The sequence below is a fragment of the Paenarthrobacter sp. CCNWLY172 genome, assembly GCF_037402035.1.
Classification (GTDB): domain Bacteria; phylum Actinomycetota; class Actinomycetes; order Actinomycetales; family Micrococcaceae; genus Arthrobacter.
In genome coordinates this window covers 282,640-338,216 of record NZ_JBBEGB010000004.1, presented here as the reverse complement: position 1 = coordinate 338,216, position 55,577 = coordinate 282,640, and the positions used below count along the sequence as shown (strand labels likewise).

The 55,577-nt window shown below is 63.6% G+C and carries 54 protein-coding genes and 2 riboswitches (2 of these 56 only partly in view); of the genes, 24 read left to right on the top strand and 30 right to left on the bottom strand.

Going from position 1 to position 55,577, the window contains the following annotated elements:
* Nucleotides 1-334, top strand: the 3' portion of a protein-coding gene (locus WBN73_RS08305; RefSeq protein WP_089596431.1) for a hypothetical protein. 110 nt of this gene lie to the left of the window's left edge; 334 of the gene's 444 nt are visible here — the last part of the coding sequence; its start codon lies off the left edge, out of view; it ends in the stop codon at nt 332-334.
* A gap of 35 nt (nt 335-369) precedes the next feature.
* Here the strand turns inward: WBN73_RS08305 and WBN73_RS08300 are convergent, their stop codons facing one another.
* Nucleotides 370-2,400, bottom strand: coding sequence for a CAP domain-containing protein (locus tag WBN73_RS08300; protein WP_337339837.1), 2,031 nt, complete (start codon nt 2,398-2,400; stop codon nt 370-372).
* A 140-nt stretch (nt 2,401-2,540) separates the two neighbouring features.
* Here WBN73_RS08300 and dcd point away from each other — a divergent pair, with 140 nt between their 5' ends.
* Both dcd and WBN73_RS08290 read left to right on the top strand, forming a co-directional pair.
* A complete protein-coding gene (gene dcd / locus WBN73_RS08295) occupies nt 2,541-3,116 on the top strand; it encodes a dCTP deaminase (protein WP_011776299.1) in 576 nt (191 codons plus the stop codon).
* A gap of 530 nt (nt 3,117-3,646) precedes the next feature.
* Nucleotides 3,647-4,252 carry an endonuclease domain-containing protein gene (locus tag WBN73_RS08290; RefSeq protein ID WP_337339838.1) on the top strand — a complete coding sequence of 202 codons (606 nt, stop codon included), beginning with the start codon at nt 3,647-3,649 and terminating at the stop codon, nt 4,250-4,252.
* 73 nt (nt 4,253-4,325) lie between these two features.
* Here the strand turns inward: WBN73_RS08290 and WBN73_RS08285 are convergent, their stop codons facing one another.
* The 3 genes from WBN73_RS08285 to WBN73_RS08275 form a co-directional block, all read right to left on the bottom strand.
* A complete protein-coding gene (locus tag WBN73_RS08285; RefSeq protein ID WP_207595182.1) occupies nt 4,326-5,525 on the bottom strand; it encodes a cation:proton antiporter in 1,200 nt (399 codons plus the stop codon).
* A gap of 5 nt (nt 5,526-5,530) precedes the next feature.
* Nucleotides 5,531-6,013 carry a cation:proton antiporter regulatory subunit gene (locus tag WBN73_RS08280; protein WP_207595181.1) on the bottom strand — a complete coding sequence of 161 codons (483 nt, stop codon included), beginning with the start codon at nt 6,011-6,013 and terminating at the stop codon, nt 5,531-5,533.
* A 66-nt stretch (nt 6,014-6,079) separates the two neighbouring features.
* On the bottom strand, nt 6,080-7,483 hold the full coding sequence (locus WBN73_RS08275) for an MFS transporter (RefSeq protein WP_337339839.1): 1,404 nt from the start codon (nt 7,481-7,483) through the stop codon (nt 6,080-6,082).
* A 200-nt stretch (nt 7,484-7,683) separates the two neighbouring features.
* Here WBN73_RS08275 and WBN73_RS08270 point away from each other — a divergent pair, with 200 nt between their 5' ends.
* From WBN73_RS08270 to mnhG, 6 genes are read left to right on the top strand one after another with little or no spacing between them, the layout of a single operon-like run.
* A complete protein-coding gene (locus tag WBN73_RS08270) occupies nt 7,684-10,692 on the top strand; it encodes a Na+/H+ antiporter subunit A (RefSeq protein ID WP_337339840.1) in 3,009 nt (1,002 codons plus the stop codon).
* Nucleotides 10,689-11,189: a Na(+)/H(+) antiporter subunit C gene (locus WBN73_RS08265; RefSeq protein WP_207595178.1), complete on the top strand. Its 501-nt coding sequence runs from the start codon at nt 10,689-10,691 to the stop codon at nt 11,187-11,189. The genes WBN73_RS08270 and WBN73_RS08265 overlap by 4 nt, the downstream gene beginning before the upstream one ends.
* On the top strand, nt 11,186-12,769 hold the full coding sequence (locus tag WBN73_RS08260; protein WP_207595177.1) for a Na+/H+ antiporter subunit D: 1,584 nt from the start codon (nt 11,186-11,188) through the stop codon (nt 12,767-12,769). Before WBN73_RS08265 ends, WBN73_RS08260 begins: the two co-directional genes overlap by 4 nt.
* Complete coding sequence (locus tag WBN73_RS08255; RefSeq protein WP_089596424.1) at nt 12,766-13,332, top strand: Na+/H+ antiporter subunit E; 567 nt, start codon at nt 12,766-12,768, stop codon at nt 13,330-13,332. Before WBN73_RS08260 ends, WBN73_RS08255 begins: the two co-directional genes overlap by 4 nt.
* Nucleotides 13,329-13,607, top strand: a complete 279-nt coding sequence (locus tag WBN73_RS08250; protein ID WP_089596423.1) for a monovalent cation/H+ antiporter complex subunit F — start codon at nt 13,329-13,331, stop codon at nt 13,605-13,607. The genes WBN73_RS08255 and WBN73_RS08250 overlap by 4 nt, the downstream gene beginning before the upstream one ends.
* The gene (gene mnhG, locus WBN73_RS08245) at nt 13,597-13,989 is read left to right on the top strand and encodes a monovalent cation/H(+) antiporter subunit G (protein WP_089596422.1); all 393 of its coding nucleotides are present in this window, start codon (nt 13,597-13,599) and stop codon (nt 13,987-13,989) included. The genes WBN73_RS08250 and mnhG overlap by 11 nt, the downstream gene beginning before the upstream one ends.
* Before the next feature lie 99 nt (nt 13,990-14,088).
* Here the strand turns inward: mnhG and WBN73_RS08240 are convergent, their stop codons facing one another.
* Together WBN73_RS08240 and WBN73_RS08235 are read right to left on the bottom strand one after the other, a co-directional pair.
* Complete coding sequence (locus WBN73_RS08240; RefSeq protein ID WP_089596421.1) at nt 14,089-14,349, bottom strand: DUF4235 domain-containing protein; 261 nt, start codon at nt 14,347-14,349, stop codon at nt 14,089-14,091.
* A gap of 36 nt (nt 14,350-14,385) precedes the next feature.
* A complete protein-coding gene (locus tag WBN73_RS08235) occupies nt 14,386-15,084 on the bottom strand; it encodes an NUDIX hydrolase (RefSeq protein ID WP_207595176.1) in 699 nt (232 codons plus the stop codon).
* Between the two features lie 229 nt (nt 15,085-15,313).
* Nucleotides 15,314-15,450: riboswitch (TPP riboswitch) on the top strand.
* Nucleotides 15,451-15,526: 76 nt separating this feature from the next.
* Here WBN73_RS08235 and WBN73_RS08230 point away from each other — a divergent pair.
* From WBN73_RS08230 to WBN73_RS08220, 3 genes are read left to right on the top strand one after another with little or no spacing between them, the layout of a single operon-like run.
* Entirely contained in the window at nt 15,527-16,147 is a 621-nt protein-coding gene (locus tag WBN73_RS08230) for an ECF transporter S component (RefSeq protein WP_337339841.1), read from the top strand.
* A complete protein-coding gene (locus WBN73_RS08225; RefSeq protein ID WP_337339842.1) occupies nt 16,147-17,742 on the top strand; it encodes an ABC transporter ATP-binding protein in 1,596 nt (531 codons plus the stop codon). Before WBN73_RS08230 ends, WBN73_RS08225 begins: the two co-directional genes overlap by 1 nt.
* Nucleotides 17,739-18,533, top strand: a complete 795-nt coding sequence (locus WBN73_RS08220; protein WP_207595173.1) for an energy-coupling factor transporter transmembrane component T family protein — start codon at nt 17,739-17,741, stop codon at nt 18,531-18,533. Before WBN73_RS08225 ends, WBN73_RS08220 begins: the two co-directional genes overlap by 4 nt.
* Here the strand turns inward: WBN73_RS08220 and WBN73_RS08215 are convergent.
* Complete coding sequence (locus tag WBN73_RS08215) at nt 18,530-19,129, bottom strand: GNAT family N-acetyltransferase (RefSeq protein ID WP_337339843.1); 600 nt, start codon at nt 19,127-19,129, stop codon at nt 18,530-18,532. The genes WBN73_RS08220 and WBN73_RS08215 overlap by 4 nt on opposite strands.
* 51 nt (nt 19,130-19,180) lie before the next feature.
* On the bottom strand, nt 19,181-21,295 hold the full coding sequence (locus WBN73_RS08210) for a penicillin acylase family protein (RefSeq protein ID WP_337339844.1): 2,115 nt from the start codon (nt 21,293-21,295) through the stop codon (nt 19,181-19,183).
* Nucleotides 21,296-21,396: 101 nt separating this feature from the next.
* Here WBN73_RS08210 and WBN73_RS08205 point away from each other — a divergent pair, with 101 nt between their 5' ends.
* On the top strand, nt 21,397-22,131 hold the full coding sequence (locus WBN73_RS08205; protein ID WP_337339845.1) for a siderophore-interacting protein: 735 nt from the start codon (nt 21,397-21,399) through the stop codon (nt 22,129-22,131).
* 33 nt (nt 22,132-22,164) lie between these two features.
* Here WBN73_RS08205 and WBN73_RS08200 read toward each other — a convergent pair whose 3' ends face one another.
* Together WBN73_RS08200 and WBN73_RS08195 are read right to left on the bottom strand one after the other, a co-directional pair.
* Nucleotides 22,165-22,515 carry a hypothetical protein gene (locus WBN73_RS08200; RefSeq protein WP_157731925.1) on the bottom strand — a complete coding sequence of 117 codons (351 nt, stop codon included), beginning with the start codon at nt 22,513-22,515 and terminating at the stop codon, nt 22,165-22,167.
* Between the two features lie 161 nt (nt 22,516-22,676).
* Complete coding sequence (locus WBN73_RS08195) at nt 22,677-23,687, bottom strand: DUF6973 domain-containing protein (protein ID WP_337339846.1); 1,011 nt, start codon at nt 23,685-23,687, stop codon at nt 22,677-22,679.
* 210 nt (nt 23,688-23,897) lie between these two features.
* Between WBN73_RS08195 and WBN73_RS08190 the strand changes: the two genes are divergently transcribed.
* Both WBN73_RS08190 and WBN73_RS08185 read left to right on the top strand, forming a co-directional pair.
* Nucleotides 23,898-25,421: a UDP-N-acetylglucosamine 1-carboxyvinyltransferase gene (locus WBN73_RS08190; protein WP_337339847.1), complete on the top strand. Its 1,524-nt coding sequence runs from the start codon at nt 23,898-23,900 to the stop codon at nt 25,419-25,421.
* Between the two features lie 132 nt (nt 25,422-25,553).
* Nucleotides 25,554-26,750, top strand: a complete 1,197-nt coding sequence (locus WBN73_RS08185; protein ID WP_337339848.1) for a glutamate--cysteine ligase 2 — start codon at nt 25,554-25,556, stop codon at nt 26,748-26,750.
* Here the strand turns inward: WBN73_RS08185 and WBN73_RS08180 are convergent.
* From WBN73_RS08180 to WBN73_RS08160, 5 genes are all read right to left on the bottom strand, one after another.
* On the bottom strand, nt 26,747-27,391 hold the full coding sequence (locus WBN73_RS08180; protein ID WP_337339850.1) for a hypothetical protein: 645 nt from the start codon (nt 27,389-27,391) through the stop codon (nt 26,747-26,749). The genes WBN73_RS08185 and WBN73_RS08180 overlap by 4 nt on opposite strands.
* A 10-nt stretch (nt 27,392-27,401) precedes the next feature.
* A complete protein-coding gene (locus WBN73_RS08175; protein ID WP_207595165.1) occupies nt 27,402-28,610 on the bottom strand; it encodes an O-succinylhomoserine sulfhydrylase in 1,209 nt (402 codons plus the stop codon).
* A complete protein-coding gene (locus WBN73_RS08170; RefSeq protein WP_159708158.1) occupies nt 28,611-29,021 on the bottom strand; it encodes a rhodanese-like domain-containing protein in 411 nt (136 codons plus the stop codon). It abuts the gene before it with no gap.
* Nucleotides 29,018-29,284 carry a DUF1737 domain-containing protein gene (locus WBN73_RS08165; protein WP_144649207.1) on the bottom strand — a complete coding sequence of 89 codons (267 nt, stop codon included), beginning with the start codon at nt 29,282-29,284 and terminating at the stop codon, nt 29,018-29,020. The genes WBN73_RS08170 and WBN73_RS08165 overlap by 4 nt, the downstream gene beginning before the upstream one ends.
* A 13-nt stretch (nt 29,285-29,297) precedes the next feature.
* Nucleotides 29,298-29,409: riboswitch (SAM riboswitch) on the bottom strand.
* Between the two features lie 86 nt (nt 29,410-29,495).
* Entirely contained in the window at nt 29,496-31,199 is a 1,704-nt protein-coding gene (locus tag WBN73_RS08160; RefSeq protein ID WP_337339852.1) for a SulP family inorganic anion transporter, read from the bottom strand.
* Nucleotides 31,200-31,353: 154 nt separating this feature from the next.
* Between WBN73_RS08160 and WBN73_RS08155 the strand changes: the two genes are divergently transcribed.
* From WBN73_RS08155 to WBN73_RS08140, 4 genes are all read left to right on the top strand, one after another.
* The gene (locus tag WBN73_RS08155) at nt 31,354-32,682 is read left to right on the top strand and encodes an NtaA/DmoA family FMN-dependent monooxygenase (protein WP_337339853.1); all 1,329 of its coding nucleotides are present in this window, start codon (nt 31,354-31,356) and stop codon (nt 32,680-32,682) included.
* Entirely contained in the window at nt 32,682-34,298 is a 1,617-nt protein-coding gene (locus WBN73_RS08150) for an aromatic amino acid ammonia-lyase (RefSeq protein WP_337339854.1), read from the top strand. Before WBN73_RS08155 ends, WBN73_RS08150 begins: the two co-directional genes overlap by 1 nt.
* Complete coding sequence (locus WBN73_RS08145) at nt 34,292-35,356, top strand: PLP-dependent cysteine synthase family protein (protein WP_207595160.1); 1,065 nt, start codon at nt 34,292-34,294, stop codon at nt 35,354-35,356. Before WBN73_RS08150 ends, WBN73_RS08145 begins: the two co-directional genes overlap by 7 nt.
* Nucleotides 35,357-35,471: 115 nt before the next feature.
* Complete coding sequence (locus WBN73_RS08140; RefSeq protein ID WP_207595159.1) at nt 35,472-35,954, top strand: carboxymuconolactone decarboxylase family protein; 483 nt, start codon at nt 35,472-35,474, stop codon at nt 35,952-35,954.
* A 249-nt stretch (nt 35,955-36,203) separates the two neighbouring features.
* On the opposite strand, the gene WBN73_RS08135 is transcribed toward WBN73_RS08140, so the two are convergent.
* The gene (locus tag WBN73_RS08135) at nt 36,204-37,658 is read right to left on the bottom strand and encodes an amino acid permease (RefSeq protein ID WP_207595158.1); all 1,455 of its coding nucleotides are present in this window, start codon (nt 37,656-37,658) and stop codon (nt 36,204-36,206) included.
* Between the two features lie 251 nt (nt 37,659-37,909).
* Nucleotides 37,910-38,851 carry an aminodeoxychorismate lyase gene (locus WBN73_RS08130; protein ID WP_337339855.1) on the bottom strand — a complete coding sequence of 314 codons (942 nt, stop codon included), beginning with the start codon at nt 38,849-38,851 and terminating at the stop codon, nt 37,910-37,912.
* Nucleotides 38,852-38,938: 87 nt separating this feature from the next.
* Between WBN73_RS08130 and cls the strand changes: the two genes are divergently transcribed.
* Nucleotides 38,939-40,411: a cardiolipin synthase gene (gene cls / locus WBN73_RS08125; RefSeq protein ID WP_337339856.1), complete on the top strand. Its 1,473-nt coding sequence runs from the start codon at nt 38,939-38,941 to the stop codon at nt 40,409-40,411.
* 57 nt (nt 40,412-40,468) lie between these two features.
* Here the strand turns inward: cls and pabB are convergent, their stop codons facing one another.
* Genes pabB through WBN73_RS08110 form a run of 3 tightly spaced genes read right to left on the bottom strand, consistent with a single transcriptional unit; the run spans nt 40,469 to nt 43,785 of the window.
* Nucleotides 40,469-42,514 carry an aminodeoxychorismate synthase component I gene (gene pabB / locus WBN73_RS08120; RefSeq protein WP_337339857.1) on the bottom strand — a complete coding sequence of 682 codons (2,046 nt, stop codon included), beginning with the start codon at nt 42,512-42,514 and terminating at the stop codon, nt 40,469-40,471.
* Complete coding sequence (locus tag WBN73_RS08115) at nt 42,511-43,071, bottom strand: low molecular weight protein-tyrosine-phosphatase (RefSeq protein WP_207595154.1); 561 nt, start codon at nt 43,069-43,071, stop codon at nt 42,511-42,513. Before WBN73_RS08115 ends, pabB begins: the two co-directional genes overlap by 4 nt.
* Nucleotides 43,072-43,122: 51 nt before the next feature.
* Nucleotides 43,123-43,785, bottom strand: coding sequence for a TetR/AcrR family transcriptional regulator (locus WBN73_RS08110; protein WP_337339858.1), 663 nt, complete (start codon nt 43,783-43,785; stop codon nt 43,123-43,125).
* Nucleotides 43,786-43,884: 99 nt separating this feature from the next.
* On the opposite strand from WBN73_RS08110, the gene WBN73_RS08105 reads away from it, so the two are divergent.
* On the top strand, nt 43,885-44,196 hold the full coding sequence (locus tag WBN73_RS08105; protein ID WP_280623971.1) for a hypothetical protein: 312 nt from the start codon (nt 43,885-43,887) through the stop codon (nt 44,194-44,196).
* Between the two features lie 79 nt (nt 44,197-44,275).
* Here the strand turns inward: WBN73_RS08105 and WBN73_RS08100 are convergent, their stop codons facing one another.
* From WBN73_RS08100 to uriH, 3 genes are read right to left on the bottom strand one after another with little or no spacing between them, the layout of a single operon-like run.
* A complete protein-coding gene (locus WBN73_RS08100) occupies nt 44,276-45,232 on the bottom strand; it encodes a ribokinase (protein ID WP_337339859.1) in 957 nt (318 codons plus the stop codon).
* On the bottom strand, nt 45,229-46,674 hold the full coding sequence (gene uriT / locus WBN73_RS08095; protein WP_207595150.1) for a uridine transporter UriT: 1,446 nt from the start codon (nt 46,672-46,674) through the stop codon (nt 45,229-45,231). Before uriT ends, WBN73_RS08100 begins: the two co-directional genes overlap by 4 nt.
* On the bottom strand, nt 46,674-47,699 hold the full coding sequence (uriH, locus tag WBN73_RS08090) for a uridine-preferring nucleoside hydrolase UriH (protein WP_337340033.1): 1,026 nt from the start codon (nt 47,697-47,699) through the stop codon (nt 46,674-46,676). Before uriH ends, uriT begins: the two co-directional genes overlap by 1 nt.
* Before the next feature lie 212 nt (nt 47,700-47,911).
* On the opposite strand from uriH, the gene WBN73_RS08085 reads away from it, so the two are divergent.
* Nucleotides 47,912-48,949: a LacI family DNA-binding transcriptional regulator gene (locus WBN73_RS08085; protein ID WP_207595148.1), complete on the top strand. Its 1,038-nt coding sequence runs from the start codon at nt 47,912-47,914 to the stop codon at nt 48,947-48,949.
* Here WBN73_RS08085 and WBN73_RS08080 read toward each other — a convergent pair.
* Both WBN73_RS08080 and WBN73_RS08075 read right to left on the bottom strand, forming a co-directional pair.
* Entirely contained in the window at nt 48,946-49,302 is a 357-nt protein-coding gene (locus WBN73_RS08080; RefSeq protein WP_280623968.1) for a hypothetical protein, read from the bottom strand. The genes WBN73_RS08085 and WBN73_RS08080 overlap by 4 nt on opposite strands.
* A 35-nt stretch (nt 49,303-49,337) precedes the next feature.
* Nucleotides 49,338-49,961 carry a LysE family transporter gene (locus tag WBN73_RS08075; protein ID WP_207595145.1) on the bottom strand — a complete coding sequence of 208 codons (624 nt, stop codon included), beginning with the start codon at nt 49,959-49,961 and terminating at the stop codon, nt 49,338-49,340.
* A gap of 157 nt (nt 49,962-50,118) precedes the next feature.
* Between WBN73_RS08075 and WBN73_RS08070 the strand changes: the two genes are divergently transcribed.
* Nucleotides 50,119-51,192 (top strand): DNA polymerase IV, encoded by a 1,074-nt coding sequence (locus WBN73_RS08070; protein ID WP_443193252.1) that lies wholly within the window; start codon nt 50,119-50,121, stop codon nt 51,190-51,192.
* Nucleotides 51,193-51,220: 28 nt separating this feature from the next.
* Here the strand turns inward: WBN73_RS08070 and WBN73_RS08065 are convergent, their stop codons facing one another.
* From WBN73_RS08065 to WBN73_RS08045, 5 genes are all read right to left on the bottom strand, one after another.
* Nucleotides 51,221-52,204 carry an aldo/keto reductase gene (locus WBN73_RS08065; RefSeq protein ID WP_337339860.1) on the bottom strand — a complete coding sequence of 328 codons (984 nt, stop codon included), beginning with the start codon at nt 52,202-52,204 and terminating at the stop codon, nt 51,221-51,223.
* An 18-nt stretch (nt 52,205-52,222) separates the two neighbouring features.
* Nucleotides 52,223-53,443, bottom strand: coding sequence for an RNA polymerase sigma factor (locus tag WBN73_RS08060; RefSeq protein WP_337339861.1), 1,221 nt, complete (start codon nt 53,441-53,443; stop codon nt 52,223-52,225).
* Between the two features lie 3 nt (nt 53,444-53,446).
* Nucleotides 53,447-53,806: a YciI family protein gene (locus WBN73_RS08055; RefSeq protein ID WP_207595142.1), complete on the bottom strand. Its 360-nt coding sequence runs from the start codon at nt 53,804-53,806 to the stop codon at nt 53,447-53,449.
* Between the two features lie 101 nt (nt 53,807-53,907).
* Nucleotides 53,908-54,723, bottom strand: coding sequence for a methyltransferase domain-containing protein (locus WBN73_RS08050; protein WP_207595141.1), 816 nt, complete (start codon nt 54,721-54,723; stop codon nt 53,908-53,910).
* Between the two features lie 29 nt (nt 54,724-54,752).
* Nucleotides 54,753-55,259, bottom strand: coding sequence for a MarR family winged helix-turn-helix transcriptional regulator (locus WBN73_RS08045; protein ID WP_207595140.1), 507 nt, complete (start codon nt 55,257-55,259; stop codon nt 54,753-54,755).
* 166 nt (nt 55,260-55,425) lie between these two features.
* On the opposite strand from WBN73_RS08045, the gene WBN73_RS08040 reads away from it, so the two are divergent.
* On the top strand, nt 55,426-55,577 hold the 5' end (the start) of the coding sequence (locus WBN73_RS08040) for an MMPL family transporter (protein WP_337339863.1). Its footprint extends 2,020 nt past the window's final position; only the first 152 of its 2,172 coding nucleotides appear in the window; the start codon lies at nt 55,426-55,428; the stop codon falls past the right edge of the window.

Below are 55,577 nucleotides of genomic sequence, written 5' to 3'. Positions count from 1 at the left end.
CTCACTGCGATCAGGTCTCCGCGGCCACAAAGGCGCGCTCTACCAGCAGACCATCAATGGTCCGGGCGGCCGCCCCATCGCTGCCGATTTCCAGATCACCGAAGCCCGGCCAGGAGCGGAAGTGCGCTTCGCCGTCGTTGCGGGACCCGCACGTCCTACCGGCGGCTACTACCTCAGCACCGAAGGCCAAACCACCCGGCTCAGGTTCGCCCTTGAATACCACCCCAAGGGACTGCAGAAACTGATGAACGGCATGATCCAGAAAACAATGGAAAGCGAAGTTGCCCAGTTGGAGCAGCTGAAGACCGTGATGGAGTCACGCTCGGTGGTGTGAGCGCGACTGATTTTTCTGCTCTTTTGTCTGGCCGGCTATTGGGCGAGCTTGTAGCCGGTCCAGCCGCCACCCACCGCTATGGGCGTCGTCAGCCTTCCTGAGGTGAGGTCCCAGTACTCCAGGACTCCGTTGGTGCCCAGGCCCGCAACGCCGGTGGTGTTGGCTCCCGTGACGCCCCGCAAGGAACGCAGTCCGGAGTAATCCGTCCATGCTGCGCCCACAATGGGCCGGGCTTCCTGCTTGGGCGTAGCCAGACCGCTGCCCCGGTACAGGCGCAAGGAACCATTGGGCTCAACGGTGAGCAGATCCTGGAAACCATCCGCGTTGTAATCCACCATGCTGAGCCGGACGGCCTTGTTTCCCGTGCCGATCGCGGCCTGCGACCGGATGTACGTCATCCCTGCGTTTTTGTAGAGCCACAGCCCGCCGGATGCGTCCATCGCGACAATCTGGGGCAGCCGGTTGTTGGCGCACCAGTTTCCCACAGCAATGTTCAAGGACTGCCAGCCGTGGCCGAGCACTCCCGGCGAACCGAAGCCGCCCGACGGCCTCCCCGGATACACCAGGAGTGCCCCGTCGGTGCGCTGTGAAATGAGGTCGAAGACCCCGTCGCGGTCCCAATCGCTGACGAACAGTTCCTTGAGCCCCGTGAAACCGATGCCAATCTTGCGGGCTGCGCCGTACTTCGCGTTCCCCAAGGAAGCGTATGAATACACCGTTCCGTCCGCTGCAATGGAGACGAGATCTGCGGCACTCCTGATGGAGGCGGAGCTGAGATTGACCGTGGGCGGCTGGTATTTGTCGCCCGGCTGGCATGCTCCGATGGGATCCGTGGGAGGGGTGACGGTTCCGCCGGGTGCATTTGTGGTTCCGGCCGGCAGCGAGGTGTAACCAAAGAAATTCACCACACCCCACAGCGTGTAGCGGTTGGGCGTGGTCTGCCAGTTGCCGTCCGTGTAGGTGATACCGATGCCCATGACGTTGAACCGGGGATCACGCAGCAGCGCATCATGCCCTGGGGACCCCTTCCACCACTCCACCAACTGCGCGGCGTCACGGTCCCAGCGGACAGCAATGACCTCACCTGCGCCGTTGTTCGGATTCAGCGCACGCGGATCGGTCCAGAAATTGGCGCGGTGTTGGATCACTTCCCGGGTCGCGATGTTGTTCGACCAATCCTGGGCAAGGCTCGCTACTGTCGCGTGGTACTTCACAGGGGCCAGGCCCAGGGATGCGCGGTAGCTGTTGATCGCGTTGAACACCGTCAGGATTGCGGCGGTGTTGCTGTCCGGGAGGAGGGCAAGGGCGCCGTTGTCCGGATCTGTCTCACCGCTGGGGGCTTTGCCTGGGAAGGGGGTTGTTGGTGTGGGGGACGGGGTTGGCGCCGTGGGTGCGGCGGGGGCCGTCTGGAGTGGTACTGGTGTCGGCGTGACCGTGGGTGATGCGGACGCTGTCGGGGCCGCGGTGGCCGATGGGGACGGCGACGCCGTGGGGACGGCCGTCTGGGTTGGGGTCACCGAAGGCGTCGGGGTGGCTATAGGCGATGCCGACGGCGTCGGGCTGGCTGGCTGCGAGGGCGTACCTGAGGGGAGCGGGCCCATGGCAGGTGCTGATGGGGACGGAGCCGCCGACGATGAGGACTGCGGGGGCGCCAGCTCCACGGGATCGGGGACGGTGGGTTCCGTGGCGCCCGGGTTTTCCGGGTTTTCCGGGGTCGTGCCTTCCGTGGACGGGCCATCCGGACCCCAGGAAGGCCCGATGTTCGGTACCGGAGGCGGTGTCTCGATCACTGGATCTACCGCGATGGGTCTACCCGGCATCGGGCTTTCTGTTTCAGTGTCCGGGGTGGGCACTGTCGTGGGGTCCACGACGTCGCCAACCGCGGGGGTATCCGCGGAAGGTGCGGCGTCCGGCGTCGTGCTTGACTCAGGTGCCGTCAGACCGGACTCGACGCTGGAGGAGGGGGTGGTGCTGCCGCTGGGACCCGCGTCCGTGGCCGGCAGGATCTGGCTGGAGGCGGCGACGCAAAGGGCCAGCGCCCCGGCCAGCACAATGGAAGCCGGCACTGCCAGTTTTTTCACAATTACCCCGCGAATACTCGTTGCCCCCAGGTACGGGCGCGGTTCTACATGTCCGGGAACTATAGTCCCACGGGGCCGCCCCGACAATGCATGGGGACTTGGACGCATGGGGTATTTTTGATGCTGTGCTGATCTCTGACCGCGACATACGTGCCGAAATAGACTCCCAACGGATTGTTCTTGAGCCGTACGACCCCGCGATGGTGCAGCCGTCTTCCGTGGACGTCCGGATTGACCGGTTCTTCCGGTTGTTCGACAACCACAAATATGCCCACATCGACCCCGCCGAGGAACAGCCCGAGCTGACCCGGTTGGTGGAGGTGGAAGGCGACGAGCCCTTCATCCTGCACCCGGGCGAGTTCGTCCTGGGCTCCACGTACGAAACAGTCAGCCTCGCCGACGACATTGCTGCCCGCCTTGAAGGCAAATCGTCCTTGGGCCGGCTCGGATTGCTGACGCACTCCACCGCCGGCTTCATCGACCCCGGATTCTCGGGGCACGTGACGTTGGAACTCTCCAATGTTGCCACCCTGCCCATCAAGCTCTGGCCCGGGATGAAGATCGGCCAGCTGTGCTTCTTCCGGCTGACGTCCTCGGCCGAGCACCCCTACGGTTCCGGTGAATACGGAAACCGTTACCAGGGCCAGCGCGGACCCACCGCCAGCCGCAGCCACCAGAACTTCCACCGGACGTCCATCTAGCTTCGGCTGCCCGTCTGTCCGCGCCGAGGGGAGAGCTCTCGCCTCTTTCCCTTGCGTCGAGGGGTTAGCTCTCGCCTCTTTGGGTGGCTTTTTCGGTCGAGACGTCGCCCCTCGATGAGGCCTTCTCAGCTCCACTAGTCCTCCACACTGTGGGTAACCTCTCAGCGCATCTTCAACCATGCCAACAATGGCTGATGAGGATTTCCACGCCCCTCCCGATCGAGATCCGGGGCCGTTCATTTACGCTCGCCGAGCAGCGGGCGGCTGGCATCCCGGATCATCGTGCCTGGAATAACGATCTTCGCGTTGCCAGCAGGGGAGTCCGGGTTCCTTGGGGCGAGCAACAGGACCCTGCGCACACTGCCCGCCTCCTTACCGGCATAACTGAGGGAGCCATCTGTTGTCGGGAGACAGCTGCGATGCTGTGGGGATGCCCTTTGCCGTGGGACGCCCAGCAGGATTTCCTGGTTCATCTGACGAGGTCCGACGGCGCCTTTCGGCCTCAACGCCGGGGAGTCAAGGGACATCGAATGGTGCTCTCTGTGTCGGACATCAGTTCTGTGGGCGGGATTCCCGTGACCGGCCCCGCCCGCACGTGGCTGGACCTAGCTGCGGTGCTGGCCTTCGAGGACTTGGTCGCTGCCGCCGACTACTTCATCTGCAGTCAAACCCGAAGCTTCGGTCATAACAGGATTCCCCTCTGCTCTGCTGAGGATCTCAAAGCACAAGTCGATCGACATGCCGGCATGCGTGGCATTCGGAAGGCGCGTGCAGCGCTGGAGTTGACCCGCGTGGGCGCCGACTCTGTCCCCGAGACGAGGCTGCGACTGGCCATGGGTCGCGACTTCCTGCCGGAACCTGTCCTGAGCTACGTGGTGCGTGATCCTTCGGGCCGCGAAGTGGCGTGGCCGGATCTCGCCTACCCCGACTTCAAAGTGGCGATCAATTACGACGGCGGCCATCACCTAAGCGCCGTTCAGAAGGAGTCCGACATCCGACGCGAGGCGGCGCTCGCAGCAAACGGCTGGATATCTGTCGTTGTTACCGCCGAGCATGTAAGGGAACGCGGCTACGACGGCGTTGTCCGCCGCATCCGCGAGGCGCTGGTACGGGGTGGATGGCCATCGAGGGGTTAGGTCTCGACCCTTTGGGTGGGCCTTTTCGGGCGAGACGTCGCCCCTCGGCGCAGGAGAGGGGTGGGGGGCGTTGCTAGGCTGGGGCGCGCTCCGGGGTCCGGGGCGGGGCGCCAGGGGTTCGCCGGAGGGCCTTGACCACTGGTTCCACGAAGCGGGCGGCCAGCGGACCCAGGATGGCCATGATGAGGACGTAGGCCGTGGCGAGTGCGGCGAGTTCGTCGGGAACTGCCCCCGAAGCGACGGCCAAACCCGCGATGACGATGGAGAACTCGCCGCGGGCGATCAAGGCGGCCCCTGCACGGAAGCGGCCGGGCACAGCAATTCCGGCGCGTTTGGCGGCCCAGAAACCCGTGAGCATTTTGGTTGCTGCCGTGACGACGGCCAGAACAAGCGCCCAGCCGAGGACAGGCGGAATCGACGTGGGATCGGTGTTGAGTCCGAACGCCACGAAGAAAATTGCCGCGAAAAGGTCCCGCAGTGGCTCAAGGATTCGAGTGGCATTGTGGGCCGTTGCGCCGGAGATGGCGATGCCCAACATAAACGCGCCAACGGCAGCGGAGACCTGAAGTGCAGAAGCGATGCCGGCTACCAGAAGAGCCAGCCCCAGAACGTTCAGCAGGAACACCTCGGAGTTCTCGCTATGAACTGCCTGAGAGACGCGGTGGCCGTGCCTGAGTGCGATGACCAACACCACGGTGACAACGGCAAGGGCAATGCCTACGGTCTGCAGTCCGCCCAGGAAACCAACCCCGGCAAGGATGGCGGTGAGGATGGGTAGGTAGATGGCCATGGCCAGGTCTTCGAAAACGAGGATGGAGAGAACCACGGGTGTTTCGCGGTTACCAATCCGGCCCAGGTCGGTGATGACCTTGGCCGCGATGCCTGACGAGGAGATATAGGTAACGCCACCCATGACGATGGCGCCTACCAATCCCCAGCCGAGAAGGACGGCCAATCCCGCCCCCGGCAGGAAGTTGAAGACAAAATCCATGACACCGGCTTGCCATGATCGCCGGAGCCCCGTAACCAGCTCGGAGGCCGTATATTCCAATCCGAGCATCAGCAGCAGGAGAATGACGCCAATTTCGCCGGAAAGATGGGCGAACTCGTGCATGCCGTCCAGCTTGACGAACCCGCCGGCGCCGAAGGCCAGTCCACCCACGAGGTAGAGAGGGATGGGGGACATGCCGATTCGGCCCGCTAGTCGAGCCAAGAGGCCGAGGCAGAAGACGACGGCCCCCAGTTCAACGAGGGCTAATGCGAGCGGGTCCATCCCGCTCAGCCGTTGCGAAGGATGTCGGCTGCCGAGTCAAGCCCTTCCTGGGTGCCGACCGCTACGAGCAAATCGCCGGTGTGAAGTACGACGTCGGGTGCGGGCGAGGCGACAACCTCGCCTTCGCGCATGATTGCGACGATGGAGACACCACTGCGGGTGCGGATCTGCGCCTTGCCCATGGGCTGGTTGACGAAGGGCGAATCAGGAGTGATGGAGAACTGGCGGGTGACAATGCCGGGTATCTCGCGATGCTCTTCTGCCAAGCGCATGGCAATGTGCTGGCCGCCCAAGAGGTTCCCCAACGTTGACGCTTCGTCGGCAGTCAAGGGAATGGACGCCTGGCACGTGTCAGGATCGTCCCACGTCGAGACGAAAAGCTCTGTTTCGCCTTCCCGCAGCTCTACTACACCGATGCGGCGGCCCGAAGCCGTGACGAAATCCTTGCGGACCCCAAGGCCCGGGAGTTCGGTCTCATCCACGTTCATAGCTCCACCCTAAACTGTCCTGAACCGGTCCGGTACGGCCCTCGCACTTCAGCCGGTCCTTAGTAGTTAACGCTCAGGGACCACAGCTATTTCCACTTTCGCCGGCGGCTTGACTGGCAGGATCACCAGGAGGCCGGCCAGCAGGACCACCATGATTCCGAGGATGCCCCAACGTTGGGCTTCGCCCTCGGCAACCAAGGGAGAGGCGATGGCGATGCACAGGGTGAAGAGGGTGGGGGCCAGAAAGCTGACCGCCCGCCCGGTGGTGGCGTACAAGCCGAAGAGTTCGCCGGCCTCGCCTTCCGGTGCAAGCCTGGCCAGGTAGGCCCGCGAGGACGATTGCGCAGGGCCTACGAACAGGCAAAGCAGCAGGCCGAAGACCCAGAAGGTGTTGCTCCCTGGCCATTCGTTACCGAGCAAGACGTAGTCGCCGTTGCCCAGCACCAGGATGAAGGTGCCGGCGATGATGAGGCCGACCAAAGACAGGACGATCACGGTTTTGGGTCCGATCCTGTCATCCAGGAAGCCGCCGATGATGGCCCCGACGGCAGCGACCACGTTGCCGAAGATGGCGAAGAAGATGACTTCCTTGAGTTCGAAACCGAACGTCCCTGCAGCAATGACACCGCCGAAGGTAAACACAGCAGCGAGGCCATCGCGGAAGATTGCGCTGGAAAGCAGGAAGTAGATGGTGTGGGGGCTGGTTCGGTAGATGGCGCCGATACGGCGGATCAGTAACTTGTAGGAGGCCAGGAACCCCAAAGAAGCGGTGGCCTTCCTCGCCGGAACTTCAGGGACGGCGAACATCACTGGCAGGGCAAAGATGAAGAACCACAGCGCAGAGAAGACCGCCACGAGCCTGATGTTGAGGGAGTCCTGTGTTGAGGCACCAAACCAGTCGAAGGACGGCTGGACGAACAGTTGCAGAACCAGCAGAAGGGCTACGATTCCGCCAAGGTATCCCATGGCCCAGCCAAAGCCGCTGACCTTGCCGATGTTCTTGGGTGTGGAGATCTGGGCCAGCATGGCGTTGTAGTTGACGCCGGCGAACTCAAAGAAAACGTTGCCCAGTGCGATGAGGCAAACGCCCAGCAACAGGAACTCGGGCTGGGGAAAGACAAAGAAGCAGAGCGCAGTGAGCACGGCGGTGGCGGCTGTGTTGACCCCGAGCCACAGCTTGCGCCGGCCGCCGGCGTCCGAACGCTGCCCGGTGACCGGAGCGAGCAGGGCAATGGCCAGGCCCGCGATGGCCAGGGCAGCACCCAGCGCAGCCGAGGCAGCGTCTTCTCCGCCGAAAGCATTGGACGTGAGGTACACCGTGAAAACGAACGTGGTCATGACCGCATTGAATGCAGCCGAGCCCCAGTCCCAGGATGCCCACGCAAGGATCTGGCCCTTCTTGGAGGCGACAGGTCCTGAGGCGAGCTCGGAGGTCGGTTGGGAGGCTTCGGGAACTGCGGCCGCGTTCATAGCTCGATGCTATAGCGGAGGGGAGAACGGCGGGCGGATGACAGACCGCTATGTGGAGAACAGGGATTGAAACGTAACCTGCAGCCCGCTTCTTTGGCGAAAAACGGTCCGTCCCCCTTGATAAACTGGCTCAACCGAACCCAACGTATTACCGCCTGCTCCAACTTTGACAATTCGTTCCTGACTTTGCGGAGAAAACAGTGATCACAGTTCTCGCCATCACCTTTGCAGCGGCAACTGTGGCGCCATTGATCTTCAGCAAACTCGGCAGGAACGCATTCTACGTCCTGGCAGCGGTACCGGCGGCGGCCTTCATTTGGCTGGTCTTCCAGTACGGCCCTGTATATTCCGGTGGCGGCATAGAAGAAATCCTTCCGTGGATACCCAGCTTGAAATTGGAGCTGGCCTTCCGCATGGATCCGTTGGCGTGGATCATGTCCCTCCTGATCCTCGGAGTCGGTTCCCTGGTACTGGTCTATTGCGCCCGGTACTTCAAGAACAAGGACGCGGACCTCGGCGGCTTCGGCGCCCAATTGCTGGCCTTCGCCGGAGCCATGTTCGGCTTGGTGACCTCCGATGACCTCCTCATGCTGTTCATCTTCTGGGAGCTCACCACCATCCTGTCCTACCTGCTGATCGGCTACGCGCGTACCCGTTTGGCAGCACGCCGCTCCGCACTGCAGGCACTGATGGTCACCACCGCTGGTGGCCTCGCTATGCTCGTTGGCCTCATCATCATGGGCCAGGCAGCGGGAACCTACCGCATCTCGGCTATTTTGGACCAAGCCCCAGCCCTCATGACCGGGCCCATGCAGGGTGCGGTGACGGCCGCCGTCGTACTTATCCTGGCCGGTGCGGTGACAAAATCGGCGCTGGTTCCGTTCCACTTCTGGCTGCCGGGCGCCATGGCAGCCCCCACTCCCGTCAGTGCGTACCTGCACGCAGCGGCGATGGTGAAGGCCGGCATCTACATCGTGGCGCGCCTGGCGCCGGGCTTTTCCGAGTCGGAATTCTGGCTGCCGGTTGTCCTGGGGCTCGGGTTGGCCACCATGCTTGTGGGTGGGTACCGGGCCCTCCGGCAGACTGATATCAAGCTCATCCTGGCCTATGGCACCGTCAGCCAACTCGGCTTCCTCACCATGGTGGTGGGGCTCGGACGCCCGGATGCGGCGCTGGCCGGACTCGGGCTGCTCCTTGCCCACGGCTTGTTCAAGGCCGCGCTGTTCCTGGTGGTTGGCATCATTGACCACCAGTCAGGAACGCGCGATATCCGCAAGCTTTCCGGCGTCTTCCGCTCATCCCGCGCCCTTGGAGTAGTGGCAGCGATCGCCGCAGCGTCCATGGCCGGAGTGCCTCCTTTGGCTGGCTTCGTTGCCAAGGAATCAGTCTTCGAAGCATTCGTTCACTACGGCACGGGCAATGACGCACCTGCCTGGGGCGTCTGGATTCTGGTGGGCCTGGTGATCGGGTCCATCCTGACGTTCGCCTACAGCGCCCGGTTCATGTGGGGCGCGTTCGCCAGCAAACCGGGCGTTGACCCTACGCCGTTCAAACCCATTAAGCCCGCGTTCCTGGCCGCGCCTGCCATCTTGAGCCTGCTCACCATTGCCTACGGAGTGTGGCCGGCCCCTGTGGACACCTGGATCCAGCCTTATGCGGCGCTGTTCGCCGATAGGCCGGACGCGGTCGACGCCGGGCACCTGGCTTTGTGGCACGGCCTCACCCCTGCACTGGGGCTGACAGCGGTAACGTTCGCGGCAGGCGCTGCGATGTTCTACGGACGCAACATCGTTTCCCGGGCGCAAAGCCTGGTTCCGGACTGGATTAATGGCGACCGGGCCTACCAGCACACCATCGGCGCGCTGGACGACATCGCTGTCTGGGTCACTGGCCGTACGCAGCGTGGTTCGCTCTACTTCTACTTGACGGTCATCCTCACCGTCGCCTTCGCTGTACCGCTGGCCGCCTTGATAGCGGCCAACAAGCCGCTGCCGGAAGGCATCTACTTCATCGACCCCAACTCTCCGCTGCAAATGGTTGCCGGAGCGGGAATCGTGGTGGGTGCGTTGGCCGCTGTCCGGGCCAACAAGCGTTTCCTTGCGGTCCTCATGGTGTCGGTGACGGGCTACGGCATTGCCCTCATGTTCGCTTTGCAGGGCGCTCCGGACCTGGCACTGACACAGATGCTGGTGGAGACCATCGTCCTGGTGGCGTTCGTGCTCGCCATGCGCAGCCTGCCGGCAGAGCTCCGGGACAGGACCGGTGGCAGGCTTCGGGTGATCCGCGTGATCATCGGTGCGGCATTCGGCATCACCATGATCTTCGTAGCGATTTACGCCATGGGCGCCCGCGTGGCCACCCCTGTTTCCTTGGACTTCCCCCGGCTGGCTTACGAGGGCGGTGGCGGGCTGAACGTCGTCAACGTGACCTTGGTGGACATTCGCGCCTGGGACACGTTCGGCGAAATTTCAGTCCTCGCCATCGCGGCCACGGGCGTGGCCAGCCTGATCTTCGTCCGCAGCCGCGGCGATCGGATCAAGACCTCGGAGGCTGTGCCGGAAGGCAGCGTGGGGCGCCGCACCGGCGTCGACCGTGACTCCCGGGACGGTGCCACGCTGGCCGTGGCCAAAAAGTTCACTGACGTCAGCCGCGACGCGTGGCTGGTGGCGGGCCGCACCTTGGCTCCGGAACGCCGCTCGATCATCTTCGAAGTGGTGACCAGGCTGATTTTCCACTCGATGATCGTCTTCTCCATCTACCTCCTCCTTGCCGGCCATAACCTTCCGGGCGGCGGTTTCGCCGGTGGCCTCACCGCGGGCCTCGCCCTGACCATCCGGTACCTTGCGGGCGGCCGGTTCGAGTTGAGCGAGGCTGCGACAGTCAGCGCCGGAACTCTCTTGGGGACGGGACTCGCGACGGCGGCAGCCTCGGGCCTGGTACCGCTCTTCCTCGGCGGACAGGTGTTCCAGAGCGCGATCATCGAGTTCTGGCTGCCGGTCTTCGGAGACGTCAAGTTTGTCACCTCCACCATCTTCGACATCGGCGTGTACATCGTGGTGGTGGGCCTGGCACTCGACGTTCTCCGCAGCCTCGGTGCCGAAATCGATGAACACTTTGAGGGCCAGGGCGCGCCCCTGGCAGAGGAAGACGCCTCCGACCTTGCAGGCGAAGCCGCTGAATCCGCCGCATCCGGGAAAGGTACCGCATGAGCATCAACCTGACCCTGCTGATCGTCATGGGCGTTTTGTACGCCTGCGGCATCTACTTGCTCCTGGAGCGGAGCCTGACGCGCGTGCTGTTGGGCTTGATGTTGCTGGCCAATGCCACCAACATCCTGATCCTGACCACCGGCGGATACGCCGGATTGGCACCCTTGTTCACCAAGGAAACCAGCCCGGACGCCTATAGCGATCCTTTGCCCCAAGCTCTGATCCTCACCTCGATCGTCATTTCCTTCGCCGTGACGGCCTTCATGCTGGGCATCATCTACCGCACTTGGGTCCTGGCACGGCAGGACGAAATCCAGGATGACCTTGAGGACCGTCGCGTAGCCAAGACGCCCAGCTTCGATGCCGAGGACGACGCTATTGTGCCCTTGGAAACCTCGGAGTTCGCCGTCACCCCTGCCACCACCTCGGACCACACCCACCCCGAAGCAACCGAGACCCCGAGCAAGGCACCGAACCAGGAAGGAGGCAGCGCGTGAATCTCGCAAACCTGTCGCCGCTAGCTGTCCTCCTGCCGATTCTGGGTGCCGCTCTTGCGTTCCTGCTGATCCGGCACCACACCGCGCAGCGTGTGGTGAGCATCGGCATCCTGAGTGCGACGCTGCTCCTCGAGTGCCTCCTGTTGATTTCCGTATGGGACGGCGGGACGACGTCGGTCACCTTGGGCGGATGGCTGCCGCCGTGGGGCGTGGTCCTGGTAGTGGACCAGTTCTCCTCGCTCATGTTGGTTGTCTCCACCGTGGTGAGCCTTGCGGTGTTGATCTACGCCACCGGTCAAGGCATGGCCGACGGCGACCAGGAAGCACCCGTCTCGATCTTCCACCCCACGTACCTGATCCTGGTGGCGGGCGTGTCCAACGCGTTCCTCACCGGTGATCTCTTCAACCTCTACGTAGGGTTCGAGATCCTGCTGACGGCGAGCTATGTGCTCATGACGTTGGGCGGCACGGGGCCGCGCATCCGTGCGGGCGTCACCTATGTGGTGGTGTCAGTGGTGTCATCCGTGTTGTTCCTCATCGCCATCGCCATGATCTACGGGGCCACGGGAACCATCACCATGGCGGACCTTGCCATCAAATTGGCGGAACTGGACCAAGGCACCCAAAACCTCCTCCACGTCATGCTGTTGGTGGCCTTCGGCATCAAGGCCGCCGTGTTCCCGCTGTCCTTCTGGCTCCCTGACTCCTACCCGACGGCGCCGGCTCCGGTTACGGCCGTGTTCGCGGGCTTGCTGACCAAAGTGGGTGTCTACGCCATGGTCCGTACGGAAACGCTCTTGTTCCCCGGCGACACCCTGAATGTTCCACTCATGGTGGTGGCATTACTCACCATGGTGGTGGGCATCCTAGGTGCCCTGGCCCAAAGCGATATCAAGCGTCTGTTGTCGTTCACCCTGGTCAGCCACATCGGGTACATGGTGTTCGGCCTGGCCATGAGTTCCGTGGCAGGGTTGGGCGCCGCCGTCTTCTACGTGGCGCACCACATCACCGTGCAGACAAGCCTGTTCCTGGTCACAGGTCTCATAGAACGCAGGGGCGGCAGCTCGTCCATGGACCGGTTGGGTGGTTTGGCCAAGCTTTCCCCGTTACTGGCCTTGCTGTTCTTCGTCCCGGCCATGAACCTCGCAGGTATTCCGCCGTTCTCTGGCTTCCTGGGAAAGTTGGGCCTCCTGCAGGCCGGCGTGGATTTGGGAACACCCTTGGCCATCACGCTGGTGGTGGGTGGCGTTGTCACCAGCCTCCTGACGCTGCTGGCCATCGCCCGCGTGTGGAACAGGGCCTTCTGGCGCAAGCCCGAAGACGCTGAGTATCCGGACCCAGCTCTCCTGAATCCCCGGAACGTGGGCGTCTTGCCGCGGACCATGGTTGGTTCGACGGCGGGACTGGTAGTTTTCGGTGTCGCGCTGACGGTCTTCGCCGGTCCGCTCTTCCAGGTGGCTGACGGTTCCGCAGGAATCATGCTGGATCGTTCGGCCTATATCCACTCGGTCCTGGGCGACTCGGTCGAGGTGCCACCGCTTGGGCCGCCCGAGGAAACACAGACGGGTGATGCCAAATGAGCCGTAAGCCCATTTCGTTCCGCACCGAACTCCCGCTGCTCATTTGGTTGGTCATTGTCTGGGGCGCATTGTGGCGGGACTTCAGTCCCGGAAACCTGCTGTTCGGTGCGCTGATAGCCGTGCTGGTAGCCAAGCTGTTCTACCTTCCACCAGTGGAACTGAGCGGCAGGTTCAACATCCTGCGCGCCATTCCCTTCGCCCTGATGTTCCTCGCCAAAGTGGTGGCAGCGAGCTTCCTGGTGTTGTTCCTGGCCGTGGTCAAGGGACCCAAGGTGCGCAGCGCCGTCGTCGCCGTTCCCTTGCGCAGCCACTCGGACCTGATGGTGACGGCCACGGGGCACGTCATCTCGCTGATTCCGGGCTCGCTGGTGGTGGAGGTGGACCGGTCGACGTCCACGCTTTACCTGCACGCGCTCAATATTTACGAAGAAGCGGACATCGACAAAATTCGCGAGGAAGTCCAGATCATTGAAGCGCGGCTGATCCGGATCATGGGCACGCGCGAAGAAGTAGAAGCCCTCAACGCTGAAGTACGTCCGGGAATGGAAGGGGCAGCACGATGAAGGAGATCATCCTTGTGGTCACGGCGGTGATCCTCAGCCTGGCTGCCGCGGGCGCGATTGTCCGCATCGCGATCGGCCCTTCCCTGCTGGACCGCGTCCTGGCATCGGATGTCTTGCTGGCCATCCTGGGTGCTGCACTGGCGATCGACATGGCGATGAACAGGCACCTCAACAACCTGATGCTGCTGGTAGCCCTCGCGGTGATCGGATTCATCGGATCAGTGACCGTTGCACGTTTCGTGGCTGAACGGAGGGAACAGAACAATGAGTCCTGATGCCACCGGCGTGGATGTCGTGATCGATGCTGTCACCGCAGTTTTCCTGGTGGTGGGAGCCTTGATGTCCTTGGGTGCCGCCATCGGTTTGCTGCGATTCCCGGATCTCATGAGCCGCATGCACGCAGCCACCAAGCCCCAAGTGCTGGGACTGTTCCTCATGCTTGCTGCTATTGGCCTGCAGATGCGAACGTGGTGGGTTTGGCCGGTTCTGCTGGTGGCATGGATTTTCCAGTTGTTGACGGCACCTGTGTCCGCCCATATGGTGGGTCGCTCCGCCTACCGCACCAAACATGGCCACCGCGAGATGCTCACCAAGGACGAACTCGAGGCTGTTGTGCAACGGGCGGCTGCGGGGCAAGAACCCCGCAACGACCGCTAAAAGTCCCGGTCACACAAACGCGGAGTCGCCTTGCGTCCAATGGTTCATTCCATCAGGTGGAGGCAAAAGCGACCCCGCGTTGCTGTCTGTGGTTGCGGGCTAGACGATGTCGTGTGACTTGGCGAAACGTGCAATGGCACGCTGTGTGCCACGGCTGGCCAACACCTGAATCAAGGTGCTGACGAAGGCTGAGATCAGCGCAAAAGTCAGTGCTGAACGCAAGCTCGTTTCCATGTCGTCGTTGCCCAGGGGTGGTTTGTTGCCAGTTGCCTTTTCCCACCCTTTGTTGACGAGTTTGGTGCCTACGAAGCCCGCTCCGAGGCTTACTCCGGCACCGATCAGCTTGAAGAAGAGGTTCATGCCCCCAGCCTAGCCGTCCGTGGGCCGACTCCAGAGTCAGCGCCGGCTTTCGCGCTCTTTCAGGAACGCTGCCAAGGACCCAACAGGGGCCAGCACGGGAACAACGGGGTGCTCTGCCGACCAGGCAGCATCCACGGAATCAAACTCAGCGATTTCCTTGAGCAGGTAGTAGGTGGGCGGCATCAGCTTCAGGGTCCCGGCTGCTTCAGCTTCCAGGATTCCGTCTACTGGCATCCACAACGATTGCCAGGCCTCCGTGGTTTGATGCTGCGGCTCGGCTCCCGGGGAAGGCCTGGCAACGTAGAAGTAGGTGTCAAAGCGCTTCGGCATGTCCGTAGGCGTGATCCAGTTGGCCCAAGGGCGGAGATCCGCGGCACTGATGCTGAGCCCGGACTCCTCCTGGACTTCGCGGATTGCGGCGGTGAGGACCGTCCCTGCGTTGGTTTCGGCCTGCGTTGAGGTGGCGCCGGTGGCGATGGAACTCGAACGCCAGGCGGCAGCGTGGCGTTGAAGCAGGTCCGCTGGGTAGTCCCAGCCTGACTCGTCCGCAGCATCCACCCGGCCGCCCGGGAAGACCACCATTCCGGCGGCGAAGTCCATGGTGCTGACCCGGTGCTGGACGAACGCCTCGATCCCGCCCGGGGCATCACGGAGCAGGATGACACTGGCAGCAAGCCGGGGCTCGGATATGGTGCCCTCGCCGGCAGGGTGATCCTGAATGGGTAGGTCCGTCATGAAAGTGCCCCTTTGCCGCGGTCGAGTCTGCTGGATCATTCTCTCAGGTCTCGTTGTGGGGCCGGATGTACAGGCCGAAACGGGCGCGAGGGGTGCAGAGCGGGCCCCGCAACGCACGCAACCCCACGCACGGGCCCCCCGGATCGCCCGATTGTGACCACCGGCCGGCATCGGACAGTCGCCCACAACACGGGCAGGTGTAAACTGAACCAGCCCATCAGGGCAGATTTGATAACGACAGGGGAGCGCCGCCGTCGGACCTTGCAGAGATGCAGGAGACGCGAGGGCGCTGAGAGTGCGGACAGCCGCAGACCCTCGAACCTGATCCGGTTAGTACCGGCGCAAGGGAGTCGAGCTTCTCAGAGTGTCCGGATCCAGGCGGCGCAGGCCGATGGGAAATCCGGGGAGCACTTTCCCCTCCTGTAACCTCAGGAGGCAGAAAATGACCACGGTAAACGTGAAGAAGACCAGTTATAACTGGCGTGTTGTAGACATCGTTGTGGCGGCCTTGATCGCCATCGCAGGCGGCGTGATCTTCTGGGCCTGGTCCCAGGGCGCCGCGCTGGTATCCATCCCCATGAACGCGACGTATCCGCCGCTCACCGGCCTGATCGCCGGTGGCTGGATGATCCCCGCAGTCCTGGGAATGCTCATTATCCGCAAACCCGGCGCCGCCCTCTTCTGCGAAGCCGTCGCGGCCACCGGTGAGCTGATCATGGGTTCCCAGTACGGAACCACCGTGCTGATCTCCGGGATCCTTCAGGGCCTAGGTGCCGAGCTCATCTTCGCCGCCTTCCGGTACAAGAAGTTCAACCTGCCCACGGCCCTCCTCGCCGGTGCCGGTGCGGGCCTCTTCTGCGGCCTGAACGACTCCTTCCTCCCGTGGGGCTGGAACATCGCCTACGAGGCAATGGACAAACTGGCGTACATCACTTTCACCACCATCTCGGGTGCCATCATCGCCGGCGCCCTGTCCTGGGTTGCCACCCGCGGCTTGGCTAAAACCGGCGTCCTGAGCTCCTTCGCATCGCGCAAGGCCGCGTCGGAGCCCGTCTTCAGCTGATGCCCGCCACGCAGAGCGGCAGCAAGAACAGCAGCCCGGTGAGGCCTGCCGCCATCTCCGCCGAGGGCTGGGGTTGGCGGCATGCCGGCAGGTCCGCTCCCGCCATTCATGGGCTTGACCTCCGGATTGAACCGGGCGAGCGGGTGTTGCTGCTGGGGCCTTCGGGCGCCGGCAAGTCCACACTGCTGCACGCCCTCGCGGGGGTGCTGGGTGACGAGGAAGACGACTCGGACGAGTCAGGTTCCCTGCTGATCGACGGCGTTGCTCCGCGGGAACAGCGGGGCCGCGCCGGTCTCATGCAGCAAGACCCCGAGACGCAGGTGGTCCTGTCGCGGGTTGGTGACGACGTCGCTTTCGGTGCGGAGAACCTTGCCGTGCCGCGAGAGGAGATCTGGGCCCGCGTCCATGAAGCGCTCGACGACGTCGGGTTGCGTACCGCCGCGGGCGGCGGATTGGCATTGGACCACCCGACGGCGGCGCTCTCCGGGGGGCAGAAGCAGCGCCTTGCGCTGGCGGGGATTCTCGCGATGCGTCCCGGCTTGATCCTCTTGGACGAACCCACGGCCAACCTGGATCCGGCCGGAGTGCTGGAGGTTCGGGATGCTGTTCGGCGTTGCCTGGACAAGACCGGCGCAACGCTGGTGGTGGTGGAGCACCGTGTGTCGGTGTGGAAGGACTTGGTGGACAGGATCGTGGTCCTGCAGCCGGGTGCCCTGGCGGCGCCGGGAACGGGCCAGGCAACGGGCGGGGTCCTTTTGGACGGCCCGCCGGACAAGGTCCTGTCCGAGGCCCGCACCCTGTTGATGGCTGCCGGCGTTTGGGTGCCGGGGTACGTACCGGCCACCCGCCAACGACGCAACCAACCCCACACCGCCCCACTGCTCCTCGCGGCCCAGGACCTCGCAGTTTCCCGGGAAAAGCCGCGGCGCAAGGGCTTCAAGACCATCCCGCCCGTCCCGGTTCAAACAGGAATCACCGCGCAGGTCAGGGCCGGCCAAGCACTGACCATCACTGGAGCCAACGGGGCTGGAAAGTCCACGTTCGCGCTCACGTTGGCCGGCCTTTTAGCGCCGGTGGACGGTACAGTGAGTGCCGCCGTCGAGCTTTCCAAAGGGGCCGGTATTGACCCGTTCAAGTGGAAAGCAGACCAGCTGATTTCACGGATCGGGACGGTGTTCCAGGAGCCGGAGCACCAGTTCGTCACAGGCAAGGTCCTGGACGAGCTCATGTTTGGGCCCAGGCATTTAGGCCACGGCGAAGAACGGGTGGACGAACTGTTGGAGCGGCTGCGGCTGACGCATTTGGTGGACGCCAACCCCTACACCCTTTCCGGCGGTGAGAAGCGGCGGCTCTCGGTGGCCACCGTGCTTGCCGCGCACCCCGAAGTCCTGGTGCTCGATGAACCTACGTTCGGCCAGGACGCCAACACGTGGGCGGAGTTGGCGTCGTTCCTTTCAGAGTTGCTGGACGCCGGAACGGCTGTGGTCTCCGTGACCCACGACCAGGAATTCAGCGCAGTGCTCGGCGGAACGGAGCTGCGGCTCGGCCCGGTACAGCACGGTGAAGCCACGCATCAGGAAGCTGGTGCAGCATGAGGGATGCACTGAACCTCCGCGGGAATCGTGCCCTGCTGACCCGAGCCAACCCCTTGGCAAAGTTCGTGTCCGTGTTTCTGATTTCCCTGGTGCTGGCCCTGTCCATCGACTGGGTATCGGCGTCCACGGCGTTGGTTGCGGAGCTGGCGTTGTTTCCGTTGGCCGGGCTTACGTTCAGGCTTCTGTGGCAGCGCGCCTGGCCGCTGATCATCGCCGCTGCGATCGGCGGCTGGAGTACCGCGATTGTGGCGGCGGACAGCGGCGCTGTACTGCTCGACGTCGGACTCTGGTCCATCAGCGAAGGTTCCCTTGAGCTGGGGCTGGGTTTCATGCTGCGCGGTTTGGCGATCGCGTTACCGGCAATCCTGCTGATGACCTGCACGGATCCCACTGATTTGGCAGATGCGCTGGCCCAGAAGGCCAAGTTGCCGCACCGCTTTGTCCTGGGATCCTTGGCTGCCATGAGGTTGGTTGGGCTCATGGCAGAGGAGTGGCAGACCATCGGCATGGCCCGCCGTGCCCGCGGAGTCGGTTCCCAGGGCAGCCCGTTCCAACGGCTGAAGGCCACGCTGGGCCAGAGCTTTGGGCTCTTGGTCCAAGCCGTGAGGAGGGCTTCGCGGCTGGCAGTCACCATGGAAGCGCGCGGCTTCGGCGGCGGTCAACGGACGTGGGCGCGCGAATCCACGTATTCGCTTCTGGACGCCTGGGTGGTCCTTGGCGGTGTGGTCATCGCTGCGGGTGCAGTCCTGACGGCACTCGGCGCTGGAACGTGGAGCTTCGTCTGGCGTTAGGGAGCCTGCTGTTCCTGGATCTCGTCGAAGCCTGCCCGGGTCAGGAATCCGAGTTGGGCTTCCTTCTCGGCAAGCTGGATGATGGGTCCCAACTCGAAGCATGTCGCCTCCAAACGGCGCAGGGCCTTGGCGTTGCGTGAGTCCGGCTCCACCACGATCCGGTCCTTGCCGGGCAGGCTGAACATGTACTTGATCAGTGCTGTGCCGAGCCTCGGCGTGAAGTGCGGGATGGGCCGGGTGGCCGGGGCCAACAGCAAGTGCATACCAATGTCAGCCTCGCGTGCGGGGTAGGCCTCGCCCACGGGGTCGTGCAGTGGTTCGTACGTCTGGAAAAGGGCCAGCGGTTCGCCATCAAGGACGGCCAGGAACGCGTGGTGGGTCTCCAGGGAATCAAGGAAATCGTAGATCCCCTGGACTTCTTCGCGGGAATTCTCCATCATTCCCCAAAACCTGGCGCGGGGCTGGGTGACCCATTCGAAGATGAGGTCGATGTCCTCGGCCGGAACAAGCGGCACAAGCCGCAGCGCGCCCCATCCTTCGAGGTCTTCGGAGTAGACGGTGGTACGGACAGAGAAGTCCTGGGTGGCGGTGGTCATGGCTTCCTTCGGGGCTGATGCGTGACAGATGGGATGCGGGAGCAGGATGAGTCAGGGATTGTCTTTGATCAATTCAGGCCAGTCAGTGACTACCGGGGTGAGTTCCCCTGCAGTCCAGAGCGGGAGTTGGTTGGCAAAGTGCTGGTGGCCGGGCGTACCGGAGGCACCGAAGGGCACGATCCAGCGGCTGTTGCGCCGCTCGGACAAGTCCCAGATGTAGCGGGCCACTGGACCACGGAAGCTTCGGTCGTCAACACCGGGGAGGCTCTCGGTGCAGAGCACACAGCCCGTATCTCCGCTGAGGGCCACGGTGGGTGCCGCTGACGCGAGTGGGCCGGGGAGGACATGGACGGCCAACAATGTGTGCCGGTCGCCCCAGGAGCGCAGCCCGGACTGCTCCAACGCAGCGTCCTCAAGCGCTGTGGCGGCTTCTGTATCGACGCTGATGCCGAGTTCTGAGCCGCGCACCAGCAGGGTCTCAAGCGCAAAGCCGATCCGGGATGCCACTGACAACCACGGTCCGAACAAGGGCGAGTAGCCCGTTGGCTCGTTCAAAGGGACAAATGCGGGATGGTTTGCCAGGCGCTGGACCAATGAGCCCCGCCACTCCGCAAACACTGCGGCGTGATGGCTCCCGGCATCCATGTGGCCGTCCCACTCCAGCAGCAGCGAACGCAGCCCCGCGGCTTCCCGGGACAATTCATCAGCGTCCAGGCCTGACAGCACCGACCGGAACAACGGCCACGGACCCAGGAGCGTGTCCGTATGGATAGCCTGCATGTCATCCACGGACAACAGCCCCGGGGCCGACTCGAGCAACCCACGGATGCGCAACGCCCGATGCGCGGGGGCGAACTCCATCGCCACGGCGTCGCCACCTCCCGCCGCGCGGTCGTTCGCGCTCACGGCGTACTGCTCCACCTCCGTGCGGGGCAGGATGACGTACTGACCGTCCCACTCATGACGGGCTGAAAAGGCCGGGGCAGGCAACCTCCTGTTGGCGGGATTGCGCTGCGGAACAAGCCCGGCAACAAAGTGCCGCACTGCTCCGGACGTGTCCCCGGCCACCACGCTGTTGACGGGCTCCACCCAGGCGTCGAACGCCGCTTCCACCTCGGAGGCGCTCCGGCTCCGCAGCAGCGGCAGGAGGGCCTCAAAACCAAGCCGCCCCTCAACGCGGGCAGGGAAGCGCAAACTCAGCGCCTCGCCGTCGGGCGCTTCAGAGATCACGGAACCTCGCGCGGTCTCGATGACCTCCACGGTGACCGGCTCACCGTCGCGGACGGTGATGGTTTGGGCACTCACGACGGCGGTTTCCCAACCCGCCGCTCCGCGCGCCTCGACGCGTTCCCCTGTTGCGTCCGTGACCCGGCGCAGTTCTTCCTCGAAGAGGTCCTGGTAGTCGGCCATGGCGTTGGTGATGGCCCAAGCGGTATGCCCGGTGTGGGCGAAATGCGGGAGGCCGGGGACACCCGGGAACGCGAAACCGATGGCGTCGAAGTCCGGGCAGGCAAGCCGTATCTGCTGGTACACGCCGGGGAGTTCCATGAGGCGGTGGGGGTCGCCGGCGATCAGCGGGAGGCCGCTCGCCGTCGTCGAGCCATGCGCGGCCCAGGCGTTGCTTCCTGACCAGACGGGAGCCTCGATGCTGAACAGGCTCACGGCGTCGTCGCCCAATGTCCGCGCGATGTGGGCCCTGAACAGTTTGTTGGGGAACGTGGAGAAGAGGATGTGATGGACCAGGAAGACGCCCAGCGGCGTCCACGGATTCCATGGCTCCGGCGTGCAGGCGGACTCGTCGAATTCGGGGCCGCCGCGGAGTCCGTCTGCCAGCGCTTGGTTGATGCCGGCCACGTACTGTCCGCACCAACGCTGAGTCTCGGCGTCGAGGTTCTCGAAGCAGCGGCGCGCGGTGTCATCCAGCCGGGCTTGCCGTGCGAACCGGTCCCAGACCACAACGTCGGCACCCAGGACCTCGGCTGTGCGGCCCTCGGAGCGCCACCGTTCCAGCTCGATCTGCCAGGAGCGGTCAGTGGCTGCGTTCATGCCTTGGAGGAAGGCGAGATCGTCGGAGGAATCCGCCCACAAATGGGGGATTCCCCACTGATCACGGTAGGTTCCGGGGCCGCCTGCCGGGGCGGAAAGGTGCGTCGGGGCAGGCGTCATAATCTCTGGCCGCTTTCGAGCTTAGGTTAGGCTTACTTAAGCTCAAGATAAATGGCTTTGGCCCCGTTCACAAATCGTGGCCGTTCGTGAAGGAGTGTTGCTTGAAGCGCAATTGGGAAGGCGTCGTGCTCAAAGTCATGGGCGCCAAGGATTTCACGCTGGAAGTCACGGGGAAGGAAGAAATCACCCCGGACTTCCTCCGCGTGCACGTGCGCGACGGTGGACTGCTGGAGCGAAGCGGGCTGCATCCCACCATGTGGATCCGGCTGTGGTTCGATGATTCCGGAAAGGCCCATCAGCGTGCCTACACCCTGGTCAACGCTTCCCCTGCGGACGGCACATTCAGCATGGACTTCGCGATGCACCACGGGGTTGCCGCCGACTGGGCCCGCTCCGTCCAGGCCGGCGACACCATCGACGCCACCGTGCAGGGCAGTTCCTTCACGTTCCCGCAGCCCGCTCCGCGCCGGATGTGGGTAGTGGGCGATCCCGCCTCCATCCCGGCCATTAACTCGCTGCTGGACGAGCGGGAAGTTGCGGCCGCGGGCTCGGCTCCGGTGACCGCCTGGCTTGAATACCAGCACGACGCCGACCCCTCGATTGAGGTGCGGACGTCAGGGTCCGACGTCGTCAGCTGGGTTCCGCGCAAACGCGACGGTGCCGCATTGGTTGACGAAGTCTGCGATGCGCTCACTGCGGAGACTGTGTCCGTGGATCACGACTTCTTCTGGATCGCCTGCGAAGCTTCCAGCACCCGCGCAATCGTGAAACACCTGCGGAAGACGCTGGGCGTGGACAAGCACCGGATCGATGCCCTGGGATACTGGCGCGTCTAGAACAGCGCGGCGTTTCTGTCGCGGTGCCAGGCGCTACTCGCGCCAGTTGAGGAAGCCCTTTTTTCCCTCCGGCGGGGTGAGGACGACGTCCCGGCCATACTTCTTTTGTGCGTCAGCGCCGAAGAAGGCATCCGGGACGATGCGGATTGCCTTGGCTACTTTCCCGTCCTTAAGGAAGACGAACAACGCGGGGGACGCCGTGTAGCGGTTCTCCTTGGTCAAAGGCTCGCCGAAGGCTGCTTCGATGTCCTTGGCCGGTGTTCCCTCCGTTACGAAACCCGCCTGGTCCCACTCGAAGTCCGTGGCATCAGCCAGTTTCAAGGCCGTCCCGTTCTTCGCGGACTCGAGCACCTGGCTGTTGAGCTTCTCATTCGATTCGGGCATGACGGATCCTCCTAGTGAACAGGCGGCCAGGGCGCAGGCCAGGATGGCAGTGAGCAAGCCTGCGACGGCGGCGCGGCCAGCAAGGGTGGCGCGGCCAGCGACGGTGATGCGGCCAGCGGGAGTCCGCGGCCGACGTCGGGCGTTTGATTGGCGTTGGAACCTCACGACGTAGTCCTCGACTCGTCATTGAACTCCGGATCCTCGCCCGGGGCGGGCTCGGCATTGTTGGCGTCGCCGGTCTGGTCCATGGGGACCTCGTTGGAAGGGTGGGGCAGCAGGTCCTGTCCCACCACCACAGTGTCGCCGTTGTTCACGGCTTCTTCGATCAAGTCCGCAAGCTCCTCAGCGCTGGCATCCGGGTTGGCTATGGCCACGTTGCGGCCCACCTCATTGTTGTACAGATCCATGGCTTCGCGGGGCGCGGGGTTGCCGGGGAGTTGCTCGTGCGCCGTGGCGTAGTCCTCCGCCCAGTCCGCGCCGAACTCCTTGACCATGAGTGCGTTCCAATATGCGTGACGGAAGGCATCGTTCTGGTCATCGTTGCGGTCGGCGCTGGGGAAGCGGTCGTCGGCAGTGCTGAAGGCGTCATCATGAATGTCTTTGAAGGCGTTCATCTCGAAAGGACCCAGCCCGTTGAGGAGTTCCGCTTCCTTCTCGGTGACCTCCCTTTGGTCAACCACGAAGCGCAGGGGGTCCCAGTCCCCGGGCCACATGGTGGTCTCGGCGTCGCTGACCTGGTATTCGTCCAGGATTTCCTGCGGTGTTGGCTGGTCGGGGTTCGGGTTGGCCGAGGTTTTGGTGGTGGCGTCGTTCCCGGGGTTGGTGGAATTGGAGGAGCTGCTGCCGGAACCGCCCGAGCTGCTGCCGGAACTGCCTGAATCAGCACTCCCCTCCGTGGACGCGGATGACTGCTGGTTGGCATTGGTGAGCACGGACTGTGATGCCTCTTCCAGGCCTCGCGTAGTCCTCTCCAGCAACGGCCGCAGGCGGCCCTGCCAATCTGCGGCAAAACGCTTGGCATCCTGGCCCTGCCAGCCGCCGCCTTGGCCGGTCATGCCATGGCCGATCAAGGAGTCGAGTTCCCGGGCCCGGCTGGTCAGCAATGACGCACCGTTGGCCAAGGCCTTGGAGAGTGCTTTGAGTTGGTCGACGTCGGCGCCGTAGAAAGGCATGTTTCCCCCTGAGCTTTCCCTCCATGGTTTGGTATTGTCCCCCGGGCCGCAATGGGGACTTCTGCCCGGTGGCGGCTGAGGGAAAGCGTTCGCCTGCGGCGACCGGTCGCCGTCGTGCTCTATATCTCACGGATCGGGTATGGTGTGACGTTTGCCGCTCAAACGGCGTTTTGTGTGGGACTTCTAGCTCACCTGTGATATTTCTTGGATATGACGCAACCTACCGCTGAACACGTAGGCCTTCTGCTCCGCAACGCCCGTGGCGAAAAAGGATGGACGCAGGGGCAGTTGGCTACCGCGCTTGGAACCAGCCAGAGCGCGATCGCCCGGATGGAGCAAGGTAAACAGAATCTCAGCCTCCGGATGATCGAACGGCTTGAGGCAATATTCGGCCGATCAATCGTCAAAGTGGGCAAGCCACAGATGACCCACCTCCGGGTGGAGGGCGGCAGGACCCTGTCCGGCGAAGTGGATGTCAACAGCAGCAAGAATGCCGGCGTGGCGCTTTTGTGCGCCAGCCTCATCAACCGCGGAACCACCACGTTGCGCCGCTTGGCCCGCATCGAAGAAGTCAACAGGATTGTTGAAGTACTGACCTCCATTGGCGTCGAATGTACCTGGCTCAACGGAAGCGACCTCCGCATCCGCAGGCCCGAAGTTTTGGACCTTGGGTCCATGGACGTGGACGCCGCCCGCCGTACCCGCAGCGTCATCATGCTGCTGGGGCCGCTCCTGGACGAGACCAGTGAGTATTTGCTGCCCTACGCTGGTGGTTGCGACCTCGGAACGCGCACAGTGGAGCCGCATATGCAGGCCCTGCGCCAGTTCGGGCTTGAGGTCGAAGCGAAGTCCGGGTTCTACTCCGTAGCTGCGCCCCCGGCCGATGACCACCACCGTTCCTTCGTCCTCACCGAACGTGGCGACACCGTTACTGAGAACGCCATCATGGCCGCCGCGCACCGCGAGGGCACCACCGTGATCCGCAACGCCAGCCCCAACTACATGGTCCAGGACCTCTGCTTCTACTTGCAGGGCCTGGGCGTTGAAATCGAGGGCGTCGGCACCACCACCCTGAAGATCACTGGCCGTTCCGCCATTGATGTGGAGATCGAGTACTTCCCGTCCGAGGACCCCATCGAGGCCATGAGCCTGATCACCGCGGGCATCGTGACCAACTCCGAGGTCACCATCCGCCGGGTTCCCATCGAATTCATGGAGATCGAGCTGGCTACGTTGGAGCAGATGGGCCAGAACCTCGAAATCTCCGGCGAATACATGGCACGCAATGGCCGGACCCGTTTGGTGGACGTCACCACCAAGCCTTCCGAGCTCCGCGCGCCGCAGGACAAGATCCACCCCATGCCGTTCCCGGGCCTGAACATCGACAACCTGCCGTTCTTCGCTGTGATCGCGGGCAAAGCCGAGGGCCAGACCATGATCCACGACTGGGTCTACGAGAACCGTGCCATTTACTTGACGGAACTCAACAAGCTGGGCGCCCAGGTGCAACTGCTGGATCCGCACCGGATTTACGTCAACGGACCCACTAAGTGGCGCGCTGCCGAAATCGGCTGCCCGCCTGCCCTGCGCCCTGCCGCCTGCTTGCTCCTGGCAATGCTCGCTGCCCGGGGCACGTCCGAGCTCCGCAACATCTACGTGATCGAGCGTGGCTACGAGGACCTGGCCGAGCGGTTGAACACCATCGGCGCCAAGATCGAGTACTTCCAGGACTAGGCTCCACGCTTAGCCGGCGCGCCCGTTCCCGCCATCCGCCCCAGTTCGTTCTGGTGCGGATGGCGGGAAGGTGCGGTCCTCGCTGCCCTTCCAGCCACTGTCCTCCACCGGCCTCCTGACGCAGAATGGAGCATGCGGACTTTCGGGGTCGAGGAAGAGCTGCTCATCGTCCATCCTGTGACGGGAGAGCCCCTTGCCCTCGCGGATGCGCTGCTTGCGGGCCGCCACCAACCCGCATCCGCAACGAGCCTCAGCCACGAACTCAAGCTGGAGCAGATCGAAACCCAGACCCGCCCCTGCCACAGCTACGGTGACCTTCTGCATCAGATCCGCCGCGGCCGGGCTATGGCCAACGAAGCAGCCCGGCAGCACGGAGCGCGGGTTGCTGCAATTGCTACCTCTCCGCTGGATTCGAACACCCACACCACCCCGGATCCCCGCTATGCGGCGATGCTGGATCGCTTCGGAATCATCGCTACGGAACAATTGACGTGCGGATTCCACGTGCACACCTCTGTCGAATCACCTGAGGAAGGTGTGGTGGTGCTGGACCATATCCGGGACAAACTTGCCGTGCTCACCGCCCTCACCGCCAACTCACCCTATTGGCGCGGCCTTCCCACCGGGTTCGACAGCTACCGCACCCAGGCATGGAACCGCTGGCCCACTTCTGGACCGTCCGGCGTGTTCGGATCACTCACTGCCTACCGACGCATCGTGAGTCGGCTGTTGGAAACAGGCGTGATCCTGGATGAGGGCATGATTTACTTCGATGCCCGCATCTCCCGGAACCACCCCACCGTGGAGGTCCGCGTAGCCGACGTCTGCCTGCGCGCCGAGGACGCCGCGTTGATTGCGGTACTGGTGCGGGCTTTGGTGGAGGCCGCTTCCTTGGAAATGCTCGACGGCGTTGAGCCCACCGCGGTGCCCACGGCACTCCTGCGGATGGCGAGTTGGCAGGCCAGCAATGCGGGGTTGCGTGGAGATCTCCTGGACTTCGGTGATTTCCGGCCCCAGCCGGCGGCGGACGTCGTCTGGGCGCTGGTGGATTATGTGAGCCCAGTGCTGGATGACCAAGGCGAATTGGAGCTGGTCAAAGCGGGGATCTCAGACCTGTTGGAGCGGGGGAACGGCGCGGACGAGCAACGGGAAGCGGCGGTGCGTTACAACAACAGGCAGCGCGGCAGCCAGAACCAGCCGGGCAGTCCACCCACCAGCGCAGCCCTGGCCGCCGTCGTCGGGCATGCAGCGAAGGTGACGGTTCGCGGAACCTCCGCCGACGCGCACAAGGAGCCCGCGCCGATGCTGACCCGGGTCAGGAGGCCTTAGGATTGGCCGGCCGGTTCTTCCCACGCCATTAGGTAGGCGCCAGTGAGACCCTCCACCAAGTAGAAGCAGAACGGCGGGATGTCCTTTTTGGCTACCAGAATGGCGCCATAGATAGGTGCGCTGACCGAAGCTGTGACGCCGATCCAGCGTTTTGTGGGTAAGGAAAGAAGACTGCCACCCAAGGCGGCCAACGCCACCACGTGCAACCCGGAATACGCCAGGAAGGGCGCGTTGGATCCCCGGCGATAGGCAAAACCTTCGAGGTCTGAAGCCCGCCGGGCGAGGCTGGAGACGAAGAATGGGGCGCCGGCGAGCAACGCGGCGGCGGCAGCGAAAGCCCACTTCTTCGCTTTCCCACGCGATGCGCCGGTGTCCGGGACGGAGTGCGTACCCGGTACGGCGTCCTTTCCCGGAACGGCGCGGGCAAAGGCAGCGAATCCAACCGGCACGGCGACGGTCCCCATGGCGGTTAGGTGCTGGCCCACGATCCAGCCGCGCCGTCCGGAGGTCAGCATGCGCAGGCGTTCGGCATCGTCCGGTGTGATGTAGACGCGTGAGACCGGCGAGATTCCCACGAACCACACCACCGTGCCGGCAACGATGACCGCTCCGGCACGGCGATAGGGATGGTTCCCGCTCATGGCAGCAAGGTTAGACCTGTTTGAGGGCCTTCTCCAGATCCAGGATGAGATCGTCCACGTCTTCCAGTCCTACCGACAAGCGGACCACACCGTCGGTGAGTCCGATCGCGGCCCGGCCCTCAGGCCCCATGGCCCGGTGGGTGGTGGTGGCGGGGTGGGTGATGAGGGATTTGGAATCGCCCAGGTTGTTGGAGATGTCAATGACGCGGAGGCCATCGAGCAAGGCGAAGGCGGCCTCTTTGGCTGAGCGCCCGGCCGAAGGAGACAGCTCGAAGGTCAGCACAGTGCCGCCGGCCTTCATCTGCTTCGCGGCAAGCTCGTACTGCGGGTGGGACGTGAGCAGCGGGTACTTGACCCAGCTGATGGCAGGCTGCTGCTCGAGCCACTCCGCGATCTTCAAAGCGGATGCCGAGCTGTGGTTCACCCGCAGTCCGATGGTCTCCAACCCCTTGGTCAGCACCCAGGCGTTGAACGCGGAAAGGGAAGGGCCGGTATGGCGCATGAGTTGCTTGACGGGACCATCGATGAACTCTTTGGTGCCCAGGATCGCGCCGCCGAGGACACGGCCTTGGCCATCAATGTGCTTGGTGCCGGAATACACGATGACGTCCGCGCCCAGCTCACCGCAGCGCTGCAGGAGGGGAGTGGCGAAGACATTGTCCACCACGACAGTCGCCCCAGCGGCATGCGCCAGTTCGCTGACGGCGGCGATGTCCACGATCTCCTGCATCGGATTGGAGGGCGACTCAAAGAACACGGCGGTGGTCGGTTCCGAGAGGGCTTCGCGCCACTGCTCCAGATCCGGGCCGTCAACGAACACCGTCTCCACGCCCCAGCGGGGCAGGATCTCGTTGAGGATCACGAAGCAGGAGCCGAACAGCGAGCGCGCGGCTACCACGCGGTCGCCGGCAGCCAGCAAGGCACCCAAAGCGGTGAAGACCGCGGACATGCCGGAGGCTGTCGCAAAGCACGCCTCGGTTCCTTCGAGCAGCCGCAGCCGCTCCTGGAACGTGGCGACGGACGGGTTGCCGTAGCGGGAGTAAACGAAGCGTTCGTCCTCGCCGGTAAATGCCCGTTCGGCAGCGGCAGCCGATTCGTAGACAAAGCCGGAGTTCAGGAAAACGGGCTCGGACGTTTCCTGGAAATTGGTGCGGTCAAGGCCACCGCGAACGGCCTGGGTGTCAGGGCTCCAGCCGGCGGCGTCGGGATTGAAAGTCACTTACTCGGTCCCCAGATTCGTAGGCAGGCCACGGTTCTTCCAGCCGTTTACGGTGCGCTCACCGTAGCGGTCCGGTTCGCCTTCGAAGCCCTCAAGGACGTTGTACGCCGTGAAGCCGGCCTGTGTTGCGGCAATGGCAGCGGAGATGGAGCGCTGGCCGGAACGGCAGATGAACACGAGCTCCACGGCGTCATCCTCGGGTGCCTGCTGCTGCAGGTCCTCGATAAAGCGGGAGTTCGGGATACCGCCAGCCAGGTTCCACTGGATGAACAGGGGATCGTTCTCGGTGGCTTTGGTGTCCGGGATGCCGATGTGGGCCCACTCGCCCTCGGTGCGCACATCCACCAGGATCGCGCCTTCTTCGAGCTTGGCCCACGCGTCCTGTGGGGTCAGGTCACCTGCGTAGCTCATGCGTGGCCCTCGAACGCTTCTTCATCGTCGTAATTCTCAAGTTGGTCCACTGCGTTGGCGACGGCGGCATCAGCATTGGCGATCGCCGCAGGCAGCACAATGGCTTGGGCCACGATGACGTCCGTGCCGTTGAAGGTGGCTGCCGGGCTGCCATGGAGCACATAGCCTTCGGCGAGGGAGTTGTGGATACGCTCGCAGAAATCGCGGTTATCCGGGCCTGTAATCAGGCGGTAGGAGAGTTTTTCTTCAGTGGGTTCAGGCATTGCTGGTGCTCCTCAGTCACGCTTGCAGTTCGAGTTGTCGATACGCCGAGTAGTCACCTGAGGCACCCCGCCGGAGAGAGGGTTGCCGACCAGCAAGTCAGGGCTTTGCGCTGGTACTCATTACTCAAGAAAAACGTAACATCCACGGGCGTCGGGCTGCACTTGCGGGCGGCTGCACCGTCGTCATGTTGCGTAATCGGAGGCTGATCCACTATCGGTCCTTGAGCTCCCGCACTGCCGCGCCGACAGTGGGGTAGAAGTGGTCCGGCGTAAAACGGGCCGCCGTGCCGAGGCGGATCAACTTGTCCTTCACGGGCCCTTTGAGCTCGGCAAACACCAGATCCACTCCTTTTCTGGCCAACCATTCGTCCAGGGTTACCAGGTCATCCAAGGCTGTGGTGTCGATCCCGGTGATCGGTTCGGCGGCAAGGATGATGTGGGTGACGGGCTCCGCGGACTCGTCCGGGGCCTCGTCGAGTTGCTCCCTCACGAAGCTCGCCAGGACCTGTCCGTTGCCGAAGAACAGGGGTGCATCAAACCGGAGGATCAAGAGCCCGGGGATGCGCTTGCCCTCGGGGTGGCGTTCAAGGTCGTGATACCCGGGAAGGCCTTCCTCTGCGCCGAGTTCGGTTCTGTACGGATCCCATGCCCTGCGGACAAAGTCCAGGAGTGCCAAGGCGATGGCCACCACGATTCCCTGGAGGACACCCACCGTCAGCACTCCCAGGAACGCAGCCAGCATCACCACGGACTCGCTGCGGCTCAGCCCCAGGAGCCGCCTGACGCCGGCAGGATCTGCGAGGGCAATGGCCGCGGCGATGACGACGGCGGCCAGGGTTGCCGACGGCAGGTACTCGGTTACTCCCGGAGCCAGCAGCATGAAGGCCAGTACCAGCACGGAGCCCACCACGCCTGTCATCTGGGATTTTGCGCCGGCATCCACGGCTACCGGTGTCCTGGAGGTACTGCCTGAAATGGGAAACCCACCCAAGAGGCCTGTAGCGGCATTGGCTGCTCCAAGCGCTGCCATCTCCCTGTTTCCGGAGACCTTCTTCCCTTCTTTGGCTGCCAATGTTTGAGACAACACGCCAGTGTCAGCGAAAGCCATGAGCGCGATGCCCGCGGCGGCGGGGAGCAGCATCAAAGCGTCGGCCCAGCCAATACCCCCGAGTGCGGGCATGGGCAGGCCCTGCGGCAGGACCCCGGTGACCTTCACGTCGTCGTTGAGCCCGAAGACCGCCGTCGCCACGCACGAGCCAACCACCGCCAACAGGACGCCGGGTACCTTCCACTTCAGGAGCCGGGGGATCCAGATGAGCGCCAGCGACCCCACTCCCAACAACAGCGCGGTGATGTTGACCTCGCCGCCAAGTAACCCGGTAGTAACCTTCGCGAGCTTTTGCCAGACGTCGCCGTCGGCCTCAATACCCAGAAACGCCGGGAGTTGCGAAAGGGCCACCAACAGTGCGATTCCGTTGAGGTACCCGAGCCGGATGGGTTTGGACAGCAGGCCCGTGATGGCTCCCAGTTTCAGTGCCGAGCCCGCAAGCATGAGCGCCCCGATCAACACGGCCAGCAAGCCGGCCAGCGCCACGGATTTTTCGCTGCTTCCCGCTGCCAGCGGCACAATGGCCGCGGCGATCATAGGGGCCAGGGCAGAGTCGGGTCCCAGGACCAGAATGCGGGAGGGCCCCACCACCGCATAAACCAGCAGCGGGACCACTGTTGCGTAAAGCCCGGTGACCGGGGGAAGCCCTGCTGCCTGTGCATAGGCCATCCCGGCGGGCACCAGCAAAGCAAACAGCGCAGCGCCCGCAACGAGATCGTGCCGCAGCCATTCACGCTTGTAGCCCTTGAGGGCCCAGGCGCTGGACAGCCGCTCCTTGGCGGAGGGGCGGGAGGTTGCTGCACTCATACAGCGATCATTCCCGACCCCTGCTGATTGTGGAACACGACATACGCCTTATGTGGAAAATACGGACCGTCTCCGGCCGCGTTCAAATGTGACGCCCCGGGAGCATAATTGACCCAGTACGTCCTCCTGTAACTTCGCATGAAATCAGGTCGCGGTGAACGGACAGAGCAGTTCTACACTCAAGCCCATGCTGCATTTTGGATGGTTTGTGGGCCATGGATTCGGTGTCCAGGGGTGGGGGACGCCCGGTTACGGCCTGGGCTACGACTGGAAGAAGCCAGCCCTGTACCAGGACGCAGTCCGGGCGTTCGAACAATCCGGGTTGGACCTCTTCATCATCGAGGATTCCCTCACCGTGCCGGACACGTATGGCGGATCGGCCGAAGTGTCCCTGGCTCATGCCTCCTTTGCGCCGAAACACGATCCGCTGGCGCTGGTCCCTTACCTGCTCTCCGCCACCGAGCACCTGGGAATCGTGCCGACCGTCAGCGCCTCGTTCTACCCGCCCTTCACGGCCGCCCGGCTTTTGGCCACGTTGCAGCACTTCTCAGAGGGCCAGTTGGGCTGGAACGTCGTCACGTCCGGCAGCGACCTCGCCGCCCAGAACTACGGGTTGGATCAACAGATTGAACACGACCTTAGGTATGAAAAAGCGGAGGAATTCGTCGACGTCGTCAGGCGGCTCTGGCGGAGCTGGGAACCGGGCGCGGTCCTTGAGGACGTCTCCGCAGGGGTGTTTGCCGACCACACCAAGGTGCACCCGATCAATCACCAGGGTGACTTCTTCAAGGTCCGCGGTCCACTGAACACGGCGCCGTTGCCGGAGGAACCCGTGCTGGTCCAGGCTGGTGCGTCTCCCCGGGGCAAGGCGTTCGCCGGTAGTCATGCTGATGTGGCCATTGCGTTGGCCCGTGGTGTTGACGGCATGAAGTCCTACCGTGACTCGATTCGCGCGGAGGCCGCCAAAGCCGGCAGGAACCCCGACGACGTCAAGGTGCTTTTTGTCCTGAAGCCCACAGTGGTTGGTTCTGCTGCCGAAGCCGAGGAGCTGCGTGCCCAGCGTCGTGAGCTCACCCAGCGCGATATCGACAGCCAGCTCAACTCCATCTCCTACCTCTCGGTGATCGACTTCAAGCAGTTCGACCTGGACGCACCCCTCCCGGAGCTGAGCACCAACAGCAACCAGGGGACGTTGGAACACTTCGCCAAGGCGGCGCCTCCCGGGTCCACGCTGCGCGAGATCCTGCAGGCCAGGAGCGGTGGGGCGGGGGATTCGATCATCGGCACGGTGGGGGAGATTGCCGACTATCTTGAGTCGACCGGCTCTGAGGTGGGTGGTGACGGGTTCCTCTTCTCCGGCTTCGTGGACCCGGTGACAGTGCACGGTGTCCTGGATAAGCTCACCCCTGAACTGCGGCGGCGGGGCCTTCTAAGGAAGAGTTACGGCAACGGCGGGTTCCGGCAGAATCTCCTGGACTTCTGATGGTGTCTTCCGAACCGCCGACCTTGGTTATTGGAACGGCTCCGGTGCGTGCCGCCGACGTAGCACTGGCCGCCTCCAACCCTGCGTTTCACGTGGAACTCAACCACGATGCGTTGTCTTTGATCGGTCGCTCCCGCGACGTACTGGAACGCACCGCCGCTTCCGGGCAGCGGGTTTACGGACTCAATACGTTGCTCGGGTCCGGTCGGGACACCGCCGTGGAAGAGAAGTCGCTCCTGGCCTATCAGGTCCAGGTGGTCAGGTATCACAACAGCGGAGTGGGCTCGTATCTGGACCGTCCCGCTGCCCGCGCAGTGATCCTGGCCCGACTTGTCGGTTTCAGCCGCGGCGGTTCCGGTGTGAGGCCCGAAACAGCAAACTTCTACGCAGGACTCCTCAACCGCGGCGTCCTGCCCGCCATCCCGCGCGAAGGGTCGGTGGGATCGTCGGACCTCACCCAGCTGGCCGCCGTCGCCGCCGTCGCCATCGGTGAGGGCGAAGCCATCAACGCCGACGGCACCTTGGTTCCAGGAGCCAAAGCGCTCGCCGATGCCGGCCTTCAACCCCTCGTCCTCGCGCCCGGCGAGGCGCTTGCCTTGGTGAGCGCCAACGCGTATTCCGTCGGCGCCGGGACCCTGGCGTTGCTGCAATTGCAGCAGCTGGCCCGGCTGGCCGACGTCGCGCTTTCCCTCTCGCTGGAGACCATCGCAAGGTACGACGGCGGCGGGAACCTCAGCCCGTTTTCGCCGGCCATCCAGGCGGCCAAGGCAGTAAACGGCCAGGGTGACTCGGCGGCAGCTGTGCGGCACCTGCTCAGTGGTGGCTGGTTGGAAGATGTGCGGCCCGAGGTGTCGGTGCAGGATGCATTGTCCTTCCGGGCCGCACCGCAGACGCACGGGGCGTTCCGATCCCTGGTGGCGCAGTTGAGTGCTGCGCTGGAGGTGGAACTGAATGGTCGCGGCGACAATCCGTTGGTTGATGTCGAATCCGGGCTCATGCTGTCCGGCGGGAACTTCCAGCCGATGCAGCTGGCTCTCGCATTCGAAGGTCTGAGGGTTGCGTTGGCGCACGTGGGGATTTCCAGCGAGCGGCGCATCGCCAAGTTGTATCCGCCGCAACGGGCCATCCGGGCCAAGCACTTGCAAGCAGCATCGACCCAAGCCTCGGCTGAGCAGTCCGGGGCCGGAGCGGAATTCAACCCGGCCTCCGCGCTTGCCCAGGAGGAACTGCCCGGGCTGTTGTGGTACTCCGCGGCCGGGCTGCTTGCCGAACTCAAGTTCCTGGCCGCCCCGGCCACCCTTGGCGCCCCAACCTTGTCCGCCGACGTCGAGGACCATTCAACTCTGGCCCCCTTGGCCCTCCACCAACTCGAAAGGTCGGTGGAGGTGCTGGAAAAGCTGTTGACGATCGAGACCCTGACGGGGTCCTATCTGCTGCTCGAAGCTGGAGCTGCACAACCGCTCGGGAAGGGAACAGGCGTCGTCGTGGGTCGACTCGCTGATGTACTGGCCGACAGGTCATCGGCGCCGGATCTTGTGGAACGGGCGCGGACTGAACTGCGCGGCGCCGTGGATCAGGTTCTACTGGAGGCTGAGGAAGGGGGTGGGGCGTGGTGAGTACGGCGATCCGTCGGCAAGGAGCTCACGCAGCGGCCCGGCTGCCGGACGGGTTGGATGCCTCGGTCCTGGACAAAGTGGGCAACACCCCGCTGGTGAAACTGGATTCGCTGGGCCGTGGACTGGGCAGTGCCATCCATATCAAACTTGAGTCCGAAAACCCCGGCGGTTCCATCAAGGACCGCACCGCACTCAGCATGGTCCGGGCGGCTGAGAGGTCCGGGGAGCTGAAGCCGGGAGCCACTATCGTGGAGAGCACTTCGGGCAACACCGGGATCGGCCTGGCGCTCATCGGCCACCTGACCGGACATCCCGTGGTGGTGGTGACAGGCGACACGATCTCCGAGGAGAAGCTCGCTGCGCTGCACAACTACGGCGCCCGCGTGATCCTGACCGATTGGAATGCCCCGTCGGAATCGCCGGAGAACGCCCGGGCTGTTGCAGCGCGGATTACGGCCGAGACGCCCGGTGCGTGGCGGCCCATGCAGTTCGACAACCCCGCCAATCCCTTGGCGCACTATGAAACCACCGGACCCGAAATCTGGGAGCAGACGGGTGGCCTGGTCACGCACTTCGTCGCGGGCATCGGAACGGGCGGGACCATCAGCGGGAACGGGCGGTTCTTGAAGGAACAGGCAGCTGCCCTGCGCCCGGGCGGCCACCTGGAAGTCGTTGGCGCCGACCCCTACGGCTCTGCCTACAGCGGCGGCCATCCCGGCGAGATCCTGGTGGACGGAGTGGGTAACTCCTGGCCGGAACCCGAGTGGCCCAAAGCTTTCGACCGTTCCATCGTGGACCGATTCCTCCGCATCCCCAACGACGAGGTTTACACCACCGTTCACCGGCTCCTCGAGGAGGAAGGGCTCGCGCTCGGCCCGTCCTCAGGGCTCGCTGTCGCCGCCGCCATTCGGGTGGCGCGCGCCGCGCCTCACGGCTCGGTGGTGGTTGCCATAGCGCCCGACGCCGGAACGAACTATATGAGCAAGGCCTTCAACCCGGTGTGGCTGGCAGAGCACGGCATCCGGCTCGCCGCCGACACTCCCGCGGCCCGCGAGTAGGACCCTCTCTCACGTCCCTCGGGTTTGGGGCGGACCCTCTCTCACGTCCCTCGGGTTTGGGGCGGACCCTCTCTCACCGTCGGGTGCCCAGTCCCTTTTGCGTTAAGCTCCAACCATGCCCGAACAGGAATCAAAACCACGTCTGGCCGGCTACCTGGACAAGCAGCAGCCGGACCTCTATGCGACTCTAAGCCACTACTCCCAGCAGCTCGTAGACGAAGCTGACCGGCTGGGTATTTCACGCCGGACCCTTGAACTCATCAACTATCGCTGCTCGCAAATCAATGGGTGCGCCTTCTGTCTGGACCTTCACCATCGTCGGGCTCTGAAGTATGGCGAAACGGAGCAGCGTCTGTCATTGGTGGCTGTTTACAAGGAAGTGCAGCTCTTCGAGCCCGCGGAAGTGGTCGCGATGGAAATTGCAGAGCAGATCACCCGGATGAGTTCATCGCGGCCCAGCCCCGAGCTCTTCGAACAAGCCCGGCAGCACTACGACGACCAGCAGATCAGTGTGCTCTGCATGGCGGCCATCGGAATCAATGCCTTCAACCGCCTGTCCATTTTGAGTGAGCACCCGGTCCGCGCAGCCAAGAAGTAGGCCCGGAAAATACAGGCCCACTGAACAGGGGGGCGTGCCTCCACCACCAACTTTGGGTAGCCGGGCCTGTTCAACACCCTCCTTGCACGGCGTGTCTGGGCTCCCGGGTTTCAAACCGGGTGGTGGCGGGCGCGGAGTGTGGCGTCCCGACCCTCTTTGAGACGGAATCAGCCCCTGGTCAACCAGCAAAAGTTGTCCAGGGGCTGATCTGCGCCTAAACCAAGTCAGGACGCCACGGAACAAGGAGGCCTAGGCGTCCACTGCCTTCTTGAGCGACCGTCGTCGGCCGTACTTGAAGTAGAAGACGGCGTAGCAGGCCCCCACGAACGGAATACCGAACAGCAGCGCCGCTACCTGGTTGGGGTCGAAGGCGATACCGATCAGGGACACCACGCACAGAGCGAAGGCCAGGATCGGGACCAACGGGAACAGGGGCGCCTTGTAGGGAAGCGTGCTGAGGTCGCCACCGTTCTTGATGAAGGTCCGGCGGTAGATGAAGTGCGAGGCCACAATGGACATCCAGACACCCACGGTGGCAAAGCCGGCCACCGAGACGAGCACAAGGTAGACGGTGGCAGGTGCCACAACGCTGCTGATCAGGGAGGCCAGACCGCCAAGCATGCTCACGCAAAGCGCCACCATGGGGATGCCGCGCTTGGTGAGTTTCTTGAAGACCTGCGGTGCGTGGCCTTCGTCAGCCAACGAGAAGAGCATGCGGGCGCAGGAGAAGAGGCCGCAGTTGCCTGCGGAGAGCAGCGCCGTGATGATCACGAAGTTCATGATGTCCGCGGCGTATGGGATGCCGAGCATGGAGAAAACGGTGACGAACGGGCTTTCGTCCACGCTGACTTGTTCGTACGGAATGGTGGCTGCGATGACCACGATCGCGCCGACGAAGAAGATCATGAGCCGGATGACCGTGGTGCGCATGGCTTTGGGGATGTTCGCGCCGGGGTTGGCCGTTTCGCCCGCGGCAACGCCGATCAGTTCCGAGCCGGAGAAGGCATAGAAGACGGCCAGGCAGGTCACGAACACGCCGGTGAAACCGTTCGGGAACAGACCCTCCGGTGTGCTGAAGTTCTCGCCAAAGGAGGGGTACCCGCCCGCGGCGAGAGGGTGGAAGCCCGCCAGGGCGGCGCCACCAAGGATGATCAGGCCGACGACGGCGGCGACCTTGATGAGCGCGAACCAGAACTCCGATTCGCCAAAGACACGCGATGAAATGGCGTTGAGTGTGAACAGGACGGTGGCGAAGATGAAGCACCAGATCCAGACGTCGACGCCCGGGAACCAGCGCTGCATGAGGAGGCCGGCCGCAGTAAATTCCGAGCCCAAGGCTACGGCCCAACAAAGCCAGTAGAGCCAGGCAGTGGCGAATCCCGTGGCGGGGCCGATGGTCCTGGCGGCATAAATGTGGAAGGCGCCGGAGACGGGGAACGCTACAGCGAGCTCCCCGAGGCAAGCCATCACCAGGTAGACCACCACGGCGCCAATGAGGAACGCCAGGACGGCGCCCAGCGGGCCGGCAGTGGCGATCGTGTATCCCGAACTGACGAACAGGCCTGAACCGATAACGCCGCCCATGGCGATCATGACCAGGTGCCGGGCCTCCATGGACCGGCGCAATCCTGTCTGTGAGGCCTCAGTGCGGGACTGTGCCTCGGTTGCCGATGCTTCGGCTTCTGTGGGGGAGCTGAGTCCCATATTCCCTCCGGGAAGTTAGCCAGCAAAGTCTGAAGTAGTACCAGTCGGACGTGATCCAACTAACACGAGTACAAGATTCATCACATGACGAATGACCATTTCAAGGAGGATAAGGAGCGTGATTGAACACGCCAGCGGCTCTTGGCTGAGGCTAAGAGTTCCTAATCATTAAGTCACGCGAGCGATTACTCTGCTTGTTATCTGTTAGGTTCCATGCGGAGCTCCATAAGGCGGGTCCGCAAAAATGCGACTTACTCGATTCCCGCAAACAGGTGGTTCAGCTCAGCAGTGAGCTGTTTGCGCACCTCGGGCGTGCCCACCTCTTGACCGTTGATGTGGTTAACGGGGGCGATCAGCCGGATGCTGGAGATCAGCCAGACGGCATCGGCATCGAACAAGTCCTGCGGCTCCAAGGGGCCATAACCAAGTTCCCAGCCAGCGGCCTTCGCGGCGGCGAACAATGCGCCCTGCGAGGTGCCCGGGAGGATGCCGCTGTCAAGCTGGGGAGTGATGAGGCGACGAACCGTCCTGACGGAACCGTCGCCGTCGTCGACCGTTTCAAGGTGCGCCAGCAACACGGTGGATGTCGGGCCTTCCAGGACCCGGCCGTCAGTGGAGGTGAAGATGGCGTCATCAGCACCCTGCTTGTGGGCGTAGCGAAGTGCGGCCATGTTCACGGCATAAGACAGCGTCTTCGCGCCCAGGAGCAGCCATGGCGCGCGCTCGCCGGCTTCAGTGTCGAAGCCACGGTCCAAAAGTACGACGTCGATGCCCGTCTGCCGCTGACGGCGGCTGCCTGCAGGTGAGGGCGAAGCCTGTACCCAGCACGTCGGGCTGGCGGCGCCTTCAACGCCACGGGTCACAATCAGCTTGACCACTACCTCGTCCTCTTCAGGCGTGGGGGCAGGGTGAACATCGCGGAATTCGTTGATGGCTGTCTCGATGGCGCGGCGCCAGACATCCTGCCCAGGAAGCGCAAGGTCCAAGGCTGCCGCAGAACTGCCCAATCGGTTCAGGTGAGCCTGAACTTTGCGGGGTCGGCCTTGCACAGCGAGGAGTGACTCGAAGACGCCGTCGCCGCGGGTGGCACCCAGATCCGTTGCCATGAGTTGCGGTTGGCTGGAGTCGGCAATGCGACCATTTTCGAAGGCGGGGTCCAGGAAAACGAGGACCGTGGGGGCAGGTGAAGTCATGGTCCCAGCTTAGTGCGGACGCACTGGAGGGGACTTTGCCGGATAGGCTGTGGTCACTGTTGTTCATGAACTGTGGGGGTTTGTCGGGTGTTCTTTCCTTTTCCGTTTGGCCAGGAGTGGACCTGGTTGCTGGGTGCTTGGGTCATTGCGGAAGTCATCATGCGCATTGTGCTGCTGGGAGTCATTCCCGGCAACCGGCGTCCCACCACCGCCATGGCTTGGCTTTTGGCTGTGTTCCTCATCCCATCTGTTGGGTTCGTCCTGTTCCTGCTCTTCGGCAACTTCAAACTGTCGCGGCGCCGGCGGGAGCAGCAGGAGGAGGTAAACCGCCGGGTTCGTGCGGTGACCTCCGATCTGGCTGATCCTGTCAGCGTCTATTCCGGGCCGGAATGGGTGAAGTCGGCGGGCGAGCTGAACCATCGGCTTGGATCGTTGCCCATGGTCGACGGCAACAAGGTGGAGCTGATCCCCGGCTACGAAGAGTCCATCAAAGCCATGGCTGAAGCAGTCAAGGGCGCCAAGACCTACGTCAACGCCGAGTTCTACATCATGAGCAGTGATTCCGTGACGGATGAACTGCTCACTGAACTGGAGAAGGCGGCTGAACGGGGTGTGACCGTCAGGCTGCTCTTCGACCACATCGGAACGTTGCGCGTCAAGGGCTACCGCCGGCTGATCCGCCGGCTCAAGGCAGGCAAGATCCAGTGGAAGCGAATGCTGCCGCTGCTGCCTATCCACGGTCAATGGCGGCGCCCCGACCTCAGGAACCACCGCAAGATCATGGTGATCGACGGCGAGATTGCGTTCACCGGCTCCCAGAACTTGATTGAGCCTTCCTACAACAACCCCAAGCACCACAAGGTGGGCCGCAAATGGGTGGAGCTCATGTCCCGGTTGGAAGGCCCGATCGTGGCCACGCTTAACGTGGTGTTCGCCACGGACTGGCTCAGTGAAACCGACGAATCGCTGGAAGACCAGCTGCGCCTGCCCACCCAGCCGGCGCCGGGCCAGGTCACCGCCCAGGTAGTGCCGAGTGGCCCCGGGTTCGCCACCGAAAACAACCTGCGCCTGTTCAACACGCTGATTTACTCGGCGCAGCACCGGATCTCCATCTGCAGCCCGTATTTTGTCCCGGACGATTCCCTGCTCTACGCCATCACCACAGCTGCGCAGCGAGGTGTTGACGTGGAACTCTTCGTCTCCGAGAAGGGCGATCAGTTCCTGGTCCACCACGCCCAACGCTCCTACTACGAGGCCTTATTGGGAGCCGGTGTCCGAATTTACCTGTACCGGGCACCGTACGTCCTCCACGCCAAGCACTTCACCATCGATGACGAGGTAGCCGTTCTCGGTTCCAGCAACATGGACATGCGCTCCTTCTCCCTGAACATGGAGGTCTCGGTGATGCTCCTTGGCGCCGAGACCGTGAACCTCATGCGGGCTGTAGAGTCCACGTATCGCGAGGTGTCACGTGAGCTTATGCTGGACGATTGGATGGATAGGCCCCCGCTGGCCAAGTATGTGGATAACGTGGCCAGACTGACCGCAACACTCCAGTAGTTTCAGTACAGCTGACGCCTTTAGAGGCGGTCTTAGGGGCATTGGCTGTACAAAAACTCAGCCCGGGAAGTCGGCGCCCAACGTGGACAGCACGCCGTACGCTTTGGTTCGGATCTCCTCGTACTCGTCGTCGGCTACGGAGTCAGCGGTGATGGCCCCGCCCACGCCAAGGGAGAGCGTGCTGCCGCCGTTGGCGTCAGGGTTGACCACCAAGGTACGGATCACCACGGCGAGGTCCGTGGCCGCATTCAGGGAAAAGTAGCCAATGGCGCCCGAATAAATGCCCCTGGGTCCCGACTCGAGCTGGTCCAGGATGTCCATGGTGCTGATCTTTGGCGCTCCCGTCATGGAACCGGCGGGGAAAGCCGCAGCCAAGGCTTCCGCGCGGGGTGCGCCCGGCTTCAGGTGGGCGTCGATGGTGCTGACCATTTGGTGGACGGTGGCGTAGCTTTCGATCGCGCACAAGCGGCTGACCGTCACGGAACCAGGGATGGCAAAGTGGCTGAGGTCGTTGCGCAGCAGGTCCACGATCATGATGTTCTCGGCGCGGTCCTTCAGCGACGTCTCAAGGTCGTGCCGCAAAGCTGCGTCCTCGGAGGCGTCGGATGAGCGGCCCCGGGTGCCCTTGATCGGCTCGGCGCGCATGCCGCCATCGGACAGAATCCGGAGGAAGCGTTCAGGCGACGTGCTCGCCACCACCAGTTCGCCGAACCGGAGGTAACTGGCGAACGGTGCCGGGTTCCGGCGTCGAAGGTTCAGGTAGCTGCGCCACGGGTCCAGATCCCCGGCGGGGGCTTCAAGAGTGGTGGTCAGGCAGATCTCGTACGAGTTTCCCTCGCTGATTTCGTGCTGGGAGTCCGCGATCTTGCGCTTATAGTCCGTTGCGGAGTCCCGGCTCACGAATGACGGGACGGCACCTGATGCGGCGGCGCCGGAATATTCGGCAGCAGGAGCGGAGCCACCCACAGCAGCCCCGACGGCGGTGCGGGCCGCGCGCAACCACTCGTCGGCGTCGGGCGCTTCCAGGGCGAGCAGCCAGACGGTCCGTTCCCGATGGTCCAGAACCACAGCCCGTCCGGCGAAGAGCAGAGCCGCGTCCGGGGTGTGGGAGGCGACGTCATTGCCGCCGGTTTCGCGCTTGAGTTCGTAGCCGAGGTAGCCGAGCCAGCCGAGTGTGAATTGGCCGTCGTAGCCGCGGGGCGCGCGGACTGCCTTGCGGCCCCAGACAGTGTCCAGCCATCGGAAGAACGGCCCGGAGATGGTGACCGTGGCTGTGCCCGCGGTGATGTGCGTGGTCCCCGACACGTGGCGTACCGACTGTCCGTACATGCCGCTGTCGTCCGCCAGGATGCTGAAGCGGCTGCGTGCGGCGGCCTGGGACCTGCCGGCGACGGCCGAGGCGTTGGAGGAATCGAGCCAGACGGCGTTGCCGGAACGGGCATAGAGGGATTCGAAGAGCAGCGCAGCGTCAGGGACAGCTTCCAGGCGCTCGGACCGTAGTTGAAGGCCACGCCGTGCACTGAGCTCGGGTGACAAAATCGAAGCAACTGAGGGCAGGTACATGAGAGCTTGCAGAACATCTTCCGGCGCATTGCCGTCGGCAAGGTTTTGCACGCGAACATCGGCGGCCCCGATGACCTGATCAGAGGAGAGCCACTCGTCCTCTTGGGCTGCCCAGCTGTCCCAGTACGGTTCGTAGGTGCTTCCGTCCCGCGCCAACGCACGACGACGGCGGTCGTCACCGGGCGCTTCCACCCACACCACGGCGTCCAGCATGGGCCGGGCAGCGTCCGCTGCAGCGCCAACGCCCTCAACAATCACGATCTCGGCGGGCAGCGTGACGTTCAGTCCGCCGTCGTAATGCCGTTCCCAGTCCCAGCTGGTCCACTCCGCGGCCTGGCCGGAGCTGAGCGGCGTAAGGACTGTGCCGACGTAGCGCTCAATGCCGGGCATGAGACCGTTCCAGCCGGGGTAGATGTCCTCCAAGTGGAACAGCGACACCTTGTGGTGCTGCCGCAAACGTGCCGCCAGTTCAACGGCCAGTGTGGTTTTTCCTGCACCGGACCTGCCGTCAACAGCGATGATCACGGGTGCAGGGGTCATGTCATAGAGGTTACCTGCTGGTGGTCGTTGTCAGCGGCGGCCTCCGCGGAGGCGATCGCTGCTTTGACGTACTCCACGATTCCGGGGATGGCGGCTTTGATGAGCGTCCAGGTGTTGTCGAAGTCGGTGTGGCCGCCATACCAGGGGTCTTCGATGCCCAGGTCCAGGGAGCTGCGCCCTTCCATGCTGGGATCGAAGCTGCGGAACATTCGCACTTTTTCGAGTGAAGCGCGGTCCGGCGCTCCTTCTTGGAGCCAGCCGAAATGGTCAACGTCCAGCGCGAGGATCAGGTCCCGTTCCGCGAACCATTCATGCCGCCACTTGCGGGCTACGTGGTCCTCGGAAGCGATGTGCTGGGCTGTGAGGACGCGGGCGGCGCGGGGGTCGATCGGATGCCCCACCTCGTACCCTGTGGTGCCCGCGGAGTCCACCGCTACGAGCTGGCCGAGCCCTTCCGCGTCGAAGGCTTCGGTGAGCATGAGGGCTGCCATGGGCGAGCGGCAGATGTTTCCCGTGCAGACCGTGATGATGCGGTATGGGCTCGTCGTTGAGTACATTCTGCAAGCATGATTGATGGCACCCCTTCTTGGCTAGGGGCCACTTCACAACTAAGTCACTTTTTGTGTCAAAGCTGTCACAGAGTCCGCGGAACGTGCCTGGGTGATGAGGGCCGGATCAGCGTTGGAGGCTTCGGCAGCCAGCGCTGCAGCGGCCAGGTAAACGGTGCGTACGACGGCGGCGCGTCGCCTTTGCACGCGGCCGGGGTCATTGCCGGCCATCAGTCCATCGAGTGCCGGCAGTACGGGTGCGGCGTCGCAGAGGCTCACGATGGTGATGAGCAGGTCTCCGGCGTCTTCCCTGGAGATGCCGGGGAGGGCGGCGATGGTGCTGTTGACCTTCGATGCGCAGTTGGCCATCCGCTTCGGCAGCCCAACAACCTCCGCGCCGCGTTCCAGACCTTCCCAGAACAGGAGGCGTGGTGCCGTTGCGTCTTTCTGGTGGTGGTCGAAGAGTCGGCCGGCGTAGTCTGCCATGGCCTCTGGCCCGTTGCCTTCGATGGGTACTTCATCCATGAGGGAGCTCAGGGCGGTGACGATCACGGCGTCGAAAAGCGCATTCTTATTGCCGAAGTACTGGTATATCCGCTCTTTGTTGACCCCGGCTTCTGCGGCAATGCGGTCGATACGGGCTCCTGCAAGTCCGCGCGCGCAAAACTCGGACGTGGCTGCTCGGAGCAGCAGTCCCTTGGTTCGCTCTGTGTCCCACGCCATAGGGTCATATTACCAGTTTCCAACTGAATGGTTGTAATTGTGGGCGAGTGGGGATAGTGTGATCCCAAGCCAAAAGCAACCGTTTAGTTGGAGAATGCCATGACCACCCAAACAACCTCCCAAACCGCCGTAGAACCCACAGCGTCGACGGCCCGCCCGCAGGGACCCTCCGTTCACATGCGGGCGCTTATTACCTGGCTCGCCATCTTCCCGCTGGTGTCCATCGGCATGCTGCTCCTCGGCCCCATCATGGAGCCACTGCACCCGGTCCTTCGCGCGCTGCTGCTCACGGCACTCGTGGTTCCCGCTGCTGTTTACGTCGTGGTTCCCCGGCTGATGGCCGGCCATGGCGCACTGTCCCGCAAGGCAGTGGAGCGCTCAGCACAACGGGCAGCCCGCAAGTCCGCCTAGATCAAGTAGGTAACAGCACATGTTCCACTGAGGGCTCAGTGGAACATGTGCTGTTACTCAGTTGGGTACGACGCTGGGGCTAAGCTTCCCGCAGTTGCTCGACGTCGGCGATCCCCGGGTACGCGGCCTGCGTGCCCTTCCTGGTTGCAGCCAACGCGGCGGCAACCGAGGCGAAGGCTGCGGCATCGGCGAGGGTTTCCCCGGCCGCCAGACGCGCGGCGACAGCGCCCGTGAAGGCGTCTCCGGCACCCGTGGTGTCAATCGCTGAAACACGTGTCGGGGCAATGCGGGTGATCTGGTCTTCAGTTCCACCCGCCAACGAATCCAGCACCACGGAGCCATGTGCGCCGAGGGTCACCAGGACCCGCTGCAGACCGCGGTCCGCGAACTGGCTCCGGACCGGCTCCCACGCTTCGGTTTCTGCCGCGGCGTCCGGAATGTCCGCTTCGGCGCCAAGGAACAACGACGCCTCGTGGGCATTGACCAACAACACGTCGCTCAAGCCAGCCAGGACTTCCGGTACCTCCGCGTAAGGCGAGAGGTTGAGCAGAACGGTTGCGCCGGCGTCGTGACCCGCTTGGGCTGCGGCGGTCACCGTATCGATTCCCACTTCCAGGCAGAGGCACACAACAGCCGCATCTTGGAAGGCGTCCGGCGTGACGTCGGAGGGCCTGAGGGTACCGTTGGCGCCGGCCGAGATGATGATGCTGTTCTCACCGCTCGCGTCCACCGAAATGACGGCTACGCCGGTGGCGACGTCGGAGCGTCGGACGCGTGACACGTCCACTCCGGCGCTGGCTGTCGAATCCAGGAGCATGGTGCCGTTGGGGTCCTCGCCTACGGCGCCGATCAGGCAGACCTGTCCGCCGAGCTTGCTGGCAGCCACCGCCTGGTTGGCACTCTTGCCGCCCGGATTCACCGCGAAACCATTGCCGTGAACTGTCTCGCCGGGTTGGGGGAGACGGTCGCAGTAGATGGTGAGGTCTGCGTTCAGGGAGCCGACGACGACGATTCCCGCCTTGGGTGCGCTGGTCATGCGGTCACCTTCTGGTCCTCGGTCACTTCTGCGTCCACGGGCTTGGGGATCAACAGTGAGGCGGCGAAGGCGGCGAGGGTGATGGCCAGGCCCACCACCACAACGGTCAGGTACGAAGCCTTGGGATCATTGAGCGATGCCGTGGCCACCAGGACCGCCGGGAGGACAAGGAAGCTCAGCCCGGCGCCGAGGTTAAAGGCGCCCGCGTTCATGCCCGGCAGGAAGCCCGGGTTGCCCTGTGGCGAGAGGACCACACCCAATCCGTTCAGCATGATGTTGACCGTACCGGCGTACATGATGCCCAGCAAGGCTGTGCCCACGATCATCATGGGAAGGTTGTTCAGGCCGAAGAACGCGATGATGGCCAACGCCACCAGGCTGCCCAGCAGGCCGATGCGCAAGACCTTGGTGTAGCCGAGGACGGGCGCCAGGCGGCCGCTGATCGGGCCGAACAGCCAACCCAGCAGGGCGTACGGGGTGAGGATGATCAGCGACATCTCGGTGGGACCCACGCCGAAGCCCGGATCTGCAGCCTGAACGTAGGCGGGGACGATGCCGTTGATGACTGCGAAAATGCCCGTCATCGTCAAAGTGGTAGTCAGCAGGGGTGCCCAGGTGGAGCGGTGGCGCAGGTGCACGGTTTCCACCATGGGCTGCTTGGCGCGCTTCTCCACAGTCCAGAAGGCGAAGAAGGCGACGGCGGCGATCACCGTGAGCACGATCGCGAGAGTCAGCGTCCCGGCGTCGAATGCTGTGGCCAGCTTGGCGCCCTCGTTCAGAGCCGTCAGCAGTGCACCCACGGCGATGACGATGAAGAACACGCCCAGCCAGTCCATGGTGGTGCCGGCGGCAGGCTTGCTTTCACCGGCAAGGACGGCGATCAGGACGGTAGCCACCAAGGCCAGTGCAACCATGAGCCAGAAGATGCTGCGGAAGCCGAAGTTCTCGGCGAAGTAGCCGCCCACGAACGAATCGACGCCGGCCACGCCGCCGTTGACTGCTGTGATGAGGCCCATGAGCGTGCCGTACTTGCGGGGGTTGCTGACTGCTGAGCGGAGCATGATCAGGCACAGCGGAACCGTGGGGCCGCTGACGCCCTGAATGATGCGGCCCACGAAGAGCCACGTGACGTCCGGGGCCATCGCTGCGATGACCGAACCAACAGCCATCAGGAGCATCATGCCGACCAGGATCTTCTTGCGGCCCACGATGTCGCTCAGGCGCGGGAGGAACAGTGAGAAGAGCGCTGCGGCCGTGAAGAACCACGTCTGGGACAGGCCGATGGTGGCCTGGTCCGTGTTGAGTTCGTTGCCCATGGTGACCAGGGCAGGGCTAAGCATGGAGGCGTTGAGCTGGAAAGCCACGCAGGCCGCCAGCAACGCAACCATGAGGGCTGTGACGTTGCCGCGGGTGGACTTGGCTTCGATTGCGAGGGAGGACATTACTTTGCCTCTCCTGCCAGGAGGGCCTCTGCGGTGGCGTTTACGTCAGCGGTTGCGGCAGCGACGGCGTCGTGCGTTGGTTCTCCGATCCGTTCAATCGCATCGGTGACCAGGTCCCAGAACTTCTTGTGGTCGAGGTCGACGGCGACCGACGTGTGGCAGTCCTCGGGGGCCGGTGCGCGGAAGTCGGCAACGGTCATGCCAAGAGTGAGCTTGCCCTGGAGCTCGATGTCCACGGGGACCTTGCGGGTGGTCATGACGGTGGGGTCGATGACGTAGGCCACGGCGCAGGGGTCGTGGACCGGTGGGAAATCGAAGCCCTGGGCGTCCTTGTATGTCTTCTGGAAGAAGTCCATGAGCTCCATGACGAACTTGGCCGGCTTGGTGCCCATCTTAGCTATACGGTTCACCACCTCGTCCGTGGCCAGCGCCTGGTGGGTGAGATCGAGGCCGACCATCACTACGGGCCACTTTTCGTTGAAAACGATGTGTGCGGCTTCGGGGTCGATGATGATGTTGAATTCCGCCACGGCGCTCCAGTTGCCCACGTGGTAGCCGCCGCCCATGAGGACAACTTCCTTCACGCGCTCCACGATGCGCGGTTCCTTGCGGGCGGCCATCGCAATGTTGGTAAGGCCCGCGGTGGGGACCAACGTGACAGTGCCCGGCTCGTGTGCCATGACAGTTTCAATGATGAGGTCGACGGCGTGGCGTGGGTCCAGCTCGATGATGGACTCGGGCTGCTCCGGGCCGTCCATACCGGAATCGCCGTGGATGCTGGGGGCCGTTTCGATGGTGCGGACCAACGGGCGGTCGCAACCGGCGGCGAAAGGGACGCCGGTGATGCCGGCAATGGTGGCTACCGAGAGGGCGTTCCGGGTGACCTTTTCCAGGGTCTGATTGCCCACCACCGTCGTTACGGCCAGCAGTTCGATGTCCGGATTGCCGTGCGCCAGCAGCAACGCCACGGCGTCGTCATGGCCAGGGTCGCAGTCAAGAATGATCTTCTTGCGTGCTGGTGTCATGGTGTTGGGATCCACGTTTCTCTCCACGTCATTGGGGCCTGCCTGGAACTTGCCCGGGGCAGGGCGCTAAGCATTCAGGGGAATTCTGGCACTGCTTTGTGGGCTACGTCAAACGCTTAACGTTGTGCCGGGGTTCGCTGCCGTCCTCGCAACGTCAAGCGCTTGATGCCTTCTCGCAGGTCAACGCGGTATGGGACCGATACGATCGATGCATGGAATCCCTGGATCGGCGCCAAGGCAGCGCGCCCCGCTCACCTCGCGTGACGGCTGCGATGGTAGCCGCCCGTGCAGGCGTTTCGACGGCGACCGTCTCGCTGGTGGCGAACGGAAAAACCCAGGGGCGCGTCTCTGAGGACAACATCTCCAGGGTCCGCTTGGCCATTTCCGAACTCGGCTACGTGGTGGACAGCATCGGCAGTTCCCTGGCCCGTGGGGTCAGTTCGATTGTCATATTGGTGACTCCGGACGTTTCCAACCCCTTCTTCGCCAACGTGATCGCCGGGGTGCGGGAATCCTTGGGGTCCCAGTACCAGTTGCTGCTTTCCGTGACCGACGCTGGTGAGTCGCCCCAGGCTGACGATGTCCGCAAACTTCTGGCACTGCGCCCTGCCGGTTTGCTGGTGGGGGCGCCCAGTGCAGAGTTCCTGGAAGATCTGTCCGCGGCCGGCCCGTTGGTCCTGTTGGATGCACCCGGCCTTGAGTCCTACGCGCCTTCCGTGAACCTTGACGTTGCCCAGGGCGCGCGGGAACTTGCCCGGCATTTGGCGTCTTCCGGTCATACCCGCGCCGCCTATGTGGATGGCGTGACGGGAACAACCACGTTCCAGTTGCGCCGCGAAGCCTTTCTTGCGGAGGCTGCTTCGTGCGGACTTTCAGTGGCCCCTGGCCATGTCATCAGCACCCCTATCGACGTCGGTGCTGCCGCCGCCGCGTTCGCCGACGTCTGGCCGGAGTGGCAGCGCGAGGGGGTCACCGCCGTCGTCTGCGGGACGGACACGCACGCTTATGGCGTTCTGCAGGAAGCTCGGGTGGAAGGTGTCCGGATCCCGGAGCAGCTGGCTGTGGCAGGGTTTGATGACTTGCCCTATTCGGCCACCAGCAACCCCAGCCTCACCAGCGTGCACCTGCCGGCAACGCCCTTGGGCCGTAAAGCGGGGGAGCAGCTGCGGGGCCTGATGGAAGGCCTGCCGCTGGACGAAACCCACGTGACGCTCGAGAGCTCGCTGGTGGTTCGGGGATCTACGTCTTAGCCAGGGGAGAGCGGGCGAAGCTGTCCTTCCGAGACGGGGTTCGACACGGTGAAGTAGATCTGTGGAGCTGTCATATCGCCCCAATCTTCCTTTTTCACTCGCACCAGGGACGGAGTGACTTCCGCTATCCGGACGCGCAGCCAGTCGCCGTCGTCGAGCAGCAACTCGTGCGGGTCGGCGAGGTAGCGGAGGCCGAGGTCATCGAGTGTTTCTTCGGCAGTGAACCAATCCACAACGTCCGTGCGCGGGCGTCCCAGCAGGTCAATTGCTACGAATCCGTCGTCAACGGGCTTCATCCATCCCACGTGCTCGCCATCGTCTGTGCGTCGGTGTTCGATCCAGTCCGGCTCCATGGCCTCGACGGTAGCACCACGCGTTGTCGTCGTGGCTAGTGGATGACTGCCAGCAAGATGCCGACGAGGACGAACAGGCAGCCAAAGATGCGGTTCAGAATTGTTTGGCCGCGTTGGTCGTGGGTGAACCGCTGGAAGGAACGCGCAGCCAGGGCGAAGAAGAACCACATCACCAGAATGTCGATAACCAGGACCGTGGCGGTCAGCACGGCATATTGCTGGAGCAGCGGCTGGTCCGGCCTGATGAACTGCGGCATGAACGCCAGGAAAAAGACGATTGCCTTGGGGTTCAGCAGGTTCACCCAAATGCCTCGCTGGAACATGGACAAGGCCGACTCGTTCTTTTGGCTGTCCACCTTCTCTTTGTCCAGGTCAGGCTTGTGCAGGAACTGCCGGATGCCGAGGTACACAAGGTACGCGGCGCCCGCGTAACGAATGACGTTGAAGATGACGGGAGAGTTGGAAACCAGCACGCCGACGCCCAAGGCAACAATGACGATGTGGATGACCAGAGCCACCTGTTGTCCGAGAATGCCCCAGATGGAACGACGGAAGCCGGAATTGAGCGAGTTGCTCATGGTGAAGATGGCTCCGGCGCCGGGAGTGAAACTGATCAGGGTGCCGGCACCAACCAGAGCCAGCCAGAGAGAAAATTGCACACCTCAGCTTATGCCGGTGAGGTGGACTCTTCCGACGCGTTGCTTCCTGACCTCTTTTGGCGGCTGACAAGGCCTAATGCACCCGGAATGGGTTGTTTTCCGAGCTCCCGCGGATCAAAGAGGGTCAGGAAGCAACGCCGTAGGGCAAACTGGTGCCGTGAGCGGAATCCCGTGGGTGCTGCACGTCGATCTGGACCAGTTCATTGCCGCTGTCGAGATACTCCGGCGGCCCGAGCTCGCGGGCAAACCGATCATCGTCGGTGGCCGGGGTGACCCCACGGAACGGGCTGTGGTGTCCACGGCATCTTACGAAGCCAGGGCGTTCGGCGTCGGCTCGGGGATGCCGCTCAGGATTGCTGCCCGGAAAGTGCCCGACGCAATCATCCTGCCGGTAGATCAAGAGGCATATCTGGCGGCCTCGGACGTAGTGATGACCACGCTGCGCGCCCAGCCGGGAGCCACGGTTCAAGTGCTCGGCTGGGATGAGGCTTTTGTCGGCGTCGAAACTGACGACCCGGACGCATATGCCCGGCAGATCCAGGCCGCCGTCCTCGAGCAAACCCAGCTGCATTGCAGTGTGGGCATCGGTGACACGTTGGTCCGCGCCAAGAATGCCACGGATTTTGGCAAGCCCGCAGGAATTTTCAGGCTGACCAAGGAGAACTGGCTCGACGTCATGGGTGAAAAGCCCACCAAGGAATTGTGGGGCGTGGGGAGCAAGGTGTCCCAACGGCTGGCGAAGCACGGAATCACCACGGTGGCAGAGCTCGCCGCAACCGACCCCCAGGCCCTGGTCCCGGAGTTTGGCCCCAAAATGGGCCCTTGGTACGCGCAGTTGGGTCGCGGTGAGGGCTCCAGCGAAGTGGATGACACTCCGTGGGTCGCCCGCGCCCATGGCCGCGAGACCACGTTCCAGCAGGACCTCACAGAGCCCACCCAGATCAGCGACGCCATCAAGGAACTGACCGCCCGCGTCCTGGAAGACGTCGCAGCGGAGGGGCGCCCCGTGATTGGGCTGACGTTGAAAGTCCGCTACGCACCGTTCTTCACCAAGACCTACGCCAGGAAGATTCCTGAGACTTTCGACAGGGAAGAAGTCCTCGCGCAGGCCTTGGACCTCACCGGAAAAATGGAGCCGGACCGTCCCATCCGGCTCCTCGGACTGCGTGCAGAAATGTCCATGCCCGAGGAAGCCCGTAAGGGACACACACCGACGCGCAGCGGCTGGTAGCAGCCAGCGCCCGACGGCGGCCCAGCAACTACCAGCGCGGGTGGATCGCTTCGCGGAAGTACCGGTCGTAGATGTCCCGGACACCGTCCGTGAGCCCGGCCCCCACAGCCTGCAAACCACCGGCTTCGGCATTTGCCGCTGCCTGCGAAGCGGAGCGCGCACCGGGAATGACCGATGTCACGCCATCCTGGGCGATGACCCAGGCGAGGGCCGCCTGGGCGGTGCTGACGCCGTCGGGCACTAATCCGCTGAACTCCTGCGCCGCCTTGACGCCCGTTGCGAAATCGACACCGGAGAAGGTCTCGCCGACGTCGAAGGAAGAGCCGTCGCGATTGTAATTGCGGTGGTCGTTCTCAGGGAACTCGGTGTCCGGCGTGTACTTCCCGGACAGCAGACCGGAGGCCAGCGGCACCCTGGCAATAATGCCAACGCCCCCTTCCTTGGCTGCGGGCAGCACTTCATCCAGGGGTTTCAAGCGGAAGGCATTGAGGATGATCTGCACGGAAGCGGTGTTCCCGCGGCTGATGGCTTCGAGTGCCTCATCCGTGCGCTCGACGCTGACGCCGTAGTTGCGGATGGCGCCCTCGCTGACCAAGGTGTCCAGTGCATCGTAGATTTCGTCGCTGCTGTACACGGACGTGGGAGGGCAGTGCAATTGAACGAGGTCCAGGGTGTCCTGCTGCAGGTTGCGCCGAGAGCGGTCGGTCCAGGCCCGGAAGTTCTCCAGAGTGTAATTCCCGTGGACTTGATCCACCCGACGGCCCATCTTGGTGGCGACCGTGATGTCCAGGTTCGGATTGGCGCGAAGGAAGCGGCCAATGAACTGCTCACTGCGGCCGTCACCGTAGACGTCTGCCGTGTCGAAGAAGTTGACGCCGCCTTGTACGGAGGCTTCCAGGACGGCAAAGGCGTCTTCTTCGGTGACTGAACCCCAGTCGGCTCCGAGTTGCCAGGTGCCCAGTCCCACGGTGGAGACGGATCGGCCGGTCTTGCCAAGTATGCGCTGTTCCATGGGTTCGACTATATGGGCTTAATGCTGGTCCATCCGCGCTGCTTTCTCCATTAAGTACTTTCGTTCCTGCAGGCTTCCGGTCTTCTTGGCGGCCGAGAGGTAGGCCGCGCGGGCCTCACTGTATGAGCCCGCCATCTCCAGGAAGTGGCCCCGCACGGCGTCCAAGCGGTGCGTCCGGCCCAGCGCCGTATCCAGTCCGACCAACAATTCCAGGCCAGCGACCGGCCCATGCACCCTGGCCACAGCTACAGCGCGATTCAGTGTGACCACGGGACTGGGTGCGACGGCGTCAAGGACTGTGTAGAGGGCTAGAATCTGTGGCCAGTCAGTCTCTTCGTCGGAGGCGGCCTCTGCGTGAACGGCAGCGATGGCCGCCTGAAGTTGATACGGCCCGGCCGCCCCACGCCCCAGCACGGAGGACAACAGCGCGATGCCCTCCTCCATCTGTTCCCGATTCCAAAGGCTTCGGTCCTGCTCGGCCAGTGGCACCGGTGTTCCGTCCGGCAGAGCACGCGCCGCCCGCCGGGAATCCGTGAGCAGCATCAGCGCCAGCAGGCCGCTCGCCTCAAGCTCATGTGGTGCGGCGCCCACCAGCAGGCGTGTCACCCGGATCGCTTCCGTGGTGAGGTCCTCCCGCTGGAGGGATGGACCGGAACTTGCCGCGTAACCTTCGTTGAAGATCAGGTACAGGACATGAAGTACGACGCCGAGCCTCGCCTTCCGCTCGGAGGCCGGCGGCATGCTGAACGTGGCTCCCGCCTTTTGAATCCCCTGTTTCGCGCGGCTGATGCGCTGTCCCATGGTCGCTTCCGGGACCAGGAAGGCCGAGGCGATTTCCGCCGTCGTGAGTCCTCCAACTGCGCGAAGCGTCAAGGCGAGTTGCGATGGTGCGGACAGGGCTGGATGGCAGCACAGGAACATGAGGGTAAGGGTGTCGTCTGCCTCCGGGACTGGACCTGCTTGGAAATCGATGGCTGTGGCGCGTTCCTCCCGGACGCGCCGGGCGCTTTCGCTCCGCCAGATGTCCACTAAACGGCGGCTTGCGACGGCGATCAACCAGGCCCGCGGGTTGTCCGGCAAGGCCGTTGGCCACTGCAGGGAGGCTTCAAGGAGTGCTTCCTGGACGGCGTCCTCGCACACATCGAACTGGCCGTGAGTCCTCGCCAGCACGCCGAGGACCTGCGGAGCCAAGGTGCGCAGCAGGTCCTCGATTCGTGCTTCCGATGAAGGTTCGGTCAAACGCTAGACCTCCGGCGGTCCGTTCGGGATGGCGCGAAGCTCAACTACCTGCGCGTACTTCACAATGCTTGAACAGATTTCCACCGCGCGCTCCTCGCTCGCGACATCAACCACCCAGTAGCCCACCAGTGATTCCTTGGACTCGGCGTAGGGGCCGTCAGTGGTGATGACGCCGTCCGGGGTCTGCTTGACGAGTTTCGCGGTGCTGCCGTCGGCCAGCCCGGCGTTGAAAACGAGCTCACCGGACTCGGTCAGGTCCTTATCGATCTGGATCATGAACCCGATCATTTCCTTGATCCACTCCGGATCGGCAGTCGCCATCATGCCCTCGGCAGACCCGAACATCATGATCATGTATTTCATCTCAAACTCCTTGTGAGGGGCGCCCATTGTGGGTGCCTTCACTCATGGGTCGGAACTGCGGTGGACTTTTCTACATGGCTCGGGAATTTTTTTCAAAAGTTTCAGGCCCGCGCAATGACCTCGCCGTTGGGGATGAGGAAGTACCCGTCGTCGGTGGCTCCCCAGCGGTGCCAGCCCGCGGCGATCCGGGCGAGGTCTGCTTCGTTGGCGAAACCGTACTCCAACGCTTGCTCGGCAAATGCGGAATGCAGCACCCGCTCGCTCCAGACCCGGGACTGCCAGGCGCGCTGCTGCGCCGTGGCGTAGAGCCAGTTGCTGCTGGTGGGAGCCACCTGGGTGAATCCAGCCTGCTGGGCCCACGAAACCAGGCGTCGGCCGGCGTCGGGTTCTGCTCCGTTGCGGCGGGCGATTTTCTGGTAGAGCTCCATCCAGTCGTCGAGCTCCGGAACTTCCGGGTACCAGCTCATGCCGTGGAAATCAGCGTCGCGCACAGCCACGATCGCACCGGGCTTGGCCACCCGCCGCATCTCGCGCAAGGCGGCCACGGGATCGGTGAGGTGCTGGAGGACTTGGTGGGCATGGACGAGGTCGAAGGACTCGTCCTCGAAGTCGAGATCGTAGATGTTGCCGGTCCGGAAGGTCACGTTGTCAACGCCACGCTCAGTGGCCAGCTCGGTGGCCTGGGCGACGATATCCGGCGAACGGTCCAAACCGATCACTTGCCCTGGCGCAACGAGCCCGGCGAAATCGCAGGTGATGCTCCCCGGTCCGCACCCGACGTCGAGTACTGAAGTCCCGGCGGTGAGATGGGGAATCACAAACGCGGCCGAATTCTCGACCGTCCGTGAGGCGTGGGCCCGGACAACCGACTCGTGGTGTCCGTGGGTATAGACATCTTCAGGCTGCTGCGCGTTCATAGGGAAACGCTACAACTTGGAAGGTGGATTTAGGTGGAGCGCGGTGCCTCGGGTTGGGATGCTTCCTCGCGCGCGGCGAGGGTTGCTTCCACCATGTCCGTCATGAAGCGGGTGACAAGCTCCAGTTCCTCGGAGCTGTAGGCAGCCATGGCCTTGCCCATGCGGATGGCCAGTGGCATGAACATGGCGCTTCCGTCCCGATACGCCTTGGGTGTCATCTGCAGCTGGACCTGCCGGCGGTCCGTGCCGAGCCGTTCGCGCACCACGTGCCCGGAGGCATGCAGGCGATCAACCAATGCCGTGGTGGCGGGGGAGCTGAGCCGGAGTTCGGCGCGGAGAACACCCGGCGTGACCACTTTGCCGGCCGCGGAGTGGCGCATGATGACGGCGAGTGCGTTGAGGTCCGTACGGTGCATGTCGTTCCTGCCACCTGCTGCGTCAACGTAGTGGTTGGCTTCGAGGGTGAAGTCCTGGAGGAGCCGCACCAGTTCCTGGGGGGCTGCGTTCTCGGGGCGCGTGGCTGGTGTGTCCGACATATCCGCCCTCCTGCCAGCGTTTGTCTGGTGATTACTGCCTTCCGGATATTACTCCCAGCAGTGAAGGATTTTGGCATCCGATGGAGCCAACCCTTGGAATAGTTCCATCATAGAGATAATCTGTGATGGAATAAAGGCAACAAGCATCCCCACAGAAGAAGGACTCATGAACTCGCGGAAAGTACCTTTCTGGCTGCGCTGGCTGATCCCCGTGGTGCTGGTCATCACGTGGCTCGGCATCGCCGGCATTGGCGGCCCTACCTTCGGGCGGCTGGAAGAAGTTTCCTCCAACGACCAGGCCTCGTTCCTCCCCGCAGG

Excerpts from the sequence above, each read along its gene's own strand:
- WBN73_RS08290 (WP_337339838.1), top strand. The coding sequence starts at position 3,647 with ATGGTGCTCTCTGTGTCGGACATCAGTTCTGTGGGCGGGATTCCCGTG.
- WBN73_RS08285 (WP_207595182.1), bottom strand. The coding sequence starts at position 5,525 with ATGGACCCGCTCGCATTAGCCCTCGTTGAACTGGGGGCCGTCGTCTTC.
- WBN73_RS08280 (WP_207595181.1), bottom strand. The coding sequence starts at position 6,013 with ATGAACGTGGATGAGACCGAACTCCCGGGCCTTGGGGTCCGCAAGGAT.
- WBN73_RS08275 (WP_337339839.1), bottom strand. The coding sequence starts at position 7,483 with ATGAACGCGGCCGCAGTTCCCGAAGCCTCCCAACCGACCTCCGAGCTC.
- WBN73_RS08265 (WP_207595178.1), top strand. The coding sequence starts at position 10,689 with ATGAGCATCAACCTGACCCTGCTGATCGTCATGGGCGTTTTGTACGCC.
- WBN73_RS08255 (WP_089596424.1), top strand. The coding sequence starts at position 12,766 with ATGAGCCGTAAGCCCATTTCGTTCCGCACCGAACTCCCGCTGCTCATT.
- WBN73_RS08250 (WP_089596423.1), top strand. The coding sequence starts at position 13,329 with ATGAAGGAGATCATCCTTGTGGTCACGGCGGTGATCCTCAGCCTGGCT.
- mnhG (WP_089596422.1), top strand. The coding sequence starts at position 13,597 with ATGAGTCCTGATGCCACCGGCGTGGATGTCGTGATCGATGCTGTCACC.
- WBN73_RS08240 (WP_089596421.1), bottom strand. The coding sequence starts at position 14,349 with ATGAACCTCTTCTTCAAGCTGATCGGTGCCGGAGTAAGCCTCGGAGCG.
- WBN73_RS08235 (WP_207595176.1), bottom strand. The coding sequence starts at position 15,084 with ATGACGGACCTACCCATTCAGGATCACCCTGCCGGCGAGGGCACCATA.
- WBN73_RS08230 (WP_337339841.1), top strand. The coding sequence starts at position 15,527 with ATGACCACGGTAAACGTGAAGAAGACCAGTTATAACTGGCGTGTTGTA.
- WBN73_RS08225 (WP_337339842.1), top strand. The coding sequence starts at position 16,147 with ATGCCCGCCACGCAGAGCGGCAGCAAGAACAGCAGCCCGGTGAGGCCT.
- WBN73_RS08220 (WP_207595173.1), top strand. The coding sequence starts at position 17,739 with ATGAGGGATGCACTGAACCTCCGCGGGAATCGTGCCCTGCTGACCCGA.
- WBN73_RS08215 (WP_337339843.1), bottom strand. The coding sequence starts at position 19,129 with ATGACCACCGCCACCCAGGACTTCTCTGTCCGTACCACCGTCTACTCC.
- WBN73_RS08210 (WP_337339844.1), bottom strand. The coding sequence starts at position 21,295 with ATGACGCCTGCCCCGACGCACCTTTCCGCCCCGGCAGGCGGCCCCGGA.
- WBN73_RS08200 (WP_157731925.1), bottom strand. The coding sequence starts at position 22,515 with ATGCCCGAATCGAATGAGAAGCTCAACAGCCAGGTGCTCGAGTCCGCG.
- WBN73_RS08195 (WP_337339846.1), bottom strand. The coding sequence starts at position 23,687 with ATGCCTTTCTACGGCGCCGACGTCGACCAACTCAAAGCACTCTCCAAG.
- WBN73_RS08190 (WP_337339847.1), top strand. The coding sequence starts at position 23,898 with ATGACGCAACCTACCGCTGAACACGTAGGCCTTCTGCTCCGCAACGCC.
- WBN73_RS08185 (WP_337339848.1), top strand. The coding sequence starts at position 25,554 with ATGCGGACTTTCGGGGTCGAGGAAGAGCTGCTCATCGTCCATCCTGTG.
- WBN73_RS08180 (WP_337339850.1), bottom strand. The coding sequence starts at position 27,391 with ATGAGCGGGAACCATCCCTATCGCCGTGCCGGAGCGGTCATCGTTGCC.
- WBN73_RS08170 (WP_159708158.1), bottom strand. The coding sequence starts at position 29,021 with ATGAGCTACGCAGGTGACCTGACCCCACAGGACGCGTGGGCCAAGCTC.
- WBN73_RS08165 (WP_144649207.1), bottom strand. The coding sequence starts at position 29,284 with ATGCCTGAACCCACTGAAGAAAAACTCTCCTACCGCCTGATTACAGGC.
- WBN73_RS08160 (WP_337339852.1), bottom strand. The coding sequence starts at position 31,199 with ATGAGTGCAGCAACCTCCCGCCCCTCCGCCAAGGAGCGGCTGTCCAGC.
- WBN73_RS08150 (WP_337339854.1), top strand. The coding sequence starts at position 32,682 with ATGGTGTCTTCCGAACCGCCGACCTTGGTTATTGGAACGGCTCCGGTG.
- WBN73_RS08140 (WP_207595159.1), top strand. The coding sequence starts at position 35,472 with ATGCCCGAACAGGAATCAAAACCACGTCTGGCCGGCTACCTGGACAAG.
- WBN73_RS08135 (WP_207595158.1), bottom strand. The coding sequence starts at position 37,658 with ATGGGACTCAGCTCCCCCACAGAAGCCGAAGCATCGGCAACCGAGGCA.
- WBN73_RS08130 (WP_337339855.1), bottom strand. The coding sequence starts at position 38,851 with ATGACTTCACCTGCCCCCACGGTCCTCGTTTTCCTGGACCCCGCCTTC.
- pabB (WP_337339857.1), bottom strand. The coding sequence starts at position 42,514 with ATGACCCCTGCACCCGTGATCATCGCTGTTGACGGCAGGTCCGGTGCA.
- WBN73_RS08115 (WP_207595154.1), bottom strand. The coding sequence starts at position 43,071 with ATGTACTCAACGACGAGCCCATACCGCATCATCACGGTCTGCACGGGA.
- WBN73_RS08110 (WP_337339858.1), bottom strand. The coding sequence starts at position 43,785 with ATGGCGTGGGACACAGAGCGAACCAAGGGACTGCTGCTCCGAGCAGCC.
- WBN73_RS08105 (WP_280623971.1), top strand. The coding sequence starts at position 43,885 with ATGACCACCCAAACAACCTCCCAAACCGCCGTAGAACCCACAGCGTCG.
- WBN73_RS08100 (WP_337339859.1), bottom strand. The coding sequence starts at position 45,232 with ATGACCAGCGCACCCAAGGCGGGAATCGTCGTCGTCGGCTCCCTGAAC.
- uriT (WP_207595150.1), bottom strand. The coding sequence starts at position 46,674 with ATGTCCTCCCTCGCAATCGAAGCCAAGTCCACCCGCGGCAACGTCACA.
- uriH (WP_337340033.1), bottom strand. The coding sequence starts at position 47,699 with ATGACACCAGCACGCAAGAAGATCATTCTTGACTGCGACCCTGGCCAT.
- WBN73_RS08085 (WP_207595148.1), top strand. The coding sequence starts at position 47,912 with ATGGAATCCCTGGATCGGCGCCAAGGCAGCGCGCCCCGCTCACCTCGC.
- WBN73_RS08080 (WP_280623968.1), bottom strand. The coding sequence starts at position 49,302 with ATGGAGCCGGACTGGATCGAACACCGACGCACAGACGATGGCGAGCAC.
- WBN73_RS08065 (WP_337339860.1), bottom strand. The coding sequence starts at position 52,204 with ATGGAACAGCGCATACTTGGCAAGACCGGCCGATCCGTCTCCACCGTG.
- WBN73_RS08055 (WP_207595142.1), bottom strand. The coding sequence starts at position 53,806 with ATGAAATACATGATCATGATGTTCGGGTCTGCCGAGGGCATGATGGCG.
- WBN73_RS08050 (WP_207595141.1), bottom strand. The coding sequence starts at position 54,723 with ATGAACGCGCAGCAGCCTGAAGATGTCTATACCCACGGACACCACGAG.
- WBN73_RS08045 (WP_207595140.1), bottom strand. The coding sequence starts at position 55,259 with ATGTCGGACACACCAGCCACGCGCCCCGAGAACGCAGCCCCCCAGGAA.